Source organism: Microbacterium lacus (genome assembly GCF_002812805.1).
Classification (GTDB): domain Bacteria; phylum Actinomycetota; class Actinomycetes; order Actinomycetales; family Microbacteriaceae; genus Microbacterium; species Microbacterium lacus_A.
Window position 1 is genome coordinate 284,108 of the sequence record NZ_NMUM01000044.1, and the last position, 56,298, is coordinate 340,405.

Sequence of the window (56,298 nt, forward strand, 5' to 3'; positions counted from 1 at the left end):
GACCGAGCCCGAAGAGATCGCGAACGTCGTGGCATTCCTGGCGTCCGACGAGGCGAATGTCATCAACGGCACCGTCGTGAGCGTGGACGACGGGTACTCGGTCTTCAAGCAGCGGCTCAACCTGCCGACCTTCTGAGGCCCGGACCATGAGCCTCGACGCAGAATCCGCGCCCCCTGACCTCGACGTCGCCTGCCACCTCAACGTGGTGCTCGCGGATGTGGCGTCGGACCTGTTGCCCGCGGCACTCGACGCGCTCGTCGAGGCCGGCTACCGCCGGGTGGTCCTGCCACCCCTCGATCCCGAATCGATCGATGTCGCCGGCCTCGCGCGCGTCTTCGCGGCGCGCGGCATCGCTCCGATCACGATCGCGGGACAGCTGCCCGGAGCGGATGTCTCGTCCGACGACGCCGACGAACGTGCCGCGGGCGCCGCAGCCCTGCGCGCTGCCGTTGAGCTGACCGCCGCGCTCGGCGGCGATCAGATGAACGGTGTCCCATACGGGCTGTTCGGGTCGCCGACGGGCCCCACGCCTGAGTCCGCGCTCTCGCGCTCCGCGGTCGAGGTGGGCCGGGTCGCCGACTACGCGCACGAGCGCGGCATCACGATGACGTTCGAGGTGCTCAATCGCTACGAGACGTCGGCGATCAACACCGCCGCCCAGGCGATGCGGTACGTCGAGGCGAGCGGTTCCGAACACCTCGGCATCCATCTCGACACCTTCCACATGGCGGTCGAAGAGGGGGACCTCGCCGAAGCGATCACGCTGGCGCTTCCGCGGCTCGGCTACCTCGAGCTCGGCCAATCCGGGCGCGGCGGGCTCTCCCGCGGCGCGGTCGATGTACCCGAGCTCGTCCGCCACGCTTTCGATAGCGGATACACAGGCCGCCTGGGTGTTGAAGCGTTCTCACGCGAGGTACTCTCGCCCGGGGCGAGCGACATGCTCGCGATCTGGCGGGCACCGTACCTCGACGGTGTGGGGCTCGCGCAAGACGCCATGCGGGTCATCCGCCGCGGCTTCGCACTCAGTACCGAGGGGCGCCGCGCGGCGCGACTCGCTCGGCTCTCTCACGAATAGATCGACGAAGGCTCGGACGACGCCGGGCGCACCCACGGAGGAGAACGACATGTCCAGCACGATCACCTCGACCGGCACCCTCATCGACGAGACGGTGTTCGGCGGCAAGATCTTCATCGATGGCGAATGGGTGGACGGTGAAGGCGGAACAGCCGCCTCTCTCGAACCCGCCACCGGCGCGACCCTCGCGACGGTCGGTATCGCCGGGCCCGGTGACGTCACCCGCGCCGCCGAAGGCGCTGCGCGGGCGCAGAAGGAATGGGCGGCGACCCCGCACCCCGCACGCGCCGCCGTTCTGCGCCGCGCCGGGCAGCTCTGGGAGCAGTACGCCGAAGAGATCGGCGGGTGGAACACCCGCGAAGTCGGAGCCATCCCCCCGCTCGCTGGGTTCGCGCTGCACGTCACCGCGGCCGAATGCTACGAGGCATCCGCTCTCCCCTCCGCGCCGCTCGGGTCGGTGCTCTCGAGCGAAGAGCCGCGCCTGTCGTTCGCGCAGCAGATGCCCGTCGGTGTCGTGGGCGTCATCTCGCCGTTCAACGTGCCCCTGATCCTCGGCATCCGTGCCGTCGCGCCGGCCCTCGCGCTCGGCAACGCCGTCATCCTCAAGCCCGACCCGCGCACCGTCGTGACCGGCGGGGTCTCGATGGTGCGCATCTTCGAAGAGGCGGGACTGCCGAAGGGACTGCTCCAGCTCGTCCCGGGCGGTGCCGACGTAGGCGAGGCGATGGTCGCCGACCCGCGCGTGCGCGTCATCGCCTTCACGGGATCCACCCGCGCCGGACGGATCGTCGGTGAGCTCGCGGGTCGCCACCTGAAGCGCGCCCACCTCGAGCTCGGCGGCAACTCGGCCTTCATCATTCGGGAGGACGCGGATGTGGCGCAGGCGGTGAACCTCGCCACGTGGGGATCGTTCCTGCACCAGGGCCAGATCTGCATGACGGTCGGCCGGCACATCGTGCACGAATCGCTCTACGAGCAGTACGTCACCGCGCTCGCCGAGAAGGCGGACTCCATGCACGTCGGAGACCCGGCAGCGGGCCCGGTGCACCTCGGGCCCCTCATCGACGAGGTCCAGCGCGATCGTGTGCACACACTCGTGCAGGATGCGGTGGCCCAGGGCGCCGAACTGCGAGCGGGCGGAACGTACGAAGACCTCTTCTACCGTCCGACCGTGCTCGCCAACACGCCGAAGGACGCCGCGGCGTACTGCGACGAGGTCTTCGGGCCCGTGGCATCCGTCGTCTCGTACTCCACCGACGACGAGGCGGTGGCGCTCGCATCCGACACCGAGTACGGCCTGTCGCTCGGCATCGTCACGAAGGACGTGCTCGGGGGACTCGCGATGGCGCAGCGGATCCCGACGGGCATCGTGCACATCAACGACCAGACCGTCAATGACGAGGCGAACGCCCCCTTCGGCGGTACCGGTGCGTCGGGCACGGGCTCACGCCACGGTGGCGCTCAGGCGAGCATCGACGCGTTCACCGAGACGCGCTGGATCACGATGCGCCGGGAGCCCGGGCAGTACCCGCTCTGACCTCACCGCGAGGGTGCCCGTTGTTTGCCGCGAGGGTGCCCGTTCTGACCACGAGGGTGCCCGTTCTGGCGCTCGTGTGGCACCCTCGCGCTGCGGAACGGGCACCCTCGCGCTGCGGAACGGGCACCCTCGCGCTGCGGGGTCGCGGGCTCTTTCCGGAGCTTATTCAACAATTACGTGACGGGCGTCACGAAAACCTTGACATTGGCACTGTGGTGACTCACGATGACTGAGTCACCACAGTGTTGTGTCCCCCGTTCGAGCAGTGATGCCTGGGCGAGTCTTCCGAAGCTGCGGCGGCGACCCTTGACCGACGACGAGAGGCTTATCAGTGAAGAAGAGTCTTGCCGCGATCGCCATCGCAGCCACGGCTGCCATCGCGCTCAGCGGATGCACCGATTCGGGCGCCAGCCCGTCCACCGCGCCGAGCGAATCGGGTGATGGCGAACTTCGCCAGATCCGCGTCGCCGCGCTCCCCATCGCCGAGACGGGCGCCCTCTGGGCGGCCATCGACGCCGGCATCTTCGAAGAGCACGGCCTGGACGTCGAGGTCGTGCCCGCGCAGGGTGGCGCCCAGGCGATCCCCGCCCTGCTGAGCGAAGACATCCAGTTCGCGATCGGGCAGCCGTTCGGCCCCATCCGTGCCGACCTGCAAGACCTCGGCATCGCGATCATCGGCGACTACGCCAACAGCCTCGCCGACGGCGAGGACGTGAACGCGGTCGTCGCCCTCGGCGATTCGGGCATCGCGAGCCCGAAGGACCTCTCCGGCAAGAAGGTGTCGGTGAACTCCCTCGGCGCCGCGGGCGACCTCACCATTCGCGCGGCAGTCGACGCGGACGGCGGAGACTCGTCGACCATCGAGTTCGTCGAGGTCGCGTTCCCCGAGGCCAAGGCGCAACTGGACGCCGGCACGATCGACGCCGCGTGGGTTCCCGACCCGTTCCGGGGCATCGTCCTCGGCGCAGGTGGCGTGTCGGTCGTGTCGCCCTATCAGGCCGTGATCCCGGGTCTGACCGTGCTGACCAACATCACCACGCAGAAGATGCTCGACGAGGACCCCGAGCTCGTGGCGTCTTACTCGGAGGCGATGGCCGAGGCCCTCGCCTACGCGGCCGACAACGAGGACGCCGTGCGCGAAGCCATCGCCACGGGGCTCGACATCCCGGCAGAGGCAGCGGCCGGCATCGTGCTGCCGACGTTCACCTGGGAGCTCGACACGGAGAGCATCGAGACGCTCGGCGATCTCGCCGTCGAGTACGAGTACATCGACGCGCTGCCCGACTTCGAGCGACTGCTGCAGCAGCAGTAACGGTTCGAGGGGGATGCGTCGATTCCGGCGGCATCCCCCTCGCCCCGCATCCCCAGCCCCGCAAGCATCAGGAGCGCACGTGACCGTCATCGACGCGCCGGCAGACGCCGGCTCGGCGCCGCATCCCGAAACGAGTGCGCGTCTTCGGCGCGGACGTAATCTGCGTTCGGCTCGCAAGGTCGCCCTCGGAGCGCTCGGGGTGGTGGGATTTCTCACGACCTGGCAGCTGGCGTCGACGCTCGGCTGGGTCAACCCCGAACAGCTGCCCTCGGCGACCGACACGTTCGGCCAACTCGGGCTCGAGATGTCCGACCTCGAGTTCTGGCGCAACGTCGGCCGCACCATGACGGCGTGGGCCATCGGTCTCGCCATCGCGACCGTCGCCGGTACGGCGCTCGGCGCGATCGTCGGCATGGTGCCGTTCCTCCGACGGGCGACGCACACCGTGGTGGAGTTCCTACGACCGATCCCGTCGGTCGCGCTCATCCCGCTTGCGATCCTGACCTACGGGCTGCAGATCCAGGCGGCGCTGATCATCATCGTCTACGCCGCCTTTTGGCAGATCTTCGTCCAGGTGCTCTACGGGGTCGCGGACATCGACACCGTCGCGCGCGACACGGCGCGCAGCTTCGGCCTGCCGCGGGCCTCGCGCATCCGGAATCTCGTGCTGCCGACCGCTCTGCCCTACCTGATGACCGGACTGCGTCTCGCGGCCGCGGTCGCGCTGATCCTGGCGATCACGGCCGAGATGACGATCGGCAACCCGGGGCTCGGCCGTGAGCTCGCGGTCGCCGCCGGAATCGGCAACTACACGACGGTTTACGCGATCGTCGTCGTGACGGGCGTTCTCGGCCTGATCATCAACCTCGTCTTCCGGGCCATCGAGCGACGCACGCTGTCGTGGCATCAGTCCGTACGAGGGGACGATGTCCTGTGACTCTGTACACCAGCACCGTACGCACCCCGCGACAGAAGTCCCGCGTGTGGGCCAAGCTCGGCGAGAGCACGCTCTACGCGATCGGGCTCCCGATCCTGCTGCTCGTCGTCTGGGGCATCTGGGGCACACTCGCTCCGGCGCAGTTCTTCCCGAGCCCCTTCACGATCTACGAGGCTTTCGTCGACACCTGGGTGGGCCCCGCCTTCTTCACCGACGTCGTACCGAGTGTGGCGCGACTGGCGATTGCGATCGTGCTCGCGGTCGCCATCGGCATCGCCGCAGGCACGATCATCGGCCTCACGCGCTGGCTGCGCGAGCTGCTCGAACCGATGCTCGAGTTCTTCCGCGCCATTCCGCCGCCCGTCCTGATTCCCGTCATCGCGGCGCTGCTGGGTACGAACCCGACGATGCAGGTCGTGGTGATCGTCGCCGGCTCGCTGTGGCCCGTCCTGTTGAACACGATCGAGGGAGTGCGCTCCACCGACGCGGTCATGACCGAGACGGCCCGCTCGTTCGCGCTCACACGTTCGGAGCGCCTGTTCAATCTTGTTCTGCCGGCCGCGAGCCCCCGCATCATGGCGGGCGTGCGTCAGACCCTGTCGGTCGCGCTGATCATGATGGTCATCTCGGAGCTGTTCTACGCATCGGCTGGTCTCGGCTACCAGATCAAGTTCTTCCAGACGAACTACCTGATCGCCGAGATGTGGAGCGGCATCGTGCTGCTCGGCCTGATCGGTGTTCTGCTCTCTGTCATCTTCACCATCGTCGAACGCCGCGTCCTGCGCTGGTACCACGGAATCAAGGAGGTGGAGCGTGCCTGAAACGCTCCTCGAGGTCACGAACCTCAAGAAGGTCTACGAATCGTCCACCGGCAACGTCGAGGCGATCGGCGACATCAGTTTCTCGATGAGGCGCGGTGAGCTCGTCGTCATCGTCGGCCCGTCCGGATGCGGCAAGACCACGCTGCTGAAGTGCATCGCGGGCCTGCTGGGGCCGACGGCGGGAACCGTGACACTCGACGGCAAGAAGGTCACGGGGCCACCGCCCAACATGGCTCTGGTCTTCCAGGAGTACGGGCGGAGCCTGTACCCGTGGCTCACCGTCCGCGGCAACGTCGAGCTGCCCCTCAAGCACAAGAAGCTGTCCAAGACAGAGCGCACTCAGCTCGTCGACGACGCTCTCCAGGCGGTCGGGCTCGCTCACGCGTCGAAGAGCTACCCCTGGCAGCTGTCGGGCGGCATGCAGCAGCGCGTCGCGATCGCGCGTGCTGTGGCGTACCAGCCGGAGGTCCTCATCATGGACGAACCGTTCGCGGCCGTCGATGCCCAGACGCGCGCGGACCTCGAAGACCTCGTACGCCAGCTCCACCTCGAGCGGGGCATGTCGATCCTGTTCGTCACGCACGACATCGACGAGTCTGTCTATCTGGGCGAGCGCGTCGTCGTACTCTCGAAGTCGCCCACCTGGGTTCAGGAGGATCTCGCGATCGACCTGGCGCCCGAGCGGGACCAGATCACGACGCGTGCGCTGCCGCGGTTCACGGAACTGCGCACGCATGTCTACGAGCAGATCCAGCGCGCCAAGCGCGGGGAGGCGATCCGTCCGACCGCGTGAGCGGACGGAACGGTCGCGGGGAGGAAAGGGTGCGCGCTCGCCAACCCAAGCAACTGCTGTTGTCGCTTCTCGGCGAGTTCGTGCTCGACCGCGTCGACGAGCCGGTTCGGGCGAGCGTGCTCCTCGATGTGCTCGAGGGGGCGGCCGTTGCGCCACCCGCGACCCGGGCCACGTTGGATCGCATGGCACGCCGCGGTCTGCTCGAGCGCGTCAAGGTCGGCCGCGAGATCGCGTTCTGTCTGCTCGAGGACACGCGTGAGGTGCTGCGGGAAGCGGCGGAGCGCGTGCACGCGACGAGACCGTTCGACCCGCAGGGCACCGGGTGGACGCTCGTGACCTTCTCGTTGCCCGAGGGTCAGCGCTCGGATCGATATCGGCTGCGTGCGACCCTGGCCTGGGAGGGCTTCGCCCCGCTCCGGGACGGCCTCTGGCTCGCACCCGGAGAGGTCGACTTGGTGGCCGCCCTCGAACCGTTGCGCGACGTTTTGCCCGCGAACGCCGTGACGGCATTCCGGGCGGAGGACTTGCCGGCGTACCCGGTTTCGCAGTCCGTCCGAGAGGCCTGGGACATCGCTGCGATTCGTGCCGAGCACGAGCGGTTCCTCGAGACGTGGTCCGAGCCCGGGGCGCGTGATGGTGCGGGGGCGGCGCTTCCCGCTCTCGTCTGTCTCGTGACCGACTGGATCGTGCTGCTGCGCACCGATCCCCGACTGCCCGCAGAGTTCATGGGTCCCGCGTGGCCCGCCGAGCGCACGGTCCGGGCGTATCGGGCGCGTCGCGCCGAGCTGGCGCCGGCGGCGCAACGCGAGTTCGAGGCCATGATCGGTCGTTCCCTCTCGCCGTCCGAGCTGACCGGTTGAGCGCCGGCAGTCGGGACGAGCGTGCGTTCAGCCGCCGAAGCGCTGCCTGAGGTCGGGCTTTCGCACCTTGCCGGAGGCGGTGCGGGGCAGCTCGTCGACGACGACGACGTTCTTCGGGATCTTGTAGCGCGCGATCTTCCCGTCGAGGCTCTCGCGCACGAATGCGACGTCGAGTTCGGCTCCGTCACGCATCGTGACGACCGCCCATGGCACCTCGCCCCAGCGTTCGTCGGGCACGCCGATCACGGCGACGCCCGACACCCCGGGCAGGTCGCTGATCAGGTTCTCGACCTCGGCCGGATAGATGTTCTCGCCCCCCGAGATGATCATGTCCTTCAGACGGTCGGCGATGTAGAGGTAACCGTCGGCGTCGAGGTATCCCAGATCGCCCGAGCGGAACCATCCGTCGCTCGTGAACGCCTCGGCGGTCGCCTCGGGATTGCCGTGGTAACCGAGGAAGACGTTGGGGCCGGAGATCTCGATCTCGCCGACCGTGCCACGCGGCACCATCGCGCCGTTCTCATCCGCGATCCGGACGTCGGTGAAGAAGTGGGGCAGGCCGACGCTGCCCTGATTCTCGCGCGTCATCGCGGGCGACAGCGAGGTCGCACCGGGCGAGGTCTCGGTCATGCCATACCCCTGCGAGAACGACAGACCGCGTTGTTCGTACGCGTTCAGGATGCGGGTCGGCACCGCGGAACCGCCGCACGTGAGCTTGGCGAGCGTCGAGAGGTCGGTGGCATCCCAATCCGGGTGATCGGCCAGCAGTTGGTAGGTCGTGGGTACACCGCTCAGCATCGTCACGCCGTGCTCCGCAATGAGACGGAGAACGCGACCCGCGTCGAAGCCCTTCTCCAGGACGATTGTCCCGCCCTTCATGAGCACGGGGAGGGCACCCATGCCGAGCGACGCGACGTGGAAGAGCGGCGAGATGAGCAGGTTCACGTCGGACGAGACGACGTCGTAGTCGACGATGCAGTTGAGCGATACCCAGGTGAGGTTGCCGTGCGAGAGGACGGCTCCCTTCGGTTTGCCCGTCGTGCCCGAGGTATAGATGATCGCGGCGGGGTCATCAAGCGTCACCGCCGTGTCGGCATGCCCACCCGATGCGTGATGCAACAGGGTGCTCAGACCCGGTGACGCGGCCTCGCCCTCGCCGGTCATGATCACGTGCACCACGTTCGCTGCCTCGACGCCCGGTGCGACGCGCTCGGCGAACTCGGGATCGTGGATGAGCACCCGGGCGGCCGAGTCGGTCAGCATGTATGCGAACTCGGGCGCGGCGAGCCGCGTGTTGAGCGGCACGAAGATCGCACCGAGCTGAGCGGCACCGAAGAGCACCCGCATGAAGTCCGGGCTGTTCTCGCCCAGGTACGCCACGGTGTCGCCCTTGCGGATGCCGCGGTGCCAGAGCAGTGCGGACACGCGATCCGCGTCGTCCGCGAGATCCCGATAGGTGAGGCGTTCGCCCTCACCGTGAACCAGCGCCACCGTGTCGGGGCTCTTCAGGCGGCGCGTGGACATCCACGCGCCCAGTCCGTGGTTGTGCATCGTTGAACGACGGAGGGATCAGGCGTAGAAGCGCTGCAGGCTGCGTGCCACGACAGCGGGCTTGGTGCCACCCTCGATCTCGATGGTGGCGTCGACCGTCATCTGGATGCCGCCGCCGGCCTCGCTGACCTCGGCCACGGTAGCGGTCAGGCGGATGCGCGAACCCGCGGGAACCGGTGAGACGAAGCGGACCTTGTCGAGTCCGTAGTTGACCTTCGTCGTGGCTCCCTGCACGTCGAGAAGGTCGACCCAGAGCGGGATGAACAGGGCCAGGGTGAGGAATCCGTGGGCGATAGGTGCACCGAAGGGACCTTCTTTGGCGCGCTCGGGGTCGACGTGGATCCACTGGTGGTCATCGGTGGCGTCGGCGAACGTGTTGATGCGCTCCTGCGTGACGTCGAACCAGTCGGAGTACCCGAGGTTCTGCCCGACGAGGGTCTGCAGGTCGGCGAAGGCGACGGTCGTGGTCATGGTGTTCTCTCTTTCGCGATGGCGGATAGACCGCGGATCAGGTGAATGCGGCCTCGCCCGTGAGGGCGCGACCGACGATGAGGGCGTTGATCTCGTGCGTGCCCTCGTACGAATAGACGGCCTCGGCGTCAGCGAAGAACCGAGCGGCGTCGTGCTCGAGAAGGATGCCGTTCCCCCCGAGCACCTCGCGCGCGAGCGCGACCGTCTCGCGGGCGAACAGCGCCGTCTGCATCTTGGCGAGGGCCGAGTTCTCGTCGACGAACTCGCCCTCGTCCTGCCGGACCGAGAGGCGGGTGACGAGAGTCAGCGAGGCCGTCAGGTTTCCCAGCATCCGCGCGAGCTTCTCCTGGACGAGTTGGAAGCCGCCGATGGGACGCCCGAACTGCTCGCGTTCGCGGACATAGCGGACGGCGGCCTCGAGGGCACCGGCCTGCAGTCCGGCCGCGATCCAGGAGACGTCCGAACGCATCACCCGGAGGATCCGCGCGACGTCGCGCCACGAGTCGACCCGCTGCAGCCGCGACGACTCGGCGACCCGCACGCCGTCGAACGTGATCGTGTAGTTCTGCATCGGGCGGAGTGACACCTTGCCCTCGATGCGGGTCAGGGTGACCCCCGGCGCATCGCGGGGGACGAGGAAGGCCTTGACGTGTCCGTCAGCGACGTCGCGTGCGAAGACCGCGAGCAGATCGGCGTCGCCCGCGCCTCCGATCCAACGTTTGGCGCCGTCGATGACCCAGTCCTCGCCGTCGCGCCGGGCCGCTGTCGCGAGTCCGCCCGCGATGTCGGAACCGTGGCCGGGCTCGGTCAGCGCGAACGTCCCGCGAACGTCGAACGAGGCGATCCGGGCGTCGAGCGCGGCGACCTGTTGCGGCGACCCGCCGAGCGCGACGGTCGAGCGGAAGAGCCCCGACTGGGCGTTGTAGAGCGTCGCGACCGAGACATCCGTGCGTGCGAGCACGAAGTTACGGAATCCGGAGAACAGGGACGAGCCGGCCTCTTCGGGTTCGACGCCCTCGGGATGCATGAGGTCGAGCGGGATGAGCGCATCCAGGATCGCCGCGGGCATCGTTGCGGTCTCCCACGCGTTCGCGAGAAGCGGTCGGACCTCACGGTCGAGCACGTCGCCGAGCCGGGCGAGCGTGCCACGCGCGGCCTCGCTCAGGTGGGATTCGGCGAGCCCGAGCGGGTCGAAGCCGAACGGCTCGGTGCTGCGGAGGGTGACGAGACTCATCAGCCGAGCCCCAGAAGGCGCACCGCGTTCTCCTTCATGATGCCGGGCATGACCTCGGGCTTGAGCGCGGTCTGTTCGACATCGCGCATCCACCGATCCGGCGTCAGCAGCGGGAAGTCGGAGCCGAAGAGGACGCGGTTCTTCAAATAGGAGTTCGCGGCGCGGACGAGCTCGGCGGGGAAGTACTTCGGGCTCCAACCCGACAGATCGATCCACGTGTTGTGTTTGTGCGTGGCTACCGAAAGAGCCTCGTCCTGCCAGGGGACGGAGGGGTGCGCCATGATGATCTGCAGTTCGGGGAACTCGGCCGCGACCGTGTCGAGCAGCATCGGGTTCGACAGGGCGAGCCGGAATCCGCGACCCCCGGGCATGCCCGCGCCGATCCCGGTCTGCCCCGTGTGGAACAGCGCAACGACACCGGCATCCTGCAGCGCGCCGTAGAGCGGGAACCACGCGGTGTCGCTCGGGTCGAACCCCTGCACCGTGGGGTGGAACTTGAACCCTCGCACCCCGTACTCCTCCACGAGGTACCGCACCCGGTCGACCGCGGCCGCGCCCTTGTTCGGGTCGACGGAGCCGAAAGGGATGAGCACATCGTTGTTGCGAGCGGCGCCGTCGGCGACCTCTTCGCTGAGGATCGGGGGATGATCCAGGGCCGTCTCGGAGTCGACCGAGAACACGACGGCCGCCATGTTCCGCTCGCGGTAGTAGCTCGCGACCGAGTCGAGGTCGGGGCGACCGATCTCGGCGCTGAAGTACTTCGCGGCGGCTTCGGCGAGGTCGGGGGGCAGCGAGCCGTGACCGTGCTCGCCGATCTCGATGTGCACGTGCATGTCTATCGCCTGGATCGCCTCGATGTCGAGTGCGGGTTCGTAGCGGGTCATGTGCGGTGGTGCTCGATTCGGCTGGGCGGATGTGACGTGTCCGGATGCGGCGGGCCCTGTGTGGCGGGCTGTGCGCGGAGCGGCGCTGCGGCGTCTTGGGGTCAGGGCTGCGCGGGCCGCTGGAACTCGTCGGGAAGGGGCGGGAAGGTCTCGCCGACGCTCTGGCCGTGCTCGGCGATCAACGCGGGGAACTCGGCGGCGAGATCGTCCGCCGACCAGCCACCGTCGTGGTACGCCGTCGCGACGGCCTCGGGGTGCGACCAGATCTGCACACGGTCGCCGCCGATGCCGATGACCTGACCGGTGATGTCGGTCGAGGCATCCGAGGCGAGATAAGAGATCAGACCCGCGACATCGTCGGAAGTGCCGAAGCCGAGATCGTGACGGAAGAAGGGGGGCATCGGCTCACCGGCGCGATCGGCCTCGACGGCCGCGGCGAAGTACGGGACGGTTGCCGTCATGCCGGTCGCGGCGACGGGAACGACGGCGTTCGCCGTGATGCCCGCGCGCTTCAGCTCGAGGGCCCAGGTGCGGACCATGCCGACGATGCCGGCCTTGGCAGCCGCGTAGTTCGTCTGGCCGAAGGTACCGCGCTGTCCGGTGGGCGATCCGATGCAGATGATGCGACCGCCCTCGGCCTGCTCGCGCATGCGGATCGCGGCCTCGCGAACGCAGGTGAACGTGCCCCGCAGGTGGACGCCGATGACGGTGTCGAAGTCGTCGTCACTCATCTTCCAGAGCACGGTGTCGCGCAGGACGCCCGCGTTGGTGACCAGGATGTCGAGACGCCCGAATTTCTCGATCGCCGTGTCGACGAGGCGCTTGGCGGTCTCGGTCGGACCGACGGGTGCCACGACGGCGACGGCTGTTCCGCCTGCCGCTTCGATGGCCGCGACCGCGTCGGCGGCGATCTGCTCATCGACATCGTTGACGACGACGGATGCGCCCTGTCGGGCGAGTTCGGTGGCGTAGGCCAGTCCGAGGCCGCGCCCCGATCCGGTCACAATGGCTACTTTGCCTTCCAGCGACATGGATGACTCCTTCGTATCTCTGCGTCCATTAGAGACCCGACAGTTGAGATTGTCAATTATTGAATGCGACCACCTTTGCTAGGATCGCTCCCATGAGCGCCGAGCAGCCCGCCGTGACCCGGAAGGGAAGGCTCAGCGCTGCCCTCGGGGATGACCTGAGCTTTCTGCTCGCCCGTGCGAACGCCTACTCGCTCGCGGCGGGCAACGTCGCGCTCGCAACGATCGGGTTGCGTGCTCGCTCCTACTCGGTTCTCGCCCTGGCCGCCGACGGCTCACGTCCCTCTCAGCGTGATCTGGCCGATTTTCTGCGGCTCGATCCCAGCCAGGTCGTGGCACTCGTCGACGACCTGCAAACGCGCGGGCTCGTTGCCCGAGAAGCCGATCCGGCCGACCGGCGGACGAACGTGGTCGTCACGACCGCCGCGGGGAGAGCGCTGTACGAGCAGGCCCGGGTGCAGGCCCGGCGCGCCGAAGAGCAGGTCTTCGCACGTCTCTCGCCAAGCGAGCGCGAGCGGCTGGCGAGCCTGCTGCAGCTCGTCGCCTTCCCCGACTGACGCCTTGCGGTGGGCTTCCCGTCACGGAGGGTGATCCATAGTGCCGCCGTGCGCGTACCGTGGAGGGGTGAAGATCACCGGCTCGTCGGACTGGCGCGAAGAACTCCCCTTCGACGTTCCCGTGCTCGTCGCGGACGTCGTGCCCGGCGATCCGACGCGGTGCTCGGAGTGCGGGATCGACTCGGCTCCGCACGAGCGCGACGCGCTCTGGGCGGTCAGGCGGCGGAACCCGAAGAGCCATGCGGGCGTCGTCCGGTTTCACTGCGCGGCGCATCTGCCGCCACCGCCGGCCCCCGTCGAGTCGGAGGAAGTCGTCCGCCTGCGCCGCACCGCTGCGCGCGCCGTGAGAGCCGCCGCACCCCGGCGCCCCACCGTGCCCGAACGAGTCGCGCCGGTGTGCCCCACGTGTTTCGTGGAAGTGCCGCCGACCGGGGTGTGCGGCATGTGCGGCGAACGCGTCGCCTGACGGTTGGTCTGGTCAGCCCAGCGGCTGACGGTGCTCGAGGACGAATCTGGGCCGTCCGGCGAAGACGCCCGTCACCGACTGTGCGACGAGCACGAGTATGAGGAGCGCAAGCGAGAAGTTCCAGCCGCCGAGCCCCGCGTGCAGCCAGCCGAACAGCACGGGCCCCGCGGCGGCGATCAGATAGCCGACGGACTGCGCCATACCCGAGAGGGCGGCGGATGCGTCCGACGTGCGAGCGCGCTGGGCCATCAGGGTCAGGGCCATGCTGAGTGAAGCGCCCGACGACAGCCCCGCGATCAGGACCCACACGACGATGCCCTCCGGCGCGAGCATCAGGCCGGCGATCCCCGCGATCCCGACGATCGGAATCGCCGCAGGTACGTATCGCTCGGCGGGCCCGCGGAGCAGGAGCGGCACGATGATCGAGCCGATGATGGTCGTGAGCTGGTAGATCATCACGTCGAATCCGGCGACGACCTCGGATCGCCCGATCGACGTCGAGATCGCGGCCAACCAGGTCAGCATCATGTAGAAGGTCGCCGCCTGAAAGCCCATATACGCCGCGACCTGCCAGGCCAGAGCATCGCGCCAGATTCCGGTGCGGGAGCGTGCTGTGACGGGGCGGGCGAGATGCACCGCGTGGTGGCCGCGCGTGGCCCACGCCCAGACCCCGATGGCGGGAATCAGCAGGCCGGCACCCGTGACCAGCAGTGCGATGCGCCATCCGGACTGTTCGTCGCCGAGGAACGACAGGGGTACGGCGACTCCCGACGAAATGGCACCGACGCCCCCGAGCAATCCGGTGTACGCCGCCATCACGACCGGCACGCGCGTCGAGAAGTCCCGCTTGATCACCGCGGGCATCAGCACGTTGGCGATCGCGAGGGCGAGGCCGATCAGCACGGTCCCGATCCACAGGCTGACGGTCGGACCGGGCAGCGAGCGCACGATCGTGCCGGCGAGCAACACGAGCAGCGAGCCCAGCACGACCCGGGACATCCCGAACCGAAGGCTGAGCGCGAGGGCGAACGGGGACACCGCCGCCCACGCGACGAGCGGTACGGCCGCGATCAGGCCGAGCGTGCCGACCGAGAGTCCGGTGTCCGTGCCGATCTGATCGAGCAGGGGCCCGACGGCCGTGATGCTCAGGCGCATGTTCGCAGCGACCAGGCAGACGGCAACGAGCAGAGCCGCTCCCGCGCCGCGTGAACTGACGCTTCGCATCCCCGTCGTGTCCGGACCCGCGGAGGCGGATGCCGTCGAGCTCGTCATCCACGACGCATCCGTGCGTGATTCGTCGTCGGAGCCCATGATCACCGGACTCTAGCCGAACTGTGGCGGCATCCGGGTGTCCGCTCCCGATCGTTGAGTTGCTGGCGTTTCGTTTCGTCTCGTCGCTGCGCTCCTCGCTCAACGACCGGTGGGCCCTCGCTTAGTGGCCGGCGGAAGCGAGTGGCCACCCCGTGTACGCCTCGGCCAGGTACGTTCGTCCGGCCTCGGATTCCACGACGCTCCGCAGCTCGCCGACCTGACGCAGACGATCGAAGTCCGAGGCATCCGGTGCGACGTGCAGCATGCTCGTCATCCACCACGAGAAGTGCTGCGCCTTCCAGATGCGCTGCAGTGCCGTTTCGGCGTAGCCGTCGATCAAGCGTTCGTCGTTCTCGAGCAGCAGCGCCCGGAGGGCACGTTCGAGAAGCAGCACGTCGGCGACGGCCAGGTTCATGCCCTTTGCGCCCGTCGGCGGCACCGTGTGGGCGGCATCGCCCACGAGGGCGACGCGGCCCGCGCGCAGTTCATGTGCCACAAAACTCCGGAAGCGCAGGACGTCGCGTTGGAAGATCGGTCCCTGCTGCAGGGTCGTGCCGGGCACGCGGATCTGCAGTTGTTCCCAGATCTCCTCTTCGCTCAGTGCTTCGGGATCGGCTTCGGGGTCGCACTGGAAGTACATGCGCTGCACGGTGGCGCTGCGCTGGCTGATCAGCGCGAATCCTTCGGCGGAGTTGCTGTAGATGAGTTCTTCCGAGCTCGGCGGCGCCTCGCAGAGGATGCCGAACCAGGCGAAGGGGTACTCGCGGAAGTATCCGCCGGTCGACGAGCCCGTGACGGCCGCGCGAGCGACGCTGCGGGAGCCGTCGGCGCCGACCACGAACTCGGCGTCGATCTCGAAGGCCTTGCCCTCGGCATCCTCGGCGAACACTCGCGGGCGATCGGTATTGGCACCCTCGACGCGGAGCGCCGTGACGCCGAAACGCAGGTCCTGGCCGCCCGCCAGGCGAGCCGCGATCAGATCCTTCAGCACTTCGTGCTGGGGGTAGAGCCAGACGCTTCGGCCGGTCAGGCTGGGGAAGTCGATGCGGTGCCCCTGGCCCCCGAAGCGCAGTTCGATGCCGTCGTGGCGGTGCCCGACGGTCAGAACGCGGTCTGAGGCGCCCGACGAGGTGAGCACGTCGACGGTGCCGTGCTCGAGGATGCCGGCACGGATCGTGCTCTCGATCTCGTCGCGCGTGCGCTGGTCGATCACGACCGACTCGATGCCCGCCGCAGCGAGGAGGTGGGAGAGGAGCAGACCCGCGGGTCCCGCTCCGACGATCGCGACCCGCGTGCGGACGGTCTCGGTCATGGTGGCGTCTCCTTCGACGTGGTGTTCCCCTCAGCATCCCGCCCCCCTGACCATCGCGCACGTGCCTTCCCATTGAATGGGCACCGCTGGCTTTCCGGACACGCTCCCCTGGCACTTGTTGCGATCTCGAGGCGCCGCACGTCGCATCTACTGCCGGGGGAGCGGGTCGGGGGTGAGGTCTCAGCGCGGCTCGGCGGACAGGGCCGCGGAGATGCCGGCCGAGGCGCGGCGGAGCTCGTCGAGCGGTCCGGCCGTCGGGGCATCACGGGGGAGAACCATCGACAGGGCCGCGATGACCGCGCCCCCGGCATCCCGGATCGGCACCGCGATGCCCGTCGAGACGCTCTCGATCGACCCGGGCGCGACGACGTAGCCCACGCGCCGGATGTCGTCGAGCACACGCGCGAGCACGGTCCGATCCGTGATGGTCTCGGTCGAGACGGCCACGAGCGGACCGCCGAGAACCCGCCGGCGCAGGTCCTCGGGTCCGTAGGCCAGCAGCACGAGGCCGGACGACGAGGCGTGCAGGGGCAGTCGCCCGGCGATGCGCGTGATGTTGGCACCGGCCTCGGGGTGCGAGAGGCGCTCGACGAACAGAGCCTCGTCCTGTTCGAGCACCGCGAGTTGAGTGTGCTCGCGCACGCGTGCCTGCACCGTCGTCATGAACGGAAGCGCCGCTTGGCGCAATCGCAGCGCGCTCGATCCGCGCAGCGCGAGCTCCCACAGCCGCATGCCGAGGCGGACACGGTGCTCGTCGTCGCGCTCGAGCAGACCGGCGCGCACCAGCTCGTCGACAATGCGATGCGCCGTGGACGACGGCAACCCCGAACGGCGGCCGATCTGCGCCGCGGTCTGGACCGTGCGGTCGCCGCTGAAGGTATCGAGCACGCGCACGATCCGCTCCGCCATCGTGTCGCCCGTCGGCGAGTTCGCCATCCGCCCAAGATAGCCTCGGTGACGGAGGGGGAGCGACGATGCGCAGCGACGACACGATGCGGAGGGATGAGGGCGCCGACGGCGTTCTCGAGCGTGCCCTCGACGTGCTGCAGTGCTTCTCGGATGACGAGCCGGCCCTCTCGGCGGCGGTCATCGCCGAACGAACGGGCCTCGCGACCTCCACCCTGCATCGCTTGCTGACGCGCTTGACGGCGCTCGGCCTGCTCGCTCGTGCCCCGGGTCATCGCTACACGATCGGGGTGCGCCTCTGGGAGCTCGGCGAACTGTCGCCGCTCTCGGTGCGCCTGCGTGAGACCGCTCTTCCGCTCATGGTGCGGCTCTATGAGGCGACGGCCGAGAACGTCCACCTCGCGGTTCTGGATGCGCCGACCCCCGAGCATGCGACGGCGCTCTACGTGGGTCGGGTGACGGGCCAGACGTCCATTCCCACGCTCAGTCGCATGGGCGGGCGGCACCCGCTCCACACCACCGGGGTCGGCAAGGCGTTGCTGGCCACGCGCGACGAGGACTGGCTTGCGGAGTACTTCTCGACGCCGCTCGTCCGCGAGACGACGCACTCGATCACGACGGAAGAGGTGCTGCGCACCGAACTGGCGATTGCGCGTCGGCGGGGATACGCAACCACGCGTGAAGAGATGACGCTGGGCAACATCTCGGTCGCGGCGCCGCTCGGCAAGGTCGCGGGACTCCCCCCGGCGGCCATCGGGATGGTGGTCCGCATGGAACGGGCTGACGAGCGGCGGCTGGCGGCGCTCGTGACGCAGGCCGCGGCGGATCTGACGAGAATCCTGCGCGACGAGCATCCCACTCAGTGAGAATCGGACCCGGACGCGGGGGGTGCGCCTGTCACCCTTTCGATAGGTCTTTGTCGAAGGAGACACCATGACAGACACATCCCCGCAGGCCGCGGCACCCGAGTCGTTGCTCGCCTCGCCGGACATGCCCTCGCAGCGCGAGATCAACGCCGAGATCGCCGAGATCCACGCCGAGCACGCCGCGCGCGAGGCGCGTGGCGAGGCGCCCGCACCCACGACGCTGTACGACTTCGCGCCGTACCGCTCGAGCGTGCTGCGCCACCCCACCAAGAACCCGCGCCTGGTCGACCCCGAGACGATCGAGCTGTGGTCGCCGGCGTTCGGCCAGCGCGACGTCGCGGCGATCGAGACCGACCTGACGCTGCAGCACACGGGCGAGCCCCTGGGTGAGCGCATCACGGTGTCGGGCCGCGTGCTCGACAGCTGGGGTCGCCCCCTCGCGAACCAGCTCGTCGAGATCTGGCAGGCGAACTCGGCCGGGCGATACATCCACCAGCGCGACCAGCATCCAGCCCCTCTCGACCCGAACTTCACGGGAGCTGGACGCACCATCACGAACGATGCGGGCGAGTACTTCTTCACCACCATCAAGCCGGGGCCGTACCCGTGGAAGAACCACGTCAATGCGTGGCGTCCGGCCCACATCCACTTCTCGCTGTTCGGCACGGGATTCACGCAGCGGATCATCACGCAGATGTACTTCCCGGGCGATCCGCTCTTCGCGCTCGACCCGATCTACAACACCATCCGCGATCAGAAGGCCCGCGATCGCCTCGTCGGCGTCTACGACCACGACCTCACGGTACCCGAGTTCTCGATGGGTTATACGTGGGACATCGTCGTCGACGGCCCGTCCGCGACCTGGTTCGAGCCCGAGGGAGAGCACTGATGACCACCGAAACGCGCCTGGAGCCCACCCCCGGCCAGACCATCGGGCCGTTCTTCGCCTTCGGCCTCAACTACCCGAAGATGCACGAAGTCGCGTTCCCGCACTCGCCGGGGGCCATCGTGCTCGGTGGCACGGTTTATGACGGGTCGGGCGCACCGATCCCCGACGCGATCGTCGAGATCTGGGGAGCCGACAGCGACGGCACCGTCTCGCGCGAGCGGGGCGCACGCCGACGCGATGACCACTCCTTCACGGGCTTCGGCCGCGCGGCGACGACCGACGACGGGCATTACGAGTTCTGGACCCGCAACCCCGGCGTGGTCGACGGCAAGGCGCCGTTCTTCGCCGTCGTCGTGTTCGCGCGCGGGCTGCCGAACAAGCTGCACACGCGCATCTACCTCCCCGAGGACGAGGCGCTCCTGGCCGCCGACCCGTTGCTGGCCGACCTCTCGGCGGGCGAGCGCGCTACGCTCGTGGCAACGCGCACGCCCGACGGCTACCTGCGGCACGACATCCGGCTGCAGGGCGAGAAGGAGACCGTCTTCCTTGCCTTCTGATGCAACCCCCGATCGATCCGGCGCGCGCGAGTCGTCGCCCGCGTTCGATGTGGGGTTGCTCTCGCCCGTGAGTGTCGGACACGACGCCCTTGTCGCGGATCAGGCGGTTCTCGACGCACTTGTGGCGGTCGAGGTCGCCCTCGCCCGGGCGTATGGGTCGCTGGGTGTCGCTCCGGCGGCGGTCGTCGACGACATCTCGACGGCACTCGGTTGGCAGGGCAATGGACGCGGATGCCTCGGGCACCGGGTCGATGCTGTCGTCCTGGCGGCGGCATCGGTTTCGGGCGGCAACCCGGTCATCCCGCTGGTGGCCGAGCTCAAGGCGCGGGTGCCCGAGTCTGCCCGGCGCTGGGTGCATCGCGGCGCGACAAGCCAAGACATCCTGGATTCGGCTCTGATGCTCGTGTCGTACCGCGCGGGTCGCGCGATTCTTGCGCACCTGCGGAGGGTCGAGGTCGAGCTCGCGACGTTCGCTCGCACGCATGCCGAAGATGTCGGGGCTGCGCGCACGCTCACGCAACATGCCGTGCCGACCACCGTGGGTTTGCGCGCCGCCGTGTGGTTGCGCGGCGTGCGCCGGGCAACCGACCGGCTCGAGGCGGCGGTGACGCACCTGCCCGCTCAGCTCGGTGGCGCCGGCGGCACGCTCGCGGCGATCGTCGAGATCGCCGGAGCGGATGCGGCGGCTCGGCTGGCCTCGCCTTTCGCGGGAGCGCTGGGCCTCGCGGTGCCGGATGCTCCGTGGCACACCAACAGGTGGCCCGTCACCGAACTGGGCGACGCGCTCGTGCAGGCGATCGATGCGGTCGGCAAGATCGCCACCGACATCGCCACCCTGTCGCGCACCGAGATCGGTGAACTCGCCGAGGGTGCGGCCGGTGGATCGTCCGCGATGCCGCAGAAGCGCAACCCCTCGGGCTCCGTGCTGATTCGCTCGGCCGCGCTGCGTGCACCTCAGCTCGGCGCGACGCTGCATCTGGCCGCAGCGCTCGCGGCGGACGAGCGTCCGGATGGCTCGTGGCACGCCGAATGGCCGACGCTGCGCGAACTGCTGCGGCTGGCGCTCGGGGCCGCGGCGACCTCGGCTCGTGTCGTGGCAGGACTGTCCGTCGACAGTGCGGCGGTCGCCCGCAACCTCGCCCAGACCGGCGCGCTCATCGTCAGCGAGCGCCTCTCGCTTGTGCTCGTGCCCCTCATCGGGCGCGAGCGTTTCGATCACCTGGTGGCCGAAGCATCCGGGGGAGCAGACCTCGCCGACCTCGTGCGGGCGCTGCCCGAAGCGGCCGACCTCGACGTCGACGCGCTCGTCGACCCCGGCCGATACCTCGGCCTCGCCGAGGCGTACCTCGATGGCGCGTTGCGCGAGCGTGGCCCCCATGGCGAAACACCGGAGGTTCTCTCATGACCGTTCCGCGTATTGCGGTGACCGCACCGGCCGGCCCGGAAAGCGCGCCGCTTGTTGTGCTCGGACCGTCGCTCGGCACCTCGACGATCCTCTGGGAGGACGTCGTGCCCGCGCTGGCCGCCGACTACCGCGTCGTCGCGTGGGATCTGCCGGGGCACGGAGCGTCGCCCGTTGCCGACGAGCCGTTCACTGTCGGCGAGCTGGCCGACGCGGTGGCCGAGCACATCCGGGAACGGGGCGGCCGGGCTCTGTATGCGGGGGTGTCGCTCGGTGGTGCCGTCGGCCTCGAGCTGTGTCTTCGGCATCCCGAGCTCGTGGACCGCGCCGCGATCGTCGCGTCGGGTGCACAGCTCGGCGACCCTGCCGCCTGGCACGAGCGTGCCGCGCAGGCGCGCACCCAGTCGACGTCGAGTCTGATCGTCGGTTCCGCGCAGCGTTGGTTCGCCCCGGACTCTATCGCGCGGCGCCCCGAGCTGACGGGCCGGCTGCTGCATGCCCTTCAGGATGCTGACGACGACAGCTACGCCCGTTGCTGCGAGGCGCTCGCCGCGTACGACGTGCGGGGGCGGCTCGCCGAGGTCGGCTCGCCCGTGCTTGCGGCGTGGGGCGAGCACGATGCCGTCGCGCCCGAGGCGAAGGCGCTGGAGATCGCGGAGGGCGTCCGCGACGGTCGCGCTGTCCGCATCGATGGGGCCGCGCATCTGCCCCCCGCCGAACAGCCCGAGGCGACCGCCCGGCTGCTGCAGGATTTCTTCGAAGGGACGAGCCGATGACCAGACCCGCGGGCGAGGGCCTGAGTGACGAAGAGCGCTACGACCAGGGCATGGTCGTACGTCGTGCTGTTCTGTCGGACGAGCACGTCGACCGTTCGATCGCGAACACGACAGACCTGACGGCGGACTTCCAGGACTTCATCACCCGGGTCGCCTGGGGGGATGTCTGGTCGCGTCCGGGACTGCAGCGGCGTGAGCGCTCGATCGCGGTGCTCACGTCGCTCATCGCGCTCGGACATCACGAAGAGCTCGCGATGCACCTGCGCGCCGCTCTCCGGAATGGGCTGACGGTCGACGAGATCCGCGAGGTCATCCTGCAGTCGGCCATCTACGCCGGTGTCCCGGCGGCGAACACCGCGTTCCGCATCGCCGGCGAGGTCTTCGCCGAGGTCTGACCCGCCCGGGTCGCGGTTCCCGCGGCATCCGTTCCTCGCGTCCCATTCGCGCTACTCCGCTGTCGCAGATCGACCTTTATCGACCCCGCGAGCATCGATGTGCGACAGCGGAGCGGTTCAGGGAGGGATGGCGCGGACGGCGGAGCAGCAGTAGAGTGGACGTATAGCGAACGTGCGTTCGCACAGCGAACATGTGCAAGGAGGCGGCATGATCGACAAGACCGTACCGACCGTCGCAGAGGCGGTCGGAGACATCCCGGATGGCGCGACGATCATGATCGGCGGCTTCGGACGCGCGGGGCAGCCGGTCGAGCTGATCGACGCGCTGATCGACCACGGCGCCAAGAACCTGACGATCGTCAACAACAATGCCGGCAACGGTGACACGGGGCTCGCGGCGCTGTTGGCCAACAAGCAGGTACGGAAGATCATCTGCTCGTTCCCGAGGCAGAGCGACTCGTGGGTCTTCGACGGCCTCTATCGTGCCGGAGAGATCGAGCTCGAACTCGTGCCGCAGGGCAACCTCGCCGAGCGGATTCGTGCGGCCGGCGCGGGCATTGGCGCATTCTTCTCGCCGACGGGCGTTGGCACCGAGCTCGCCGCAGGCAAGGAAGAGCGCGAGATCGACGGACGCCGCTACGTGCTCGAATACCCCATCAAGGCGGACTTCGCGCTGATCAGCGCGTTGCGCGCGGATCGCTGGGGAAACCTGGTCTACCGCGAAACCGCTCGCAACTTCGGACCGATCATGGCGGCCGCCGCGACAACGACCGTCGCGCAGGTCGACGAGGTCGTGCCGCTCGGCACCCTCGATCCCGAGACCGTTGTCACGCCCGGCATCTTCACTGATCGCGTCGTGGCCGTCGGCGAGCGCCGATGGGTCCGAGACGGTGAGTTCGTCGGAGGGGTCGACATCGAAGGTCAACCGCTCGAAGAGAAGGAGGATGCCGCATGAGCACCCGCATCACCCGCGACGAGCTCGCGAAGCGCATCGCCGACGACATCCCCGAGGGTGCCTATGTGAACCTCGGTATCGGTGCTCCGACGCTGGTCGCCAACTTCCTGCCCGATGACCTCGAGATCATCCTGCACACCGAGAACGGATTGCTCGGCATGGGTCCCGCACCGGAGCCGGGGCGCATCGATCCCGACCTGATCAACGCCGGCAAGCAGCCCGTCACGGCGCTCGCGGGTGCCGCCTACTTCCATCACGCCGATTCGTTCGGCATGATGCGCGGCGGGCACCTCGACGTGTGCGTCCTCGGGGCCTTCCAGGTCAGCCAGAACGGCGACCTCGCCAACTGGTCGACGGGCGCGCCCGGGGCGATTCCCGCGGTCGGTGGCGCGATGGACCTGGCGATCGGGGCCAAGGACGTCTACGTGATGACCGACCTGCTGACCAAGCAGGGCGACTCCAAGCTCGTCGAGGCGTGCACGTACCCGCTGACCGGCGTGGGGTGCGTGAGCCGCGTCTACACCGATCACGCCATCTTCGACGTCACGCCCGACGGCTTCGCCGTCCGCGAGGCGTTCGGTGATAACACCCTCGAGTCCCTCGCCGAGCTGACCGGCCTCAACCTCGTTCGTTGAGCGAGCGAGACGAAACGCAAGGAGAATCAGCATGACCGCCACGTATGTGTACGACGCCGTCCGCACCCCGTTCGGCCGGGCCGGCGGGGCCCTGTCCGGCATCCGTCCCGATGATCTCGCCGCCGTGGTCATGAAGGCCGCCGCCGAGCGGACGGGCCTTGATCCTGCCCGCATCGACGATGTGATCTTCGGCGACGCCAACCAGGCGGGGGAGGACAACCGCAACGTTGCTCGTTTCGGCGCGCTGCTCGCGGGGTTCCCGTCCAGTGTTTCCGGCGTGACGGTCAACCGCCTGTGCGGTTCGGCCGTCGAGGCCGTGATTCAGGGATCTCGCGCCATCGAGTCGGGGGACGCCGAGATCATCCTCGCCGGCGGAGTCGAGTCGATGAGCCGCGCGCCCTTCGTCGTCGAGAAGTCGCCGAAGCCGTGGCCGGCCGTTGGCAACCAGACGATGTGGAACACCTCGATCGGGTGGCGTATGACCAACCCGGCGCTCCGCGAAGACTGGACGATCAGCAACGGCGCTTCGGCCGAGAAGCTCGCCGAGCTCTACGACATCTCGCGCGAAGCACAGGATGCGTTCACGCTCCGCAGTCACCAGCTGGCAGCCGCGGCCTGGGACGCCGGCGCCTACGCCGGTGAGATCGTTCAGGTGCCCGGCGCCGAGCTCGCCCGCGACGAGGGCATCCGCGCCGACACATCGCTCGAAAAGCTGGCCGGCTTGCGCCCGCTCTTCGCGAAGAACGGTTCGGTGACGGCCGGCAACGCATCCTCGATCAACGACGGAGCTTCTGCCGTTCTGCTCGGTTCCGAGGGCGCACTCGACATCGACCCGCTCGCGCGCATCACCGGGCGCGGCGTGTTCGGCAATGACCCCGACGTGTTCGGTATCGCGCCCGTCGAGGCGGCGAACCGCGCGCTCGCCCGTGCTGGTCGCACCTGGGCGGACGTCGACTTCGTGGAGCTCAATGAGGCATTCGCCTCGCAGTCTCTCGCGTGCCTGAAGCTCTGGCCCGAGCTCGACCCCGACAAGCTCAACATCCACGGGGGCGCGATCGCGATCGGCCACCCCCTCGGCGCATCGGGCGGCCGCATCATCGGCCACGCGGCGCACGAGCTGAAGCGGCGCGGAGGTGGAGTCGCGGTCGCGGCGATCTGCATCGGCGTCGGTCAGGGCCTCGCCGTCGTCCTCGAGCGGTAGACGCATGGACGAGGGCGAAGCGGATGCCTCGGCATCCGGCACGTTCGTGCAGTCGTTCGCTCGCGGGCTCGGGGTGATCCGCGCGTTCGATGCGGAGCACCCGGAACTCTCGCTCAGTGAAGTCGCCCGTCGTGCCGAGCTCACCCGCGCCGCGGCCCGGAGGTTTCTGCTCACGCTCGAGACGCTCGGCTACGTCCGCAGTGACGGTCGGTCGTTCGCCCTGACGCCGCGCGTGCTGGAGCTCGGCTTCAGCTACCTCTCGGCGCTGTCGCTTCCCGAGGTCGTGCAGCCGCACCTCGAGCGGCTCTCGCGTGAGGTCGACGAGAGCGTCTCGGCGGGCGTTCTGGACGGCACCGACATCGTCTACGTCGCCCGAGTACCGACGCGGCGGATCATGAGCGTCCGCATCACGATCGGCACGCGCTTCCCGGCCTACGCGACGAGCATCGGCCGGGCTCTCCTCGCCGGATTGCCGGATGCCGCGGTGGACGCTGTGCTCGAGGCGTCCGATCTGCGGGCCTTCACGGATCACACGTTGGCCGACCGCGGGTCCATCAGGTACGAGCTCGTGCGCGTGCGCGAGCAGGGCTGGGCGTTCGTCGACGGTGAGCTCGAGTCGGGGCTCCGCTCGATCGCCGTGCCCCTGCACGATCGGGACGGCGCGGTGACCGCGGCTATCAACGTCTCGTCGAGCACGACCCGCGACAGTGCGGAGCACCAGATCGAGCGCTACGTTCCCGCGCTGCTGCGCACGGGTGCGGCGATCGACGCCGAGCTACGCCTCGTCTGACGCGCGCGCGGGCGGGTCAGCGCACGCCCTTCATCAGCTTCAGCACGGGCCGGACCGCCAGGACCATCCCGAGCCCGACCACGATGGCGATCGCACCCAGGATGGCGAAGTAGGGCGCCTCGTTGTTCACGTCGAAGAACTGCGTGAGCCATCCCGAGATCGCGGTACCGAGCGCGACCGACAGGAAGAACAGCGCCACCATCTGCGTGTGGAACATCTCGGGCGCGAGTTTCGTGCTGACCGAGAGCCCGATCGGCGAGAGCAGCAGCTCGGCGACGGTGAACACGAACAGGATGCCGACGATCGCGAGCAGCGGTGTGGAGTTCGCGCCCCCGCCCGAGAAGGGCAGGAAGAGCAGGAAGGCGACGCCCATGATCGCGACGCCGAGGGCGAACTTGACCGGAGTGGAGGGCTGGCGGCGTCCGAGCTTCAACCAGAGGGCCGAGAAGACGCCCGACAGGATGATGATGAAGACGGGGTTGATCGACTGGACCCACGAGACCGGCATCTCCCAACCGAACAGGTTGCGATTGAGCTTCTCGTCCGAGTAGATCGTCAGGATGGTGAACTGCTGCTGGTACAGCGACCAGAAAGCCACGCTCGTGATCCACAGGGGGATGAACCCCACGACCCGCGAACGCTCGGTGGCCGTGATGCGCTTGCTGGACATGATGACGACGAAGTAGGCGATCGTCGCGACGAGCGTCACGACGATGACGACGAGCGACAGGTTGTCGACCCGCACCACTCCGACCAGCACGGCGACGGCGACGAGGGCGATCCCGGCGAGTGCCGCGCCGATCACGAGCGCCCGACGCGCGCGGGGGAGGGGGTTCGGCACCCGTCGCGCCTCGTCGGGCAGCTGCTTACGGCCGAAGGAATACTGGATCAGGCCGAACGCCATGCCCACGGCCGCGAGACCGAAGCCCCAGTGGAAACCGAGGGTGGTCTGCAGCAGTCCGGTGAGCAGCGGACCGAGGAACGCGCCGAGGTTGATGCCGAGGTAGAAGAGCGAGAAGCCCGAATCCCGGCGGGGGTCGTCGGCCGCGTAGAGCGTGCCGACGACGGAGGTCGCGTTCGCCTTCAGCCCGCCCGACCCGACGGCGACCAGCACGAGGCCCACCGCGACACCGGTGACACCGGGCAGCAGGGCGAGCGCGATGTGCCCGGCCATGATGACGATTGCGCTGTAGAACAGCACGCGCTCCGAGCCGAGCAGGCGGTCCGCGATCCATGCGCCGAGGATCGTGGAGAGGTACACCGCGCCGCCATAGGCCCCGACGATCCCGGCGGCGATCGGCTGCGGGATGGCCAGGCCGCCCTCGGCGACCGAGTAGTACAGGTAGATCAGCAGGATTCCCTGCATGCCGTAGAAGCTGAAGCGCTCCCACATCTCGACGCCGAAGATGTGCGCGAGTTCCCAGGGCTGTCCGAAGAATCGGGTGTCGCGGCTGCCCGTCTGACGGGTGACGGATGCTTCGCCGGTCTGCGTCGACCCGGAGCCGTGTTCGTCGGTCATGGGCGCCAGATTAGTAGCCCTCGTCCCCGGCGGGTCGATCGCCGCGCTCGCTGGCGATGAGCGCGGAGGTCAGCGTCCGTCGGGGATGGACGCGTGGTCGACGGGCGGCCCGTGGCGGGGGATCAGGAGCGACAGCACGAGCGCGATCACCGCGGCGCCGCCGGCGAGCAGGAAACTCGTCTGGAACGCCGCGGCCGTGGGAACCGCGACGCCCTCGTACGGCTGGGACATCGCCGCGAGCACGGCGCCGAGCACCGCGGCCGCTGTGCTCGTTCCCACCGAACGGAAAAGGGCGTTCAGGCCGTTCGATGCGCCGGTCTCGTTCGCGGGCACGGCGCGCATGATCAGCATCGGCATCCCGGCGAATCCGAGTCCGATGCCCACCCCGACGAGAATGTTGGCGAACAGGATGTGCCAGACCTCGCTCGAGAAGAAATACACGAACGCGTAGGCGATGACGAGTGCGATGGCGCCACCGGTCAGCAGGGCGCGCGGCCCGATCGTCCGCTCCAGTCGCCCGGCGAGGGGCGAGATCAACATCATCACGAGACCCGCGGGCATGACCACGAGGGCGGCGCCGATCAGCGAGAGCCCCAGGCCGGCGCCCGATCCGACGGGCAGTTCGAGCAGCTGCGGAAAGATGATGTTCGATCCGAAGAGTGCGAAGCCCATGCCGATCGAGGCGAGGTTGGTCAACAAGACGGGGCGACGGGCGGCCACTCGCAGATCCAGGAGTGGCTCGGCGGCGCGCAGCTGGTACCAGCCCCACACGAGCAGCACGACGATACCGCCGAGCCCGCACCCGAGAGTCGGGGCACTCGTCCAGCCCCACTCGCTCCCCCGCGAGATGGCGAGCAGGATGCCGGTGAGGCCGACGGCGAGTCCGAGGGCCCCGATGTAGTCGAAGCGGCCGGGGGTGCGCAGCACGCTCACCGGAACGATCCAGACGACCAGCACCAACACGATCGCGCCGAGCGCGGCGGCGACCCAGAAGAGCACGTGCCAGTCGGTCCGCTCGGTCACGAGGGCGCTGAGCGGCAGCCCGAGTGCTCCGCCGACGCCCATGGTCGCGCTGATCAGGGCGACGGATGTGCCGAGCCGGTCGCGGTGGACGACATCGCGCAGGATCGAGATGCCGAGCGGCACGACTCCCGTCACGGCGCCCTGCAGCGCGCGCCCGATGATGACCCCGACGATGTTGCTTGACAGGCCCGCGATCACCGAGCCGAGGATCAGGCACGCCAGGAGCGCGATGATGATCCGCCGTTTGCCGTACATGTCGCCCAGGCGTCCGGCGATCGGGGTGATCACCGCCGCGGTCAGCAACGTCGCGGTGACGACCCACGCGGTGTCCTCGCGGGACGCGTCGAGCAACTCGGGGAGCTTGGCCTGGATGGGCACGACGAGCGTGTACATGAACGACGCGCAGAGCCCGGCGAGGGCCAGAACGGCGACGATGGCGCCCTGCGGGGGGATACGTGTCAGGCGATTTCTGTCGCCTGCTTCACGTGAACCCACCGACTCAGGCTATCGGCGGGTCGGCGGGGTGCGGGGCGCCAGTGCCCACTGAGAGGGATTGGGCGCGCGCATCGTGGTCACAGAACCGCGCCTGTGCGCTCATACAACGTCGCGCAGACCCGCTTCGATCATGTCGAGCCACCCGCCCACGTTCGCGCGCGCCTCGGGAGTATCGGGGTAGCGGCAGCGCAGATGCAGGCCGTCGTCGTTGACGATGAACCAGATCATGACGCCGTCCGTCTCGATGACGGCAGAGACGTACTGGATCCCCAGTGCCCCCTCGACGGGAGGCAGGCGCCGGGTGTCGAGCCAGGAGATCGCGAACATGCCGGGCCCCGCAGGCATACCGCCGTACGGCGCGAATATGGGTGCGAGCGGATACGAGCCGAGCGCGAGCGCGTCTTTGACGGCGGCGGCGGATGCGATGGGGTCGGTCGCGGCGAACTGGATGACGGAGTTGGTGATGAACCAGCCGACCGAGTCATGCCAGCGCGGCTCGTTTCGGCTGTGCACCGGAAAAACGGCGCGGAGCGGGGCGCCGCTCACGCGTGCCGTCGTCTCGGCGAGAACCGAGAGCGCAAGCGCGGTCATGCGGACGCCCCGGTCGGTTGCCCGTGCCTCGAAAACTCGGGTTTCTTCGGCGGAGAGGACGTCGCGCACCTCGACCACCTCGCGGCGCGGGCACGAGAGATCGCCGAGGGGAAGGGGGAAGGCGGGCATGGCGCCGTCCTCGATTGCCAGGATGTCGCTCCAGCGCTGTCGGACATCTGCCGGAGCCGGAGGCATCCGTTCGAGGACGTCGGAATGTTCGGCGAAGGATGCCGCGGGCACGGGTTCGGCGCCCGGATGGCCCGACAGGCGGGTCACCATGTCGCGCACGAGCACGAGCAGCGACCACATGTCGACGTGGGCGTGGTCCGAGCCGATCACCGCCGTGGGACGGGGGTCGAGCGGGTCGGGGGCGTCGGGAATCACGACGCACACCCGGTGCGAGGGTCGCTCGAACGGCGAACACGCGGCATCGAACACATCGCGCAGCGCATCGCGGGTGAGTTCGTCGTCGCCGACCGGATGCCGCAGCCACTCGCCGCCCTCGATGTCGACCTCGTGCAGCGCGAGCTCGCCCGCGTCGTTATACGAGAAGGCGCTTCGGAGGGTCCCGTGTCGGGCGATAACCGCCATCCACGCCGCCGCCACATCGTCGAGCGTTGCCCCGACCGGGAGGCGGAAGGCGACCGCCATCCACGAGCCCGGGCGGGTGCCCTCGCCGACGTGCCGACGCTGGTCGAACGAGATCGGCAGCCGCTTGCCGGGTCGCTCGCTCGCGCGCGTCGCGAAGCTCTGCAGGGTGCCCCGGGGCAGGGACATCTGGGCGACATTCGTCAGGCGCATGGCGCCGTAGTCTAGGGGGCGAATATCTCGCGCCTGTGACTCCCGCCTGCAACCGGAGGTTTCGTGCCCACACTCGACGTCGGGGGTGCCACGCTCGACTACGACATCACGGGCGACAGCGGCCCCCTCGTGGTTCAACTGCACGGTTTGACGTCGAGCCGCGTGCGTGACGCCCAGTTGGGGCTGGATCTCGGCCGCGCACTCCGCGACCACCGCGTGCTGAGGTATGACGCGCGCGGGCACGGCGGGTCGACGGGCAAGAAGAATCCGTCGAGCTACCGCTGGGATCGACTGGCGCGCGACCTGTTGACACTGCTCGATCACGTCGCGCCGGGCGAGAAGGTGCACGGAATCGGGCCCTCGATGGGCACGGGCACGCTGCTGCACGCCGCCGTGCGCAAACCCAAGCGGTTCGCGAGCCTGACGCTCGTGGTGCCGCCGACCGCGTGGGGCAGTCGCCGCGCCCAGGCCGCAACGTATCTGCAGAACGCCGACCTCGTCGAGCAGCACGGCATCAGCGCGTTCGTCGAGGCGGGCAGCACGGCGCCCGTCCCGCCGGCTCTTGCCGACATGCCCGAGACGCGGCCCTCGATCAGCGAGAAGCTGCTCCCGACGATCATGCGCGGGGCGGCCTCGACCGATCTGCCCGACCGGCGGGACATCGCGCGCATCGACGTGCCGACGCTGATCCTCGCGTGGACCGGTGATCGGACGCATCCGGTCAAGACGGCGAACAAGCTCCACGAGCTGATCCCCGAGAGCCGGATCGTCATCGCGCGGACGCCCTACGGGATCATGGCGTGGCCCGGTCTGTTCGCCGAGCACGTGGCGACCAACGGCTCGAAATGAGGGTTGTGCCCTCCCGCTCCCTGAGCGTGTCGAAGGGTGCTCGTCTGGGTGCTTTGCTCGTCGCCGTGCTGGCGACTGGGCTCGCGCTGACGGCCTGCGCTCCGTCCGATCCGCGGCCGGGGGCCCTGCCGCCGGGAGTCAGCGTCGAGCTGATTCAGCTGCGCTCGGATGTCATCGATCGCGCCGCCCAGGTCCGGTTGGTGAACGCGGGCGAGGACGATCTGGTGATCACGGGGCTCGAGATCGTCGACCCGCGGTTCGAGGCGCCCATCGTGCGCGACAAGCGCGCGCAGGTCGCTTCTGGGCGCACCCTCGACATCCGGATCGCCCTGCCGCCTGTCGTGTGCGACGCGGACGCTGAGGCCGATGCGGCGACGATCGAGCTGGAGTACGAGGTGAACGGACGGGCCTCGATCGCCGAGGCATCCATCCCCGACCCGCTTGCTTTCATCCCGCTGCTGCACCAGAAAGAGTGCCTGCGCGAGCGTCTCGCGGATGTCGCGGTGATGTCGTGGTCCGGATTCGAGCCGTCGGATGCCCCGGCCCCGGCGCACCTGACGCTCGAGATTGCCCCCTCGGGCGGTGGGGGCTCGGCGCTCGTCGAGACCGTCGAGACGACCCCGCTGCTCATGTTCGACGCGGCGGGCGCGGCGCCGTTCGTCGTGGACGCCGAGATCGGCGGTTCGGGCTCGCCCCAGCAGGTTCGAGTGCCCCTCGTGCCGCTGCGCTGCGATCCGCACGCCGTGATGGAAGACAAGCGCGGCACGATCTTCGATGTGACCGTCGAGGTGGGTGGCGTGGTCGGTGTTGTCGAGGTTGCGGCGCCGGCCGAGGTCAAGGGTGAGGTCCTCGCCTGGGTCGCCGACTGGTGTGGTTTCGGCGGTTAGGCCGTGTCGCGGCCGAGGGCCTCGAGCAGGCGCAGCCACACCTCGCTGAGCGTCGGGTACGAGGGCACCGCGTGCCACAGGCGCTCGATCGGAACCTCGCCCACGACCGCGATGGTCGCCGAATGCAGCAGATCTGCAACTCCCGCCCCGACGAAGGTCGCGCCCACCACCGTGCGGGTCGAGGGGTCGACGATCAGGCGCGCGCGACCCGTGTATCCCTGCGCGGTGACCGAGGCGCCGGCGATGTTGTGCAGGTCGTAGTCGACGACTTTCACCCCTCGGCCCTCGCGCTCGGCCTGAGCGGTGGTGATGCCGACCGCGGCGACCTCGGGCTCGGTGAAGACGACCTGTGGCACGGCGGCGTGATCCGCGGTGGCGACGTGGCGGCCCCAGGGGGCGTCGTCGACGGGTTTTCCCAGGGCACGGGCCGCGATGACGTCACCCGCGGCACGCGCTTGGTACTTGCCCTGGTGCGTCAGCAGCACCCGGCCATTGACGTCGCCCACCGCGTAGAGCCAGCCTGGCGCGTCGTCCTCGGCGCCGACGGGCGTCCCGTTCGCACCTAATACGCGCAGGGTGTCGTCGGTCGCCAGCGAGCGGCCGGCCTCCAGGCCGACCGAGTCGAGCCCGATGTCGTCTGTCCGAGGGCGTCGGCCCGTGGCGATCAGGATCTCGTCGGCCTGCAACTCCTCCGCGTCGGGCGAGTCGCCGAGCGAGATGGTGAGCGAGCCATCCGCCGTCCGTTCGATGCGCGTCGCGGAAGTCCCGGTGCGAACGTCGACGCCTTCTTCGCGCAGTGCGTCGAGCACGAGTTCGCCGGCAAAAGGTTCGTTCGCCGCGAGCAGCGCATCGCCGCGGACGAGCATGGTGACATGCGAGCCGAGGCTCGAGAACGCCGTGGCGAACTCGGAGGCGACGACCCCGCCCCCGACGATGACGAGGCGCTTCGGTACGGCCTGCACGGCCGCGGCTTCCCGGTTGGTCCAGGGCGACGCATCCGCGAGTCCCGGGATGTCGGGGATGACCGCGGACGTGCCCGTGCAGACCGCGACCGCGTGGCGTGCGAGGAGGATCTCGACCGAGCCATCCGGGGTCGTCACCTCGACGCGGCGGACACCGGCGATGCGCCCGTGTCCGCGGACGAGGGTAATGCCCGCGCTATCGAGCCAGGACACCTGGCCCGCGTCATCCCATCCCGACGTCGCCTTGTCGCGGAAGTGCAGCGCCGCCTCGGCGTCGAGGGGTGCGCCGAACGCCTCACGTGCACCCGGGACGCTCCGCGCCGCCCGCAACGCGGCACCCGGCCGCAGCAGAGCCTTCGTCGGCATACACGCCCAGTACGAGCACTCTCCCCCGACCAACTCGCCCTCGACGATTGCGGCGGTGAGCCCGCCCTGCACGGCTCGATCGGCGACGTTCTCGCCGACGGGCCCCGCACCGATCACCACGACATCGAACACGCGCTCGCTCATGCTCCGATGCTATTCCCGCCCGTCGACGTGTGGGCGGGCGAACCGGCGGCCTGACAGAGCGCCCCGGACTAAGATCGGGGAAGGATGCCGCGGCTCTGCCGCTCCAGTGATGACAGCCCCGCCGCGCCCGTGATCTCGCGCTTCGTGCGCCCACCTGCCCCGTCACCACCCCGACCATTGGAGCCACCATGGCCGAACAGTCCCGCCTCGATAAGGTCATCGCCCTCGCCCGCCACCGCGGGTTCGTCTTCCAGGCCGGTGAGATCTACGGCGGCTCGCGTTCGGCCTGGGACTACGGGCCCCTCGGAACCGAGCTCAAAGAGAACATCCGCCGCCAGTGGTGGCAGACGTTCGTGCGCGGCCGGGGCGACATGGTCGGGCTCGACTCGTCGATCATCCTGCCCAAGCGTGTGTGGGAGGCATCCGGTCACGTCGCGACGTTCACCGACCCGCTCGTGGAGTGCCTGCACTGCCACAAGCGCTTTCGCGCCGACAACCTGATCGAGGATTTCGAGGCCCGCAAGGGTCGTGCGGCCGAGAACGGGCTGGCGGATGTGCCGTGCCCGAACTGCGGCACGAAGGGTCAGTACACCGAGCCGAAGGCCTTCTCGGGCCTGATCAAGGCGTATCTGGGTGTTGTCGACGACGAATCGGGGCTGGCGTACCTGCGCCCGGAGACAGCGCAGGGCATCTTCGTGAACTTCACCAACGTGCTCACGGCATCGCGCAAGAAGCCGCCGTTCGGTATCGGGCAGGTCGGCAAGTCGTTCCGCAACGAGATCACGCCCGGCAACTTCATCTTCCGCACCCGCGAGTTCGAGCAGATGGAGATCGAGTTCTTCACGCCCCCGGCCGAGGCGCAGGAGTGGTTCGAGCACTGGGTCGAGGCGTGCTGGGACTGGTTCATCGATCTGGGCATCGACCCCGCCAACATGCGCCGCTATGACGTGCCCAAGGACGACCGGGCGCACTACTCCGCCGGCACGATCGATGTCGAGTACGCGTTCGGCTTCCCGGGCAAGCAATGGGGCGAGCTGATGGGCGTGGCCAACCGCACCGACTACGACCTCACGAGCCACAGCGAGGCATCCGGGCAGAGCCTGTCGTACTTCGACCAGGCGACGGGCGAGCGTTACACGCCTTACGTGATCGAGCCGTCGTTCGGCCTGACGCGCGCGATGATGGCGTTCCTCGTCGACTCCTACCGCGAAGAGCAGGTGCCGAACGCCAAGGGCGGAACCGACACCCGCACGGTGCTGGGCCTTGACCCGCGCCTCGCTCCGATCAAGGTCGCGGTTCTGCCGCTGTCGCGCAACGAGCAGCTCTCGCCCATCGCTCGCGAGCTCGCCGCCGACCTGCGGGGCGACTGGAACATCGACTTCGACGACGCCGGCGCGATCGGTCGCCGCTACCGCCGCCAGGACGAGATCGGCACGCCGTTCTGCATCACGGTCGACTTCGACTCGCTCGAAGACCGCGCCGTCACCGTGCGCGACCGCGACACGATGGCCCAGGAGCGCGTGCCGCTCGATGAGGTACACGCCTATCTCGCGGAGCGCCTGAAGGGCGCCTGAACCCGTGGCTCACCCGATGCGCCGTCCCGCCTCTTCGCCGAGCGCGCCGGTTGTTGTCGAGCCCGCCTGTTATCCGCGGTGAACAAGGGGCCCGCTCGGCACTAACCGGCAGCCTCGCGCCCCTGCGCAAGCCCTCTTCGCCGAGTGAACGACTTCGGCGCGAGTGCACGGCCTACGTGCGGTGCGCAAGTCGTGCACTCGCGCCCAAGTCGTGCGTTCGCGGGAACCCAATGACGAGCTGGGGGCCTCGGCGTCCGGGCCCCCATCCCTCGCCGAGACGGCCAGTTGTTGCCGAGGCTGCTGGTTGTTCGCGGTGAATAGGCCGCGGCCTCGGCGCTAACGGGCGGTCTCGGCGAGCAACGGGACGAGGTGCACCCCGCGTCCGGCGTCGGGCGCGCGTCAGGCCTTCTTCGCCGCGGCCTTCATCGCCTGCTTGTGCTCTCGCACTTTCAGCAGCGACTCGGGGCTGACGATGTCGGCGACGCTGCGGAACGAACCGTCCTCACCGTAGGGAGCGGATGCCTCGCGCCATCCGTCCCCCGTGTACCCGTACTGCTTGCCGAGCAGCGCGAGAAAGATCTTCGCCTTCTGCTCACCGAATCCGGGGAGCGCCCTGAGGCGCTTCAGGACCTCGCGCCCGTCGGGGGCATCGCGGGTCCAGAGGGCAGAGGCATCTCCGCCCCAGTCGTCCTCGATCGCGGTGCAGAGCGACTGCACCCGACCGGCCATCGACCCGGGGTATCGGTGCACGGCCGGAGTCTTCTTGAACTCCTCGGCGAGCTGGTCGGGGTCGTAGTGTGCCAGGGTCGCGGCGTCGACGGACCCGACCCGCTCCTGGATCTTGAGCGGCCCGGCGAAGGCCGTCTCCATCGCGACCTGCTGGTCCAGCAGCATCCCGATCAGCAGGGCCAGGGGATCATCGCTCAGAAGGCGGTCGGCGGCGGCGTCGCCCGTGATGTGCAGCGTCATGCGATCAGTTTCGCACCCCACATCGGCGTGCGAACGGCCCGATGCGGCGAAGTGGGGCAGATTGCGTGCTGTGGGGCAGGGGGGAACCTGCCCCACAGCGCCTAACCTGCCCCACTTGGGGCGAGTGCTGCGGCGGCCGAGGCAATCAGGCCGGAAGCCAGGCCTCGGCGAACGCCTCGGGGCTCAGGATTTCCAGGTCGGCGGCGATGGCCCGCATCGTCTTCTCGAAATCGACGACCGAGGACTCCCGGATGCGTCGAGCCTCACCGCCGTCTGCGATCCGGACGATGACGATGTCGCTCAACGCCGGAGCGTCACCGACATCGACCAACCCGGCGACCAGGGTGCCGACCCACCGCACACCGCGCGCCACGGGGCTGAGCTGCCGGTCTTCACCTGTGACCCGGTAGACATCGCGCGCCAGCGACCCGGGCGCCCCGGGCGGGGTGTCGGTCACGGGTCAGGCGGCGCCGTCGGCGACGGCAGCGGAGTCTCGCAGCGCTGCAGCATCCTGCGCCGTGGAATCCTGCGCGCCGACGTCGATGCCGAATAGGGTGCCGAGAGCCGCGACGTAATCGTCCGCGCGTCCTCGGGCCGCGAGGTCCTGGGCGCGGGTCGTGGGCACGTGCAGCAGCCGGCCGACCAGGTGGCGCATCGCCTGTTCGGTACGACCGTCTTCGTCTCCGCGTGCCCGCACGCGCGCGATCTCGTCTTCCAGCACCGCGAACGCGTGTTCGCGCAGCGCCACGACAGCGGGCGCGAGGCTCTGGCGGCGTCCTGCGAGCGCGAACTTCTGGGCGGCATCCCGCACGATCTCGCGTGCCTCGGCGGTCGCCTGTAGCTCTTCGAGCGGGGCGTGCAGCCGCACGGTCTCAAGGTCGAGCAGGTCGACGCCCGGGACGGTCACGACATCGGGGTCGACGTTGCGCGGAAGCCCGAGATCGATCACGAGGCGTCGCGCGCCTGCCGCGTGGGGCACGGGGCACTCCGCAGCTCCGGCCGGGGTGATGCGACGCAGCTCGCCCGAGAGTTCTGCGCGCCCGCGCTGCAGCAGCGCCGCATCGAGGACGTGGTGGTCCACGCTCGTGCAGGTGATGACGAGGTCGGCGGATGCCGCGGCGCGCGCATAGCCCGCGTCGTCGATGGATGCGATGCCGTGTTTGGCGGCGAAGACCTGTGCGCGACCGGAAGGGGAGAAGACCGTGATGCGCTCGGCGCCGTGGTCGCGGAGCGCGGCCAGGGTGGCAGCGGCGTACGCTCCGGTGCCGACGAGGAGGACATCGAGCTCGGTCCAGTCCGCAACGCGGCTGTCGGCCAGCTCGAGCGAGAGGCGGACGAGCGAGCGACCGGCCCGACCGATCGCGGTGGCGTTCTTCACGCCGCGCTGTGCCTCGCTCGCGCGCTGGAAAAGACGCTCGAGCTCACCCGAGGTGGTGCCCTGGCGGCGCGCGTCGGTCAGCGCTCGGCGCACCTGACCCGCGATCTCGCCCTCACCGACGACGACCGATTCGAGCCCCGACGCAACGGCGAAAAGGTGCTCTGCGACATCCGGACCCGTGACCACGCGGTACGAACCCTCGAACTCGGAAGCGCTGACGCCCGTGGCTGCCTCGGCGGCGAGCAGAACGGCTTCTACGCCGACGGGACCGGCCGCGGTGACGGGCTCGTCCATGTCGACGTACGCCTCGAAGCGGTTGCACGTCGCCAGCACGACGGCTCCGCGGACGCACGAGTCGTGCTCCGCGATGAGGGGAGCGATATCGGTCGTGTGTACGCTGAGCCGCTCGAGTAGATCGAATGCGGCGGTCTTGTGACTCGCCGAGATACACAGCAGCACCTATCCAGCTTACCTTCCGTGTGCACCCCCACTGCCCGCGCGCCCGGAGTTCGCCCGAACCCCGGGGTGCGGGGGAGGATGGAGCCATGCAACTTTCCGACGCCCCGCTGCTGCGCGCCCTCCGGGGCGACCGACCCGACCGCGCGCCGGTCTGGTTCATGCGTCAGGCGGGACGGTCGCTGCCGGAGTACCGCGAACTGCGCGTCGGAACACGGATGCTGGATGCGTGCCTTGACCCCGAACTGGCCTCTGAGATCACCCTCCAGCCGGTCCGGCGCCACCACGTCGACGCCGCGATCTTCTTCAGCGACATCGTTGTACCCCTGCGTCTCGCTGGTGTGGAGGTCGAGATCGAACCGGGTCGCGGCCCGGTCTTCGCGAACCCGGTGCGAAGCGCCGCGGATGTCGCCCGCCTGACGGCGATCGATCCGGCCGAGGTGGCCGAGGCATCCGGATCCGTCATCGAAGCCATCGGACGGGTCACGGAAGAGCTGGGTTCGACGCCGCTGATCGGTTTCGCGGGCGCGCCCTTCACGCTGGCCGCGTACCTCGTCGAGGGCGGCCCGTCGAAGGAGCACCTGCGGGCGCGCGCCATGATGCACGCGGACCCCGCCTCGTGGCACGCACTCGCCGACTGGCTCGGCCGGGTCGCCGGGGTGTTCCTCGACGTGCAGGTCCGCGCCGGAGCATCCGCCGTCCAGCTCTTCGACTCGTGGGCGGGTTCGCTCTCGCGTGCCGACTACCGCGCGTTCGCCGCTCCCCACTCGCGCACGGCCGTGTCCGCCGTCGCCGGCCGCGTTCCGATCATCCACTTCGGCGTCGGCACCGGCCCGATCCTCGACGACATGCGCCTCGACGGCCTGGCCGACGCGGTCGGCGTCGACTGGCGCACGACCCTCGACGACGCCGCTCGCGTGCTCAGCCCCGACGTCACCGTGCAGGGCAACATCGACCCGGCGCTGCTGCAGGCGCCGTGGCCCGTGCTCGAGGCCCATGTCCGCGACGTGCTCGAGCGTGGACGCGCGGCTCGCGCCCACGTCCTCAACCTGGGCCATGGCGTCACCCCCGACACCGACCCCGATGTGCTCACCCGCATCGTGCGCCTCGTCCACGAGGAGAACGTGTGAGCCCAGACTCTTCGGCGCCGTTCTCGGCCGAACTGATCGAACGGGCCCGCGATACGCGGGTCGTCGTCATCGGCGGCGGGATCGCGGGCCTCGTCGCGGCCTGGGAGTGCGCGCGGATCGGGATGGATGTCACGGTCCTCGAGGCGTCGTCGCGCGTCGGTGGGGCGATTCGCACGGCGGACGTCGGCGGGCTGACGCTCGATGTGGGGGCGGAGAGCTACGCCACGCGCGGCGGGCACGTGCGTCGTCTGATCGACGAGCTGGGTCTCGGGTCTGAGGTCGTCGCGCCGAGCGGCGGTCGTGCGTGGCTGGGCGGGATTCCCGGTGTGCCGGGTGGCGCCGCACCCCTCCCGGCGGGCGGAGTGCTCGGCATCCCGGCGAACCCGTTCGACCCGGACGTTCGCCGCATCATCGGCTGGAGCGGCGCCTGGCGGGCATATCTGGATCGTCTGCGCCCGGTCCTGACGATCGGCCACACCCACAGCCTCGGTGCCCTGGTGTCGACGCGGATGGGATCGCGTGTGCTCGACCGACTCGTCGCCCCGGTCGTGCAGGGCGTGTACTCGGCCCGCCCGGCCGATATCGACGTTGATCTCGCGGCGCCCGGCCTGAATGCCGCGCTCACCCGCACGGGATCGCTGAGCGGTGCTGTTTCGGTCCTCAGCGCCGAGCGTGCGACCAAGGCGCCCGGGGGAGCGGTCGAGGGAATCCGCGGAGGGATGCAGCGCATTGTCGATGCCCTGCTCGCCCGCCTCGATGAGCTGGGTGTGACCGTACGGACGGACACGCCCGCTGCGGCGCTGACGCGGACCCCGGACGGGTGGCAGGTCGAGATCGAGGGCACCCTCGGCGGCGGAACGGACACCCTGGCGCCGGAAACGGGCACCCTCGGCGACGAAACGGGCACCCTCGCGGCGGACGCCGTGATCGTCGCGACGGAGGAACGGATGGCGCGGGCCCTGTTGCGTCCGTCCGTTCCGGACCTCGACGCCCCGGCGAATGACGCATCGGACGACACCGGCCTCGACGCATCGGCAGACCCGGGCGTCGCGCCCGAGATCGAGGTCGTCTCGCTCGTTCTCGACACATCGGCGCTGGACGCAGCGCCCCGCGGCTCGGGCGTACTCACCGTGCCCGGTTCGTACACCGCCAAGGCCCTTACCCACGCGACCGCGAAGTGGGCCTGGCTCGCCGAAGCCGCCCGGGCGCTCGCACCGCACCGCCACGTGGTCCGCGTGTCGTTCGGCAGCCAGGGTGAACCCGCCGCGACCGCCGGGCTGACGGACGATGAGACCGCCGCGCTTGCGCTGACCGAGGCATCCGCTCTTCTCGGCGTTCCGCTGGACTCGAGTCAGCTGGTCGGCGCGCACCGCGAGCGCTATACGCAGAGCCAGCCGGCGTCGGTCATCGGTCGTGAGGCGCAGACAGCGGCGGCCCGCCAGCACATCGCCGCGGTGCCGGGGCTCGGGGTCGTCGGCGCGTGGGTTTCGGGAACGGGGCTGGCGCAGGTCGTCCCCGACGCGCTGACCGAGAGCGAACGCGTGCGCACCGCCCTTTTGTGGGACCGACGGCCATGATGTCAACCCGGATGCCGAAATTGGCATACGGGACTAACCTAAAGACTCGGACCGAAGATCTAAACGACGTAGCACGAGTGTGAGGAGATCCCTATGAAGGGCAAAGTGGGACTCGTGATCGGCTTGGCGGCGGGGTACGTCCTCGGAACCCGCGCGGGACGTGAGCGGTACGAACAGATCAAGGAACAAGCCCTCAAGGTGTGGAACCTCGACCCCGTGCAGAAGCAGGTCGACCGCGCCAAGGACTTCACGACTTCCACCGCGATGGCGATCCCCGGCGCAGTGTGGAACGGCGCCGTCAAGGTGACCCGCGCGGTGCAGGGCAAGGACGCCACGCCGGGTCAGCGACTCGACGCGGCGATCAAGGCCGGCAAGGACGGCTCGGAAGACGTGGCCAAGGCCGCCGAGCGGTCCGTCTCGAACATCGAGAAGAAGATCGACGACGCGTCCACCGACGGCGCCAAAAAGAGCTGATCGTGGCATCCCCCCGAGGTATGCGAGACCGCGCCGACGACTCTCTGTTGACGCTCGTCGGTGACGTTCCCGAACTCGTCCGCAACCTGGTCATCGCCGAGGTCGACCAGGCGAAGTCGTGGCTTGCCAAGACTGCCAAGGACTACGGGATCGGCGCGGGATGGCTCGTCGTCGCCCTCGCCGTTCTGTTCTGGACGATTCCCGTCTTCGGCACCGCGGCCATCGCGGGGCTGGCGACGGTGTGGCCGGTGTGGCTGTCGGCGCTGGTGATCGGTGCGGGCCTGCTCGTCGTGGTCGCGATTCTGGTGCTGCTCGGCATCGCCCGATTCAAGCGAGCTTCACGGCGCCAGAGTCCCATCGGCGCCGTGAAAGAGGATTTCGACATCGTCCGGGAGGTACGCGATGAGTTCTGACCCCACAGGTTCGGACATGGCGCGCCAGCCTCGTCCCCATAGCTCGCCGCGTCCCGACAGCCTTCTCGTGCCGATGCCGCGGACCCTCGTGCCGCAGCTCGGCGACCCCGTCGCCCAGGCGCGGGCCGAGCTGAAGGCTGCGCTCGCGGCAATCGAGGAGAAGGCGAACCTCCCCAAGCGCGCGGCGCGCGTGACGGACAAGGCTGTGCACCGCGCACGAGCTTTCGCGAAAACCCGCCCCCTGCAGGCGGCCGCCGTCGCTGTCGGCGTGGCCGCGGTCGTCGGGCTGGCCGTTTGGGAGGGCGTGCGCCTGTATACGGCGCCGCGACGCTGATCGGTACAGGGCTGATCGGCCAGGTTTGGCCGATCCGAAGCGCTGGGTGAGACTGGGGAGTATGACCGTGAGTCACGCGCACTCGTCCACGCCCGCCGACGACACAGCAACCGAGCATCCCTCGGGCTTTACGCTGTGGGCTGTCTGGCGACGCGATCCCGATCGGCCCGTCGTCGCGGTCGACGAGACCGAGCTCGAAGACATCGTCGCGCTCATCGAAGAGGGCGGCGTTACGGTGCGCGGCTTCTACGACGTGAGCGGGATGCGTGCCGACGCCGACCTGATGGTCTGGCTGCACGGCGACAACGCGGAAGATCTGCAGCGGGATCTGCGGCGCCTCCGACGCACGGAGCTGCTCCGCAACCTCCTTCCGAGCTGGAACGCGATGGGTGTCCACCGTGACGCGGAGTTCAATCGCGCGCACGTGCCCGGATTCCTGCGTGGTATCGAGCCGAAGGGCTGGCTCTGCCTGTACCCGTTCGTCCGGAGCTACGAGTGGTACCTGCTGCCCGAGGCCGACCGGCGGCGGATGCTGGCCGAGCACGGCCGCCAGGGTGCGGCGTTCACCGGAGTGCTGGCGAACACCGTCGCGTCGTTCGCGCTCGGTGATTACGAATGGCTGCTGCCGCTCGAGGCGGACGATGTCGTTGAGCTCGTGGACCTGATGCGTGACCTCCGCTCGACCGAGGCGCGCATGCACGTTCGTGAAGAGGTGCCCTTCTACACGGGTCGTCGCTTGCTGCTCAGCGAGGTGCCCGAGGTTCTGCAGTGACGCGTTCTGCAGTGACGGCTTCAGCGTGACCGCCGGAACGCTCAGACTGGGGACCCGGCGCAGCGCCCTCGCTCTTGCGCAGTCCGGACATGTCGCCGAAGCGATCACCGCGGCGACCGGGGTGCCGGTCGAACTCGTGCCGATCGTTTCCGAGGGAGATGTCACGCGTGCCCCGCTGGCGCAGCTCGGCGGCACGGGCGTCTTCGCGACGCGACTGCGTGAGGCGCTCCTCGCCGGTGAGTGCGATCTGCTCGTCCATTCGCTGAAAGACCTTCCGACAGCCGAGGCGCCGGGTCTGCGGATCGCGGCGACACCGCGCCGCGCCGACCCGCGCGACGTCTCGGTCACCCGTGGCACCCTGCTCGCTGACTTCGGCACGGGAGAGAACGTCGCGGCGACGATCGGTACCGGCTCCCCCCGCCGTCAGGCGCAGTTGCGCCGCCGGGCGCCGCGCGTGCGCGTCGCGGAGCTTCGCGGAAACGTGGATTCGCGCCTTGCTCGCGTGCGCGACGAAGAGCTCGACGGCGTCGTGCTGGCCGCAGCCGGGCTGACGCGACTCGGACTCATCGCGTCGGACAGCGGCGAGGCCGTGTGGGGCAGCGGCTCGGCCGAAGGCCTCCTGCTCGAGCCTCTCGGGCTGGCGGAATGGCCGACGGCAGCGGGGCAGGGCGCCCTGGCGATCGAGGTGCGAGCGGATGCTTCGCCAGACATCCTCGCGGCCATCGCTCCGCTCGAAGACCCCGCCACACGGTTCGCGGTGACGATCGAGCGCTCGATCCTGGCGGGCATCGAGGCGGGGTGCCACGCTCCGGTCGGTGTTCACGCGAGCGTCACCGACGAGAACGTGCGTGTACGTGCCGTCGTGTACGCGGTCGACGGTTCGCACAGGGTCGGGCTCGATCACGCTGAGCCCCTGGCTAAGGGGTATATTCGAAAAACGGGCGGCGGCGATGGCGCGAACGCCGCCGACAGCGCGGACCCGACCGTGCGAGCAGCGCTGATCGGGTCTGCGATCGCACGTCGACTCCTTGATGGTGGGGCAGCCGACTTGGTGTCACGAGAGTTTTCCACATGAATTCAGCAGCCGAGCGTCCCGCGAAAGCGGTGAAGCCCCTCACCGGGTGGCGCGTCCTCGTCCCTCGCGGGGGACCCTGGGGCGATGGTGTCGCCGCGAGCTTGCGATCGCAGGGGGCGACTCCCGTCGTGGCGCCACTGATCAACTTCGCTCCGACCAGCGACCAGGCATCCCTCGATGCGGCTCTCGAAGATCTGATCGCGGGCCAGTTCGACTGGCTCACGGTCACCAGTGCCACCACCGTCGACGTCCTGTACGCCCACCGCGTGAGCATCCCCGTGACGACGCGTGTCGCTGCCGTCGGCGAGACGACTGCAGCCGCCCTGCAGGCCGTGGGTTATCGGGTCGACCTCGTTCCGACGCAGGACAACTCGGCCGCGGGGATGGCCGACCAGCTGATCGCCCTCGAGCCGGAACCGCGGCGCATCCTGACGCTCCGCAGCGAGATCGCGAAGCCCGTGCTGACTCGCCGTCTGAGCGAGGCGGGGCACCACGTCCGCAGCGTCGTGGCGTATCGGACGATCGGTGTTCCCGTGACCGAGCGCATCGCGCACGATGTCGCCAATGGCCGCATCAACGCGATTCTCGTGACGAGTGGATCGGTGGCCGAGCAGGTCCACCTGCAGTTTCCGGAGATCCCCGCGGGCACCGTCATCGCCGCGATCGGTCCGCGCACGGCGAAGGACGCGCGTCGCGCGGGGCTCGACGTCGACGTCGTGGCGGAACAGCAGACCGTCTCCGCCCTGATCGACGCGGTCTCGCGGCTCGCCCTGCCGCACGCCGCCGACGAGTTCTCGCCGTGAGCTTTCCCGAACGTCGTCCCCGCCGCACCCGCCAGTCGCCCGCGATGCGACGCCTCGTCCGCGAGACGCACCTCGCCCCGGAGCAACTGATCCTGCCGGTCTTCGTGCGCGAAGGCATCGATGAGCCCCGGGCGATCGAGTCCATGCCGGGGGTCGTCCAGCACAACCTCGATTCGTTGCGCGCGGCCACGGTCGGCGCGGCCTCGGCGGGTATCGGCGGCATCATGCTGTTCGGGGTTCCCGAGACCCGCGATGCGGTGGGCTCGGGCGCCGACGATGACAACGGCATCCTCAACGTCGCCACACGCGCCGTTGTGGAAGAGGTGGGCGACGCGATCGTTGTGCAGACCGACCTCTGCCTCGACGAGTTCACCGACCACGGTCACTGCGGTGTGCTCGACGCCCAGGGTGGCGTCGACAACGATGCCACGCTCGAACGCTACGTCTCCATGGCGCTGGCGCAGGCGCGTGCGGGCTCAGAGATGCTGGGTCTGTCGGGCATGATGGACGGCCAGGTCGCGGCCGTCCGCGCCGGACTGGACGCGGCGGGATTCTCGGACACGACGCTGCTCGCCTACGCCGCGAAGTATGCGGGCTCGTTCTACGGCCCGTTCCGCGAGGCCGTGGACTCGCAGCTGAAGGGCGACCGCCGCACCTACCAGCTGGACCCCGGCAATGCGCGCGAGGGCGTGCGCGAGGCGATCATCGATGTCGAAGAGGGCGCCGACATCGTGATGGTCAAGCCCGCGCTGCCCTACCTCGACGTGCTCGCTTCGGTTCGCGCCGCGGTGGATGTTCCCGTCTGGGCCTACCAGGTCTCGGGCGAGTACGCCATGATCGCGGCGGCGGCAGCCAACGGGTGGATCGACGGCCGCGGCGCAACGATGGAGGCGCTGCTCGCAATCCGGCGCGCCGGCGCGGGAGCGATCCTGACCTACGCTGCCATCGAAGCTGCCGGTTGGCTGCGCGACGACATCATATGAGCGCGGACCTGACGTGAACGGCGAGAATTGAATCATGGATGATCGCAATGCCCGTCTGTTCGACCGCGCCCGCTCGGTGATTCCCGGCGGCGTCAACTCGCCGGTTCGGGCCTACGGTTCGGTGGGCGGAGCGCCGCGATTCATGGCATCGGCGCGCGGGGCCTACATCACCGACGCGACCGGTCGCGAGTACGTCGATCTCGTCGCGTCGTGGGGCCCGGCGCTGCTCGGCCACGCCGCTCCCGAGGTTGTGGAGGCGGTGCGGGATGCCGCGGGCCGCGGCCTCTCGTTCGGTGCGCCGACCGAGGCCGAGGTCGAGCTGGCAGAGCTCATCGCGGCGCGCGTGAGTGTCGGCGAGCACCGCCCGGTGGAGCGCGTGCGTCTGGTCTCGACGGGCACCGAGGCGACGATGACGGCCATCCGTCTCGCCCGCGGAGCCACCGGCCGCGATCTGCTGGTCAAGTTCGCCGGGCACTACCACGGTCATTCCGACGGGCTGCTGGCATCCGCCGGATCGGGCCTCGCAACCCTGGGTCTGCCGGGCTCGGCGGGCGTCCCGGCCCCGATCGCCGCGCAGACGCTCGTCATTCCGTACAACGACCTCGACGCCGTGCGTGAGGTCTTCGCGGTACACGGCGACCGCATCGCCGCCGTCATCGTCGAGGCCGCGGCCGCCAACATGGGCGTCGTCGCGCCTCTGCCCGGTTACAACGCCGAGCTCAGCACCATCGTTCACGCCCATGGCGCGCTCGTCATCATCGACGAGGTGCTGACCGGGTTCCGCGTCCACCCCGCCGGATACTGGGGTCTGCAGCAGGACGCGGGCGAGACCTATACGCCCGATCTCTTCACCTTCGGCAAGGTCGTCGGCGGCGGTATGCCGCTCGCCGCTCTCGGGGGTCGCGCCGATGTCATGCAGATGCTCGCCCCCACCGGTCCGGTGTATCAGGCGGGCACTCTGTCGGGTAACCCGCTGTCGGTCGCGGCGGGGCTCGCGACGCTGCGCGCAGCGACGCCCGAGGTCTACGCGCGGGTGGATGCCGCGGCATCCGTCGTCGCCGATGCGCTGACCGCTGCCCTGAGCGACGCGGGCGTCGCGCACTCCGTCCCACGCGCCGGGAGTCTGTTCGGTGTCGCGTTCACCCCGCTGGCACCCCACGACGACGACACGGTGCACGCTCAGGATGCCTGGCGATACCCGGACTTCTTCCACGCCATGCTCGACGCCGGTGTGGCCCTGCCGCCCAGCGTCTACGAGGCCTGGTTCCTCACCGCTGCGCATGATGACGCGGCCCTCGGGCGCATTGTGGACGCGCTGCCCACGGCCGCCCGCGCCGCCGCGATCGCCGTCGCCCCGGCCCGCTGACCGCATCCGGCGCGCCGTGATCGTTGCTGCACTGTGAGCAAAGCGACCGTCGAGCGGTCGCTCCCGCTGACAGACTAGAGACATGGTGACGCTGCTCCTCGACTCGGAACGACTCGAGGTCGTGCTGTCTCCCGTCGAGCGGGCCGTGGGATTCCGGCGGGGGAATATTCAGGTCCTTCGCGAACAGATCGCCAAGGTCATGCTCACCGACGACGCGTGGATCTGGCTGCGGGGTGTTCCGAGCCCCGCCGCGACGGTGCCGAGTGTCATGGCAATCGGTACGTGGAAGACCGGCTCGGGACGGGACTTCGCCGTCATCCGGGGTCGGCGGCCCAGTGTCGTCATCGACCTCGAGGGTCATGAGGACTACGAGCGCCTGCTCGTCACGACGCGCCACGGCCTCGAGCTCGTCCGAGCTCTTCGCCTCGATGGTGACCAGGACAAGGGCGACGTAACGGGCCCCGACACGGAGCCCGACGCCGAATCCGACGGCTGAAACTCAGGCGTCGCGAGGCGTCGCGTCGGACGTGCGTCAGGTGACGTCGCGCGTCCAGCTGGCGATGTGCCCGATCAGCAGCAGGAGGAGCGCGTAGGCGAGCAAGACGATGCCGCCGTGCCACCACTCCAGGCCTTCGCTCGCGCCGGCGCCCATCACGTTGTAGATGCTGGCCCCGATCAGGGCGTCACTCGCCGCGCCGGGCAGAAAACGGGTGACCTCGGCGAGCCAGTCGACGAACCCTCCCGCCAACCTCAGGATCGGCTCCACGAACTGCGTGAACGCGAGGACGACGACGATCGCGACGACCTGGTTGCGTACCAGCGTGCCGACGCCGATGCCGACGAGTGTCCACAGCATGAGCGCGAGCAGGGTGCGGGCGAATAGTGCCCAGGTGTCGCCCGAGCCCAGTTCGGTCTCCAGCCCGAAGCCGGCCAGAACCCCCGCTGCCGGGAGAGCGGCAGAGACCACCGAGATCAGGCCGTACATGGCCCCGATGATGACGCCCGCCGTGAGCTTCGCCCACAGCACCATGCCGCGCTTCGGGGTGGCGAGCAGGGTCGGCGTGAGCGTCTGGTGGCGGAACTCCGTCGTCACCATGAGCGTGCCGATGAGGAGCGGGAAGACGTATCCGATCGATCCGCCGATGCTGTACAGCACAGGAGCCAGGCCGTCGGCGGAAAGGGTCGGCGTGCCGGCGCCGCCGGTCAGGTCCCCGGATGCCGACGCCGCGAACACGAAGGCCAGGCCGGCGGCCGTGCTGCCGACGTAGAGGACGAGGACGATGGCGAGGATCCACCATCCGACGGTCGAGAAGACCTTTGTTGTCTCGGAGCGGGTTGCGGCGACAAGGCTCATGATCGCTCCTCGTTGTCGTCATTCTCGCGGGGTTCGTCGTGCGCGGCTGTGTCTTCGTGCGCGGCTGTGTCGTCGTGCGTGGCGGTGTGGGGGCGTCCGTCACTCCGGTCCGGATCGTCATCGTCGGATGCTCGGGGCACGACCTCGATGACGCCCGTCGCGGCGACGGCGAACGACGACACCGGGGCGAAGGTCGGCAGGGCCTGGTCCTGGTCCTCGTCCTCGTCCTCATCCGAGTCAGCGGTTGTCGGCGCCACGTCGGCGGGCTCCTCGTCCGAGGTTTCGGTCGCTACGGCTTCGCTAGCAGCTACGGGCTCGTCGGGGACGGATTCGTCGGGTGTCGCTTCTTCGGCGACCACTTCGGGCGCCGCTTCTTCCGCGACCTCGTCTGGGGCGCCCGGCTCCGCGAGCAGGGGAGCGGCTGCAGCAGCGGATGTGTGCGATGCCGCGGCGCTCGGGTGCACGCGAGATCCGTTCACCAGCTCCAGGAAGACCTCTTCGAGCGAGGGCCCCTTCTTCTGGAGCCCCGAGAGGGCGACGCCTGCGGCAAGGGCGATGGCGCCGATGTCGGCGGGATCGCCGCCACGGACCGAAACCCCGGTCCGCAGGTTCTCGAAGGCGATGCCGGCGCCGGTGAGAGCCTCAGCCAGGGCCTGGCGGTCGGGCGAGTCCACCACGACGGCCTGTTCGGCGGGCTCGGCGAGGTCTTCGACGGACCCCTGGAAGACGAGGGATCCGTTCGAGATGATCAGCAGCCGGTCCGCGGTCTGCTGCACCTCGGTGAGCAGGTGCGACGACACCAGCACGGTGCGCCCCTGGCGGGCGAGTTCGCGGAGCAGTCCGCGCATCCAGATGATCCCCTCGGGATCCAGGCCGTTTGTCGGCTCGTCCAGCACGAGCACTCCGGGATCGCCGAGCAGCGCAAATGCGAGCCCCAACCGTTGACGCATCCCGAGCGAGTATCCGCCGACGCGTCGACCCGCGACATCCGCGAGACCGACGGTCGTGAGCACCTCGTCGACGCGCGTGCGCGGCAGTCGCGCGGCCTGCGCGTAGACCTTCAGGTGGTTGGCGGCGGAGCGCCCCGGGTGGAAGCTGGCCGCCTCGAGGGCGGCGCCGACGGAGCGCAACGGTGAGGACAGGTCGGCGTAGGCCGTACCGCCGATTGTCGCGCGACCGCTCGTCGCACGGACGAGCCCGAGCAGGATGCGCAGCGTTGTGGTCTTTCCGGCGCCGTTGGGACCGAGGAATCCGGTCACGACCCCCGGTTCGACGCGCGCCGAAAAGTCCTGGACAGCCGCAACCGCACCGAATTGTTTTGTGACTCCGGTGAACTCCAGAACCTCGCCTTGGGGCATGCCGTACCTCTCTCTCGGACGCCGTACCCCTCATCTTGACCGATTTCCGGGCGTGAGACGGGATCCACGCAGGGGAACCGGCGGTACGGTCGGGACATGAGAACGCAGCCCCTCGAGTCCTCGCGCGTCTCGGCTCGCTTCACCCGGGGTGTCGGGCGGCTCGTGCTGGAGCGGCCCGAAGCGCTCAATGCGCTCGACCTGGGGATGGTACGCGGCCTGCGCGAAGCGCTCGAGGCGTGGCGTGACGAACACGACGTCGAACGCATCCTGCTCGAGGGCGCGGGTGATCGGGGGCTGTGCGCCGGCGGCGACGTGCGGGGGCTGGCCGAGAGCATCATGTCCGGCAATGCCGAGGGCGCCGGCACATTCTTTCGCGAGGAATACGCGCTGAACGCCGCCATCGCCGAGTACCCGAAGCCGATTGTGGCGCTCGCGGATGGCGTCACGATGGGCGGCGGCATCGGCCTCGCCGGTCACGCCGCCGTGCGGATCGTGACCGAGCGCTCGGCGCTCGCGATGCCCGAGACGCGGATCGGATTCACGCCGGATGTCGGGGGCACCTGGCTGCTCGCCCGTGCCCCCGGACGGCTGGGGGAGTATCTCGCCCTGACGGGCGGGACGATGACGGCTGCCGACGCGATCTACGCCGGATTCGCCGACCTGCTCGTACCATCCGAGCGGTTGGACGCCGTGCGCGAAGCCCTCGAATCGCGGGCCGACCCGGGCGGTGCCACCGAGGTCGCGATGCTGTTCGACGAGTCACCCGAGCCGTCGGAGCTGGCCCGCCGTCGGCCGTGGATCGACTCGGTATTCGCGGCCCCCGACGTGGCGTCGATCGTCGCGGGCCTCCGCGAGCGGCCCGAGCCCGAGGCATCCGATACGGCCGACCTGCTCGAAACGCTGTCTCCGACCGCGCTGACCGTGACGCTGGCCTCCGTTCACGCGGCCCGCACCGACCCGAACCTGCGCACCACCCTCGAGCGCGAGTACGGGCTGGCCATGTGGTTCGCCCACACCCAACCGGACCTGCCGGAGGGTGTTCGCGCGCGTCTGATCGACAAAGACGGTGCGCCGCGCTGGCGACCGGAGTCGCTGGCCGAGCTGCCGGACGACCTCGCCGAGCAGGCGTTTGCGTTCCGCCCGAACGTGCCGCTCTGGGGCTGAGGGTGCCTGAGGGCTGACGCTCGGGCGCGGTATCCCTAGAGTGACCCTATGGAACGGTCGGAACCCCCGCACCGCAGACGCCGCTACTCGGTGGGTGTGGCGCTGGACTGGTTCTTCTTCGTCTTCGCGGGGCTGGCGGCCATCTGGCTCGCCTACCTCGGGTTCACGGAGACATTCCGCGTCGGATGGTGGGGCATCCCGTTCGCGATCGTGTTCTGGGTCGTGCTCGCCTATCTCGTACTGCCGCGGCTGCATCGCATCCTCACGACGATCTACGTTCCCGACTATTTCATCGGCCGCACGCGTACGAGCGACGGGTTGCTGGGCGATCCGGTCAACCTGGCCTTCCGCGGCACGGCGGAAGAGATCGAGGCTGCGCTCCAGGCCGCGGGATGGCGACGCGCCGACCCGGTGACCCTCGCGTCGTCGTGGCGGATCATCACGTCCACGCTCACCAAACGGAGCTACGACGAGGCACCCGTGAGCCCCCTGTTCCTGTTCAGCCGGCAGCAGGATTTCGCCTACCAGCAGGAGGTCGACGGCAGCCCCACGCAGCGCCACCACGTCCGGTTCTGGAAATGCCCGGACGGATGGCTGCTGCCGGGCGGCAGGCGGGTCGAGTGGCTCGCCGCGGGTACCTTCGACACGGCCGTGGGGCTCTCGCTGTTCACGCTGCAGGTCACGCACCGCATCGACGCCGACACCGACATCGAGCGCGACCACATCATCCAGACGCTCGTCGCGGCCGAGCCCACGATCCGGATGGACGTGATCAAGGACTTCTCGAGCGGCTATCACGCACGAAACGGCGGTGGCGACACCATCCGTACCGACGGTGATCTGCCGATCGTGGATGTCTCGGGCGTGCCGGTGCCGGTCGCGCAGACTCTTCTTGCTGCCGAGGGGAGTGTCCCATGACGAAGACCCCCGAGAAGCGCCCGGCATTCGAATCGCCCGGCGACCTCGTGCGCCCCGTGGGCTACGACCCGGACATGCCTCGCCCGGCGGCGATCAGTGCGGGTGCCGGCTTGGTGATGCTGCGCGTCATCGCGGGCTTTCTGTGGCTCACCGCCCTGGCCTTCAACTGGGGCGACGTCGCGCACAGCATCGAGGTCGAGCTGGGCGATGACGTGGAGCTGCCGGAGGATCTCAAGTCCATCGGGCTCGTGCTGATCCTGGCGGTCGGCGGGATCGCCACGCTGCTCGAGGGCGTTCTGGCGGTGCTGATCTACCGGGGACACAACTGGGCGCGCGTGCTCGTCATGCTGTACGCCGTCGTGTCGATCTCGGCGGCGTTCACGACGTGGTGGGTCGGTGGCCAAGACATCCGGATCGAAACAACTCTGGTGACACTGAGCCTCGACATCCTCGTGCTGCTCGCGCTCTCGAGCAGGCAGGCCGCGGCGTATTCACGGCGTCGTCAGCGACGCTGAGCGGCCCCTCCCAGCCAGCGGGCATTAGCCTGGAGTCCGCCCACGTGGCGGCGGAGGAGGCAGTGCGGTGTTCGACAGTCCCCTCTCTACCTCTGCCTACGGTGTGCTCGGCGTCGAACCGGATGTCGACGACGAGCAGCTGCGCAAGGCCTATCGTCAGCGCCTTCGTGCGACGCATCCCGACACCGGAGGCGACGCGGCCTCGTTCGGGCGGGTGCAGCGCGCTTGGGAACTGATCGGCACACCGGAGGCCCGTCAGGCCTACGACCGCGGCCACGGGTTCGCGACGTTCAGCGCGGATGGCGATGCCGATGCAGGCGCCGGCGCGGATCCGTCCGGTTGGCGTCCGGCGCGCCCGAGCGCCGACACCCGACCCCGCGCGCGGGCACACGGTCACCCGGGCGGCTGGCGGCGCGAGCGCTACCTCACGCTGATGCGCGAGTGGGTCGGCCGCGGTATCCCTCTCGAGGATCCCTATGCCCCGGCCCTGGTGCGATCGGCCCCGCACGAGATCCGCCGCCTGCTGGCGGACGCGCTCGCCGAAGAGGCGACCGCACGTATCGTTGCCGACCTCGGAATGGGCTTCACGGTCTGGCACGATGTCGCGGCTTCCGGCCGTCGGGGCGATGACCCCGACGCGAAGCTCGACCACATCGTCCTCGGCCCGAGCGGGCTCTACGGGGTGTTGTCGGAGGACTTCGGTGGACCCGTGACGCTCCGACGCGGTGAACTGCAGGGCGATGACGTCGAAGGATCACCGATCGGCGACCTGATCGCACGGATGCGTGTGGTCTCGCGCGCCGCCGGGGTGCGCTTCAGTGGCGCGATCGTCGTGCTGCCCGACGACGATCTGCCGCAGGCGATCCTGGACGCCGGCCGCGTGCGGGGGCTGCCGGTCGTGGTGTGCGGTCGGGCCGCGCTCGCGACGGTGCTGCGCCGTGGCATCCCGGGCGCGCGGGACATGGGCGGCAACCAGGTCTTCGACGTCCGCACCCGACTGCAGCAGAGCGTGCGTTTCGTCTGACTGTCGCCGCTCGCCCGCGGATCAGTCGGCGATGCCGAAGAGTTGGAGCGGATGCGTCAGACGCCACCACGGGCTCGGTCCTTCGACCTCTGCCGCGAGAAGCGCCTCGACCTGGGCCTCGCCGATCGGTCCGCTGATGGTCACGGTCCCCACGGACGCGCCGTCCGCCCAGTCGTCACCAAGGGAGAGGTCCGAGGCGGCAGAGGAGGGGGATCCGTTCCAAAGGATGACCGATCCGTCCGTGGCCGTCACGATGTCGACAGGATCGGCCCACAACGTCGATACCGTGCCGACGATGGAACCCGCGGGCAGCGCGATCGTCGGGGCGAGTTGCGCGTGGAGACCGTTCAGCAGATCGCGCGCGGCCGCGAAACGTGTCTCGCTGTCGGGTTGCCCGAGCACCGAGGCGTACGCCCGCACGGTCGTGTCGCCGATCGTGATGTCGCGCGCGGCCAAGAGGTTGTAGTCATCGAAGAGCAGACCCGTCTTGACGCCCACGATGCCCGGCTCGCCCAGGAGGGCGTTGGTGTTCTCGACCAGACCGGCGCCGGGAAGCTCCACCGAGGGCTTGGCGACGATCTCGGCGATGACGGGATTCGCGAGAGCCCGGCGGGCGAGGGCGACGAGCGCGGCCGGTGTGGCCGTGTTGCGGGGGCTGATGCCCGACGAGTCGACGACGGTGATGCCCGCCAGCCCGTGCTGGGTGAGCCACTGCATGGCCGCTCGGGCGTAGACCGCGTCTGAGGGGTAGAGGCCGTCCACGAGCTTGTCGGCATAGTTGCCGGCGGAGCCGATCAGCATGCCCTCGAGGAGCTGGTACTGCGTCAGCGTTCCACCGACGGGAACGTCGAGCGCGGACTCATCGGCGGCGAGCGTGTTCTGGTAGGCCGTGCGGTCGGCGCGCGTGAAGGTGTACTCGGGCCCCGTCTCGCCGACCGCGAGCGGGAGGGCGTCCAGAACGACGAGTGCCGTGATGACCTTCGTGATGCTCGCCATCGGAACGGCCTCGTCCGAACTCGCGGCGGTCGTGCCGAGTCCCTCCACGCCCAGAGAAGCCGACCCCGTGGCCGGCCAGCCGGGGCTCGCCGCTGGAGCCGCCGCTGTTTGCGCGGCGACCGCATCGACGCGGGGGGCGACCGCATAGAGCGGCCAGACGAGCATGGCGACCACGTAGACGAGAACCAGACCCACGACGCTGCCGAGCGGCACGAGCACACCCGGGCGGAGCGGGGAGCGACGCGGCCACCGTTCGATGAGTTCCGCATCCGGGGCGATCTCGGGCTGGGCCACGGTCGCCGTGCCGTCCTCGCGCACCCAGGCGAGCGCTCGCGTGGTCGCGGGAACCTCGGTCGCGGGTGGATCGGTGATGGCTGGCTCTGCGACGACGGTGGGTGCCGCGGTGGGTTCGACAGCGTGTTCGACAGCGGGTTCCACGGTCACGTCCGTCGCGCCTGTTTCTTGCCGACGCAACGCCCGCCGAGTGAGCACGGGCTCGTGCGGCGGGTCGTTCGAAGTCATTCGCCTACGGTACCGCGACAGCTATACTCATCCCGTCAACCACGGGAGTCCGGTGTGCCGGGCTGAGAGGAAGCGACCACGCTTCGACCGTCGAACCTGATCTGGGTCATGCCAGCGCAGGAAGGAGCACTAATGAGTACGTCCACGTCCACATCTGCCCCCGCGTCCACCGGGCGCCGCGGATTCGCCGCCATCACCTGGCGCTGGAGGGTCGTCGACATCGTCGTCGCCAGCGTCATCGGCGTCGCATGTGCCGCGATCTTTCTCGTTTGGAACATCGGATACGAGGGCCCGAGTTCGATCCTGTCGCCGCTGCTTCCCGGTCTGCAGGGTCTGCTCGCCGGTCCCTGGCTCATCGCGGGCGTGCTGGGCGCCCTGATCATCCGCAAGCCCGGTGCTGCGCTGTACACCGAGCTGCTCGCGGCCGTGATCTCGGCGCTCGTCGGTAACCAGTGGGGTCCGCTGACGATCGTGTCGGGGCTCGTGCAAGGTCTCGGCGCCGAGATCGTCTTCCTCCTCTTCGCGTACGCCGTCTGGCGCCTGCCCGTTGCGATCCTCGCGGGTGCCGGTGCGGGACTCGCCTGCGGAATCAACGACCGCATCCTCTGGTACGCGGGTGCCGACACGACCTTCACCCTCGTCTACATCGCCGCCACGACCGTCTCGGGCGCAGTGATCGCGGGTGCTGGTGCGTGGTTCATTGCGCGGGGCCTGGCGGCGACGGGTGCGCTCAGCCGTTTCGCCTCCGGACGCGAGGTCACGCGGCGCGTCTGACGTGACGGATCCTTCGATCACGCCTCGGGCGCTGATCCGACCCGCCTCGGTCGAGGCGCGGGGCTGGGGCTGGCGCTTCGCCTCGCGTCTTGACTGGGCCGTGGCGGATGCCTCGTTCCGCATCGAACCGGGCGAGCGCGTCCTGTTGCTCGGCGCATCCGGGGCGGGCAAGTCGACCCTGTTGCACGCGCTCGCCGGGGTGCTCGGGGGCGACGACGAGGGCGAGTCGCGCGGCGAGCTCACGATCGATGGTTCGCCCGCCGCTCGCGCCGGGGGTCGGGCTGGGCTCGTCCTGCAAGACCCCGACAGTCAGGCGATCCTGGCGCGGGTCGGGGACGACGTGGCGTTCGGTGCCGAGAACCTCGGCATCCCTCGTGATGAGATCTGGCGCCGGGTGCGTGAGTCGCTTGATGCGGTGGGGCTGGACGTGCCGCTCGATCGGTCGACCTCAGCCCTCTCGGGTGGGCAGAAGCAGCGCCTCGCGCTTGCGGGCGTGCTTGCGATGCGCCCGGGGCTCATTTTGCTCGACGAGCCGACCGCCAACCTCGACCCCGAGGGTGTTCGCGAGGTGCGCGACGCGGTCGAGCGTGTGGCCGAGCGGACCGGTGCGACGCTCATCGTCGTTGAGCATCGGATCGATGTGTGGTTGCCGCTGGTGGACCGGGTGATCGTGCTCGGCGAGACGGGCGGGGGCGAGACAGGCGGTGCCGAACACGATGGTGCCCATGTCGGTGTGCTCGCCGACGGCGCCCCCGCGGACGTTCTCGGTGCACTCGGGCCCCGCTTGGCCGTGGGTGGCGTCTGGGTTCCGGGCATCCCTCCGCGGCATCCCGCGCCGCCCGTGCTCGCGCCCGGTCCGGTCGTTCTCGAGGCCCGCGACCTGACGGCCGGTCGGGTCAAGGGTGTGCGGGTCGCGGGACCGGTGCGCCTCGACGTGCGTGCGGGTGAGGTCCTCGGCATCACCGGGCCGAACGGGGCCGGCAAGTCGACCGTTGCACTGACACTTGCGGGGCTCCTGCCGGGGCTCGGCGGCCGCGTCCAGGCATCCGGCGCCCTGGCGGAGGGCCCGCAGCGCGATCCCCTGAAGTGGTCGTCGCGGGCGCTGTTGACCCGGATCGGCACGGTGTTCCAGGACCCCGAGCACCAACTGCTGGCGACGACCGTGCGCGGAGAGCTCGAAATCGGACCGCGCTCCCTCGGGCTGCCGGAA

58 protein-coding genes and 1 riboswitch (2 of these 59 only partly in view) are annotated in these 56,298 nt (G+C 69.4%); of the genes, 40 read left to right on the top strand and 18 right to left on the bottom strand.

Features of this window, described 5'->3' with window-relative positions; all coding sequences use genetic code 11:
- The 8 genes from CGU34_RS16170 to CGU34_RS16205 all read left to right on the top strand — a co-directional run.
- Positions 1-136, top strand: the end of a protein-coding gene (locus tag CGU34_RS16170) for an SDR family NAD(P)-dependent oxidoreductase (protein ID WP_100814692.1). It extends 647 nt beyond the left edge of the window; only the last 136 of its 783 coding nucleotides appear in the window; its start codon lies beyond the left edge, outside the window; it ends in the stop codon at positions 134-136.
- Positions 137-146: 10 nt separating this feature from the next.
- Complete coding sequence (locus CGU34_RS16175) at positions 147-1,076, top strand: sugar phosphate isomerase/epimerase family protein (protein WP_100814693.1); 930 nt, start codon at positions 147-149, stop codon at positions 1,074-1,076.
- 49 nt (positions 1,077-1,125) lie between these two features.
- Positions 1,126-2,613 carry a benzaldehyde dehydrogenase gene (locus tag CGU34_RS16180; RefSeq protein ID WP_036298635.1) on the top strand — a complete coding sequence of 496 codons (1,488 nt, stop codon included), beginning with the start codon at positions 1,126-1,128 and terminating at the stop codon, positions 2,611-2,613.
- 331 nt (positions 2,614-2,944) lie between these two features.
- Entirely contained in the window at positions 2,945-3,925 is a 981-nt protein-coding gene (locus tag CGU34_RS16185; RefSeq protein WP_036298634.1) for an ABC transporter substrate-binding protein, read from the top strand.
- A gap of 79 nt (positions 3,926-4,004) precedes the next feature.
- Positions 4,005-4,862, top strand: a complete 858-nt coding sequence (locus CGU34_RS16190; protein WP_232711716.1) for an ABC transporter permease — start codon at positions 4,005-4,007, stop codon at positions 4,860-4,862.
- Entirely contained in the window at positions 4,859-5,683 is an 825-nt protein-coding gene (locus CGU34_RS16195; RefSeq protein WP_036298632.1) for an ABC transporter permease, read from the top strand. Before CGU34_RS16190 ends, CGU34_RS16195 begins: the two co-directional genes overlap by 4 nt.
- Positions 5,676-6,476: an ABC transporter ATP-binding protein gene (locus CGU34_RS16200; RefSeq protein ID WP_036298628.1), complete on the top strand. Its 801-nt coding sequence runs from the start codon at positions 5,676-5,678 to the stop codon at positions 6,474-6,476. Before CGU34_RS16195 ends, CGU34_RS16200 begins: the two co-directional genes overlap by 8 nt.
- 29 nt (positions 6,477-6,505) lie before the next feature.
- Positions 6,506-7,336: a PaaX family transcriptional regulator gene (locus CGU34_RS16205; protein ID WP_051513496.1), complete on the top strand. Its 831-nt coding sequence runs from the start codon at positions 6,506-6,508 to the stop codon at positions 7,334-7,336.
- 27 nt (positions 7,337-7,363) lie between these two features.
- On the opposite strand, the gene menE is transcribed toward CGU34_RS16205, so the two are convergent.
- The 5 genes from menE to CGU34_RS16230 form a co-directional block, all read right to left on the bottom strand.
- Entirely contained in the window at positions 7,364-8,887 is a 1,524-nt protein-coding gene (gene menE, locus CGU34_RS16210; RefSeq protein WP_100814694.1) for an o-succinylbenzoate--CoA ligase, read from the bottom strand.
- 18 nt (positions 8,888-8,905) lie between these two features.
- Positions 8,906-9,358, bottom strand: coding sequence for a MaoC family dehydratase (locus CGU34_RS16215; RefSeq protein WP_036298621.1), 453 nt, complete (start codon positions 9,356-9,358; stop codon positions 8,906-8,908).
- Positions 9,359-9,395: 37 nt separating this feature from the next.
- A complete protein-coding gene (locus CGU34_RS16220) occupies positions 9,396-10,592 on the bottom strand; it encodes an acyl-CoA dehydrogenase family protein (protein ID WP_100814695.1) in 1,197 nt (398 codons plus the stop codon).
- Complete coding sequence (locus tag CGU34_RS16225; RefSeq protein WP_100814696.1) at positions 10,592-11,476, bottom strand: amidohydrolase family protein; 885 nt, start codon at positions 11,474-11,476, stop codon at positions 10,592-10,594. The genes CGU34_RS16220 and CGU34_RS16225 overlap by 1 nt, the downstream gene beginning before the upstream one ends.
- 101 nt (positions 11,477-11,577) lie before the next feature.
- On the bottom strand, positions 11,578-12,507 hold the full coding sequence (locus CGU34_RS16230) for an SDR family oxidoreductase (protein WP_100814697.1): 930 nt from the start codon (positions 12,505-12,507) through the stop codon (positions 11,578-11,580).
- A 92-nt stretch (positions 12,508-12,599) separates the two neighbouring features.
- Between CGU34_RS16230 and CGU34_RS16235 the strand changes: the two genes are divergently transcribed.
- Both CGU34_RS16235 and CGU34_RS16240 read left to right on the top strand, forming a co-directional pair.
- Entirely contained in the window at positions 12,600-13,061 is a 462-nt protein-coding gene (locus CGU34_RS16235; protein WP_100814698.1) for a MarR family winged helix-turn-helix transcriptional regulator, read from the top strand.
- 67 nt (positions 13,062-13,128) lie between these two features.
- Positions 13,129-13,527, top strand: a complete 399-nt coding sequence (locus CGU34_RS16240) for a hypothetical protein (protein WP_036298613.1) — start codon at positions 13,129-13,131, stop codon at positions 13,525-13,527.
- Positions 13,528-13,539: 12 nt separating this feature from the next.
- Here the strand turns inward: CGU34_RS16240 and CGU34_RS16245 are convergent, their stop codons facing one another.
- From CGU34_RS16245 to CGU34_RS16255, 3 genes are all read right to left on the bottom strand, one after another.
- Entirely contained in the window at positions 13,540-14,838 is a 1,299-nt protein-coding gene (locus CGU34_RS16245) for an MFS transporter (RefSeq protein ID WP_232711717.1), read from the bottom strand.
- 121 nt (positions 14,839-14,959) lie between these two features.
- The gene (locus CGU34_RS16250; RefSeq protein WP_100814699.1) at positions 14,960-16,150 is read right to left on the bottom strand and encodes a 4-hydroxybenzoate 3-monooxygenase; all 1,191 of its coding nucleotides are present in this window, start codon (positions 16,148-16,150) and stop codon (positions 14,960-14,962) included.
- 180 nt (positions 16,151-16,330) lie between these two features.
- Positions 16,331-17,086: an IclR family transcriptional regulator gene (locus CGU34_RS16255; protein ID WP_036298607.1), complete on the bottom strand. Its 756-nt coding sequence runs from the start codon at positions 17,084-17,086 to the stop codon at positions 16,331-16,333.
- Between the two features lie 38 nt (positions 17,087-17,124).
- On the opposite strand from CGU34_RS16255, the gene CGU34_RS16260 reads away from it, so the two are divergent.
- The 10 genes from CGU34_RS16260 (at position 17,125) to CGU34_RS16305 (ending at position 25,522) form a co-directional block, all read left to right on the top strand.
- Positions 17,125-17,922, top strand: coding sequence for an IclR family transcriptional regulator (locus tag CGU34_RS16260; RefSeq protein WP_232711718.1), 798 nt, complete (start codon positions 17,125-17,127; stop codon positions 17,920-17,922).
- Positions 17,923-17,989: 67 nt separating this feature from the next.
- Positions 17,990-18,811, top strand: coding sequence for a protocatechuate 3,4-dioxygenase subunit beta (pcaH, locus tag CGU34_RS16265; RefSeq protein ID WP_100814700.1), 822 nt, complete (start codon positions 17,990-17,992; stop codon positions 18,809-18,811).
- On the top strand, positions 18,811-19,368 hold the full coding sequence (gene pcaG / locus CGU34_RS16270) for a protocatechuate 3,4-dioxygenase subunit alpha (protein WP_100814701.1): 558 nt from the start codon (positions 18,811-18,813) through the stop codon (positions 19,366-19,368). The genes pcaH and pcaG overlap by 1 nt, the downstream gene beginning before the upstream one ends.
- Entirely contained in the window at positions 19,358-20,773 is a 1,416-nt protein-coding gene (locus CGU34_RS16275) for a lyase family protein (RefSeq protein WP_232711719.1), read from the top strand. The genes pcaG and CGU34_RS16275 overlap by 11 nt, the downstream gene beginning before the upstream one ends.
- Positions 20,770-21,546, top strand: a complete 777-nt coding sequence (locus CGU34_RS16280; protein ID WP_100814702.1) for an alpha/beta fold hydrolase — start codon at positions 20,770-20,772, stop codon at positions 21,544-21,546. The genes CGU34_RS16275 and CGU34_RS16280 overlap by 4 nt, the downstream gene beginning before the upstream one ends.
- Positions 21,543-21,941: a 4-carboxymuconolactone decarboxylase gene (pcaC, locus tag CGU34_RS16285; RefSeq protein ID WP_100814703.1), complete on the top strand. Its 399-nt coding sequence runs from the start codon at positions 21,543-21,545 to the stop codon at positions 21,939-21,941. The genes CGU34_RS16280 and pcaC overlap by 4 nt, the downstream gene beginning before the upstream one ends.
- 208 nt (positions 21,942-22,149) lie before the next feature.
- A complete protein-coding gene (locus CGU34_RS16290; protein WP_100814704.1) occupies positions 22,150-22,896 on the top strand; it encodes a 3-oxoacid CoA-transferase subunit A in 747 nt (248 codons plus the stop codon).
- Positions 22,893-23,531 (top strand): 3-oxoacid CoA-transferase subunit B, encoded by a 639-nt coding sequence (locus CGU34_RS16295; protein ID WP_036298592.1) that lies wholly within the window; start codon positions 22,893-22,895, stop codon positions 23,529-23,531. The genes CGU34_RS16290 and CGU34_RS16295 overlap by 4 nt, the downstream gene beginning before the upstream one ends.
- Positions 23,532-23,562: 31 nt before the next feature.
- Entirely contained in the window at positions 23,563-24,732 is a 1,170-nt protein-coding gene (locus CGU34_RS16300) for a thiolase family protein (protein WP_036298590.1), read from the top strand.
- 4 nt (positions 24,733-24,736) lie between these two features.
- The gene (locus CGU34_RS16305; RefSeq protein WP_051513493.1) at positions 24,737-25,522 is read left to right on the top strand and encodes an IclR family transcriptional regulator domain-containing protein; all 786 of its coding nucleotides are present in this window, start codon (positions 24,737-24,739) and stop codon (positions 25,520-25,522) included.
- Between the two features lie 16 nt (positions 25,523-25,538).
- Here CGU34_RS16305 and CGU34_RS16310 read toward each other — a convergent pair whose 3' ends face one another.
- From CGU34_RS16310 to CGU34_RS16320, 3 genes are all read right to left on the bottom strand, one after another.
- Positions 25,539-27,041: a peptide MFS transporter gene (locus tag CGU34_RS16310; protein WP_051513492.1), complete on the bottom strand. Its 1,503-nt coding sequence runs from the start codon at positions 27,039-27,041 to the stop codon at positions 25,539-25,541.
- A 69-nt stretch (positions 27,042-27,110) separates the two neighbouring features.
- Positions 27,111-28,517, bottom strand: a complete 1,407-nt coding sequence (locus CGU34_RS16315) for an MFS transporter (protein ID WP_036298668.1) — start codon at positions 28,515-28,517, stop codon at positions 27,111-27,113.
- Between the two features lie 141 nt (positions 28,518-28,658).
- Positions 28,659-29,951, bottom strand: coding sequence for a peptide synthetase (locus CGU34_RS16320; RefSeq protein WP_036298663.1), 1,293 nt, complete (start codon positions 29,949-29,951; stop codon positions 28,659-28,661).
- A gap of 63 nt (positions 29,952-30,014) precedes the next feature.
- Here CGU34_RS16320 and CGU34_RS16325 point away from each other — a divergent pair, with 63 nt between their 5' ends.
- A complete protein-coding gene (locus CGU34_RS16325; RefSeq protein ID WP_036297275.1) occupies positions 30,015-30,800 on the top strand; it encodes an alpha/beta fold hydrolase in 786 nt (261 codons plus the stop codon).
- 5 nt (positions 30,801-30,805) lie between these two features.
- Positions 30,806-31,687, top strand: a complete 882-nt coding sequence (locus CGU34_RS16330) for a hypothetical protein (protein ID WP_100814705.1) — start codon at positions 30,806-30,808, stop codon at positions 31,685-31,687.
- Here CGU34_RS16330 and CGU34_RS16335 read toward each other — a convergent pair.
- On the bottom strand, positions 31,684-33,159 hold the full coding sequence (locus CGU34_RS16335; protein WP_100814706.1) for a dihydrolipoyl dehydrogenase family protein: 1,476 nt from the start codon (positions 33,157-33,159) through the stop codon (positions 31,684-31,686). The genes CGU34_RS16330 and CGU34_RS16335 overlap by 4 nt on opposite strands.
- A 188-nt stretch (positions 33,160-33,347) precedes the next feature.
- Between CGU34_RS16335 and CGU34_RS16340 the strand changes: the two genes are divergently transcribed.
- A complete protein-coding gene (locus CGU34_RS16340; RefSeq protein ID WP_036297279.1) occupies positions 33,348-34,733 on the top strand; it encodes a glycine--tRNA ligase in 1,386 nt (461 codons plus the stop codon).
- Positions 34,734-35,132: 399 nt separating this feature from the next.
- On the opposite strand, the gene CGU34_RS16345 is transcribed toward CGU34_RS16340, so the two are convergent.
- The 3 genes from CGU34_RS16345 to CGU34_RS16355 form a co-directional block, all read right to left on the bottom strand.
- The gene (locus tag CGU34_RS16345) at positions 35,133-35,702 is read right to left on the bottom strand and encodes an HhH-GPD-type base excision DNA repair protein (protein WP_100814707.1); all 570 of its coding nucleotides are present in this window, start codon (positions 35,700-35,702) and stop codon (positions 35,133-35,135) included.
- A 145-nt stretch (positions 35,703-35,847) separates the two neighbouring features.
- On the bottom strand, positions 35,848-36,159 hold the full coding sequence (locus CGU34_RS16350; RefSeq protein WP_100814708.1) for a hypothetical protein: 312 nt from the start codon (positions 36,157-36,159) through the stop codon (positions 35,848-35,850).
- Positions 36,160-36,162: 3 nt separating this feature from the next.
- Positions 36,163-37,539: a glutamyl-tRNA reductase gene (locus CGU34_RS16355; RefSeq protein ID WP_100814709.1), complete on the bottom strand. Its 1,377-nt coding sequence runs from the start codon at positions 37,537-37,539 to the stop codon at positions 36,163-36,165.
- Positions 37,540-37,625: 86 nt separating this feature from the next.
- Here CGU34_RS16355 and hemE point away from each other — a divergent pair, with 86 nt between their 5' ends.
- The 11 genes from hemE (at position 37,626) to CGU34_RS16410 (ending at position 46,959) form a co-directional block, all read left to right on the top strand.
- A complete protein-coding gene (gene hemE, locus CGU34_RS16360) occupies positions 37,626-38,666 on the top strand; it encodes a uroporphyrinogen decarboxylase (protein WP_100814710.1) in 1,041 nt (346 codons plus the stop codon).
- A complete protein-coding gene (locus tag CGU34_RS16365) occupies positions 38,663-40,243 on the top strand; it encodes a protoporphyrinogen/coproporphyrinogen oxidase (protein WP_100814711.1) in 1,581 nt (526 codons plus the stop codon). The genes hemE and CGU34_RS16365 overlap by 4 nt, the downstream gene beginning before the upstream one ends.
- 93 nt (positions 40,244-40,336) lie before the next feature.
- Entirely contained in the window at positions 40,337-40,717 is a 381-nt protein-coding gene (locus CGU34_RS16370) for a hypothetical protein (protein ID WP_100814712.1), read from the top strand.
- Between the two features lie 2 nt (positions 40,718-40,719).
- Entirely contained in the window at positions 40,720-41,130 is a 411-nt protein-coding gene (locus CGU34_RS16375; protein WP_100814713.1) for a phage holin family protein, read from the top strand.
- Positions 41,120-41,464 carry a hypothetical protein gene (locus CGU34_RS16380; RefSeq protein WP_332870630.1) on the top strand — a complete coding sequence of 115 codons (345 nt, stop codon included), beginning with the start codon at positions 41,120-41,122 and terminating at the stop codon, positions 41,462-41,464. Before CGU34_RS16375 ends, CGU34_RS16380 begins: the two co-directional genes overlap by 11 nt.
- A gap of 61 nt (positions 41,465-41,525) precedes the next feature.
- A complete protein-coding gene (hemQ, locus tag CGU34_RS16385; RefSeq protein WP_100814714.1) occupies positions 41,526-42,236 on the top strand; it encodes a hydrogen peroxide-dependent heme synthase in 711 nt (236 codons plus the stop codon).
- A gap of 25 nt (positions 42,237-42,261) precedes the next feature.
- On the top strand, positions 42,262-43,311 hold the full coding sequence (hemC, locus tag CGU34_RS16390) for a hydroxymethylbilane synthase (RefSeq protein WP_100814715.1): 1,050 nt from the start codon (positions 42,262-42,264) through the stop codon (positions 43,309-43,311).
- The gene (locus tag CGU34_RS16395) at positions 43,308-44,114 is read left to right on the top strand and encodes a uroporphyrinogen-III synthase (RefSeq protein ID WP_036297301.1); all 807 of its coding nucleotides are present in this window, start codon (positions 43,308-43,310) and stop codon (positions 44,112-44,114) included. The genes hemC and CGU34_RS16395 overlap by 4 nt, the downstream gene beginning before the upstream one ends.
- Positions 44,111-45,097: a porphobilinogen synthase gene (hemB, locus tag CGU34_RS16400; protein ID WP_100814716.1), complete on the top strand. Its 987-nt coding sequence runs from the start codon at positions 44,111-44,113 to the stop codon at positions 45,095-45,097. Before CGU34_RS16395 ends, hemB begins: the two co-directional genes overlap by 4 nt.
- 34 nt (positions 45,098-45,131) lie before the next feature.
- A complete protein-coding gene (gene hemL / locus CGU34_RS16405) occupies positions 45,132-46,463 on the top strand; it encodes a glutamate-1-semialdehyde 2,1-aminomutase (protein ID WP_100814717.1) in 1,332 nt (443 codons plus the stop codon).
- An 82-nt stretch (positions 46,464-46,545) separates the two neighbouring features.
- A complete protein-coding gene (locus tag CGU34_RS16410; protein WP_100814718.1) occupies positions 46,546-46,959 on the top strand; it encodes a hypothetical protein in 414 nt (137 codons plus the stop codon).
- 36 nt (positions 46,960-46,995) lie between these two features.
- On the opposite strand, the gene CGU34_RS16415 is transcribed toward CGU34_RS16410, so the two are convergent.
- Both CGU34_RS16415 and CGU34_RS16420 read right to left on the bottom strand, forming a co-directional pair.
- Complete coding sequence (locus tag CGU34_RS16415) at positions 46,996-47,817, bottom strand: ABC transporter permease (RefSeq protein WP_100814719.1); 822 nt, start codon at positions 47,815-47,817, stop codon at positions 46,996-46,998.
- Positions 47,814-49,175 (bottom strand): ABC transporter ATP-binding protein, encoded by a 1,362-nt coding sequence (locus CGU34_RS16420; RefSeq protein WP_100814720.1) that lies wholly within the window; start codon positions 49,173-49,175, stop codon positions 47,814-47,816. The genes CGU34_RS16415 and CGU34_RS16420 overlap by 4 nt, the downstream gene beginning before the upstream one ends.
- A 96-nt stretch (positions 49,176-49,271) precedes the next feature.
- Here CGU34_RS16420 and CGU34_RS16425 point away from each other — a divergent pair, with 96 nt between their 5' ends.
- The 4 genes from CGU34_RS16425 (at position 49,272) to CGU34_RS16440 (ending at position 52,796) form a co-directional block, all read left to right on the top strand.
- Positions 49,272-50,339 carry an enoyl-CoA hydratase/isomerase family protein gene (locus CGU34_RS16425; protein ID WP_100814721.1) on the top strand — a complete coding sequence of 356 codons (1,068 nt, stop codon included), beginning with the start codon at positions 49,272-49,274 and terminating at the stop codon, positions 50,337-50,339.
- Positions 50,340-50,387: 48 nt separating this feature from the next.
- Positions 50,388-51,257 carry an LssY C-terminal domain-containing protein gene (locus CGU34_RS16430; protein ID WP_100814722.1) on the top strand — a complete coding sequence of 290 codons (870 nt, stop codon included), beginning with the start codon at positions 50,388-50,390 and terminating at the stop codon, positions 51,255-51,257.
- Entirely contained in the window at positions 51,254-51,772 is a 519-nt protein-coding gene (locus CGU34_RS16435; RefSeq protein WP_100814723.1) for a hypothetical protein, read from the top strand. The genes CGU34_RS16430 and CGU34_RS16435 overlap by 4 nt, the downstream gene beginning before the upstream one ends.
- A 67-nt stretch (positions 51,773-51,839) precedes the next feature.
- The gene (locus CGU34_RS16440; protein WP_100814724.1) at positions 51,840-52,796 is read left to right on the top strand and encodes a J domain-containing protein; all 957 of its coding nucleotides are present in this window, start codon (positions 51,840-51,842) and stop codon (positions 52,794-52,796) included.
- Between the two features lie 21 nt (positions 52,797-52,817).
- Here the strand turns inward: CGU34_RS16440 and CGU34_RS16445 are convergent, their stop codons facing one another.
- On the bottom strand, positions 52,818-54,314 hold the full coding sequence (locus tag CGU34_RS16445) for a D-alanyl-D-alanine carboxypeptidase (RefSeq protein WP_100814725.1): 1,497 nt from the start codon (positions 54,312-54,314) through the stop codon (positions 52,818-52,820).
- Positions 54,315-54,345: 31 nt separating this feature from the next.
- Positions 54,346-54,454: riboswitch (TPP riboswitch) on the top strand.
- Between CGU34_RS16445 and CGU34_RS16450 the strand changes: the two genes are divergently transcribed.
- The gene (locus CGU34_RS16450; RefSeq protein WP_036297976.1) at positions 54,447-55,088 is read left to right on the top strand and encodes an ECF transporter S component; all 642 of its coding nucleotides are present in this window, start codon (positions 54,447-54,449) and stop codon (positions 55,086-55,088) included. Its footprint overlaps the riboswitch before it by 8 nt.
- 1 nt (position 55,089) lies before the next feature.
- Positions 55,090-56,298, top strand: partial view of an ABC transporter ATP-binding protein gene (locus CGU34_RS16455; protein ID WP_232711720.1) — the 5' portion only. Its footprint extends 312 nt past the window's final position; the window shows 1,209 of its 1,521 coding nt (coding positions 1-1,209); the start codon lies at positions 55,090-55,092; the stop codon falls past the right edge of the window.

Coding starts and splice junctions, on each gene's coding strand:
- CGU34_RS16235 (WP_100814698.1), top strand. CDS start 12,600: ATGAGCGCCGAGCAGCCCGCCGTGACCCGGAAGGGAAGGCTCAGCGCT.
- CGU34_RS16410 (WP_100814718.1), top strand. CDS start 46,546: ATGGTGACGCTGCTCCTCGACTCGGAACGACTCGAGGTCGTGCTGTCT.
- CGU34_RS16320 (WP_036298663.1), bottom strand. CDS start 29,951: ATGCGCCTGACGAATGTCGCCCAGATGTCCCTGCCCCGGGGCACCCTG.
- CGU34_RS16305 (WP_051513493.1), top strand. CDS start 24,737: ATGGACGAGGGCGAAGCGGATGCCTCGGCATCCGGCACGTTCGTGCAG.
- CGU34_RS16280 (WP_100814702.1), top strand. CDS start 20,770: ATGACCGTTCCGCGTATTGCGGTGACCGCACCGGCCGGCCCGGAAAGC.
- CGU34_RS16395 (WP_036297301.1), top strand. CDS start 43,308: ATGAATTCAGCAGCCGAGCGTCCCGCGAAAGCGGTGAAGCCCCTCACC.
- CGU34_RS16450 (WP_036297976.1), top strand. CDS start 54,447: ATGAGTACGTCCACGTCCACATCTGCCCCCGCGTCCACCGGGCGCCGC.
- CGU34_RS16300 (WP_036298590.1), top strand. CDS start 23,563: ATGACCGCCACGTATGTGTACGACGCCGTCCGCACCCCGTTCGGCCGG.
- CGU34_RS16430 (WP_100814722.1), top strand. CDS start 50,388: ATGGAACGGTCGGAACCCCCGCACCGCAGACGCCGCTACTCGGTGGGT.
- CGU34_RS16250 (WP_100814699.1), bottom strand. CDS start 16,150: ATGACCGAGACCGTCCGCACGCGGGTCGCGATCGTCGGAGCGGGACCC.
- CGU34_RS16295 (WP_036298592.1), top strand. CDS start 22,893: ATGAGCACCCGCATCACCCGCGACGAGCTCGCGAAGCGCATCGCCGAC.
- CGU34_RS16335 (WP_100814706.1), bottom strand. CDS start 33,159: ATGAGCGAGCGCGTGTTCGATGTCGTGGTGATCGGTGCGGGGCCCGTC.
- hemL (WP_100814717.1), top strand. CDS start 45,132: ATGGATGATCGCAATGCCCGTCTGTTCGACCGCGCCCGCTCGGTGATT.
- CGU34_RS16215 (WP_036298621.1), bottom strand. CDS start 9,358: ATGACCACGACCGTCGCCTTCGCCGACCTGCAGACCCTCGTCGGGCAG.
- CGU34_RS16245 (WP_232711717.1), bottom strand. CDS start 14,838: ATGGGCTCCGACGACGAATCACGCACGGATGCGTCGTGGATGACGAGC.
- menE (WP_100814694.1), bottom strand. CDS start 8,887: ATGCACAACCACGGACTGGGCGCGTGGATGTCCACGCGCCGCCTGAAG.
- CGU34_RS16425 (WP_100814721.1), top strand. CDS start 49,272: ATGAGAACGCAGCCCCTCGAGTCCTCGCGCGTCTCGGCTCGCTTCACC.
- CGU34_RS16220 (WP_100814695.1), bottom strand. CDS start 10,592: ATGAGTCTCGTCACCCTCCGCAGCACCGAGCCGTTCGGCTTCGACCCG.
- CGU34_RS16435 (WP_100814723.1), top strand. CDS start 51,254: ATGACGAAGACCCCCGAGAAGCGCCCGGCATTCGAATCGCCCGGCGAC.
- pcaH (WP_100814700.1), top strand. CDS start 17,990: ATGACAGACACATCCCCGCAGGCCGCGGCACCCGAGTCGTTGCTCGCC.
- CGU34_RS16230 (WP_100814697.1), bottom strand. CDS start 12,507: ATGTCGCTGGAAGGCAAAGTAGCCATTGTGACCGGATCGGGGCGCGGC.
- hemE (WP_100814710.1), top strand. CDS start 37,626: ATGCAACTTTCCGACGCCCCGCTGCTGCGCGCCCTCCGGGGCGACCGA.
- CGU34_RS16310 (WP_051513492.1), bottom strand. CDS start 27,041: ATGACCGACGAACACGGCTCCGGGTCGACGCAGACCGGCGAAGCATCC.
- CGU34_RS16290 (WP_100814704.1), top strand. CDS start 22,150: ATGATCGACAAGACCGTACCGACCGTCGCAGAGGCGGTCGGAGACATC.
- CGU34_RS16340 (WP_036297279.1), top strand. CDS start 33,348: ATGGCCGAACAGTCCCGCCTCGATAAGGTCATCGCCCTCGCCCGCCAC.
- CGU34_RS16225 (WP_100814696.1), bottom strand. CDS start 11,476: ATGACCCGCTACGAACCCGCACTCGACATCGAGGCGATCCAGGCGATA.
- pcaG (WP_100814701.1), top strand. CDS start 18,811: ATGACCACCGAAACGCGCCTGGAGCCCACCCCCGGCCAGACCATCGGG.
- CGU34_RS16415 (WP_100814719.1), bottom strand. CDS start 47,817: ATGAGCCTTGTCGCCGCAACCCGCTCCGAGACAACAAAGGTCTTCTCG.
- CGU34_RS16255 (WP_036298607.1), bottom strand. CDS start 17,086: ATGGCGAACTCGCCGACGGGCGACACGATGGCGGAGCGGATCGTGCGC.
- CGU34_RS16380 (WP_332870630.1), top strand. CDS start 41,120: ATGAGTTCTGACCCCACAGGTTCGGACATGGCGCGCCAGCCTCGTCCC.
- CGU34_RS16180 (WP_036298635.1), top strand. CDS start 1,126: ATGTCCAGCACGATCACCTCGACCGGCACCCTCATCGACGAGACGGTG.
- CGU34_RS16445 (WP_100814725.1), bottom strand. CDS start 54,314: ATGACTTCGAACGACCCGCCGCACGAGCCCGTGCTCACTCGGCGGGCG.
- hemQ (WP_100814714.1), top strand. CDS start 41,526: ATGACCGTGAGTCACGCGCACTCGTCCACGCCCGCCGACGACACAGCA.
- CGU34_RS16370 (WP_100814712.1), top strand. CDS start 40,337: ATGAAGGGCAAAGTGGGACTCGTGATCGGCTTGGCGGCGGGGTACGTC.
- CGU34_RS16345 (WP_100814707.1), bottom strand. CDS start 35,702: ATGACGCTGCACATCACGGGCGACGCCGCCGCCGACCGCCTTCTGAGC.
- CGU34_RS16420 (WP_100814720.1), bottom strand. CDS start 49,175: ATGCCCCAAGGCGAGGTTCTGGAGTTCACCGGAGTCACAAAACAATTC.
- pcaC (WP_100814703.1), top strand. CDS start 21,543: ATGACCAGACCCGCGGGCGAGGGCCTGAGTGACGAAGAGCGCTACGAC.
- CGU34_RS16260 (WP_232711718.1), top strand. CDS start 17,125: ATGCGCAGCGACGACACGATGCGGAGGGATGAGGGCGCCGACGGCGTT.
- CGU34_RS16175 (WP_100814693.1), top strand. CDS start 147: ATGAGCCTCGACGCAGAATCCGCGCCCCCTGACCTCGACGTCGCCTGC.